38 protein-coding genes and 2 pseudogenes (1 of these 40 only partly in view) are annotated in these 57,671 nt (G+C 56.0%); 23 read left to right on the top strand and 17 right to left on the bottom strand.

What is annotated here, in order from left to right; translation table 11 throughout:
- The 7 genes from Poly51_RS08090 to Poly51_RS08060 form a co-directional block, all read left to right on the top strand.
- Window positions 1-3,094, top strand: the 3' portion of a protein-coding gene (locus tag Poly51_RS08090) for a DEAD/DEAH box helicase (protein WP_246114345.1). Its footprint begins 236 nt before the window's first position; only the last 3,094 of its 3,330 coding nucleotides appear in the window; its start codon lies beyond the left edge, outside the window; it ends in the stop codon at window positions 3,092-3,094.
- 254 nt (window positions 3,095-3,348) lie between these two features.
- The gene (locus tag Poly51_RS08085; protein ID WP_146456121.1) at window positions 3,349-5,502 is read left to right on the top strand and encodes a protein-disulfide isomerase; all 2,154 of its coding nucleotides are present in this window, start codon (window positions 3,349-3,351) and stop codon (window positions 5,500-5,502) included.
- Window positions 5,503-5,559: 57 nt separating this feature from the next.
- The gene (ribD, locus tag Poly51_RS08080; protein WP_246114344.1) at window positions 5,560-6,669 is read left to right on the top strand and encodes a bifunctional diaminohydroxyphosphoribosylaminopyrimidine deaminase/5-amino-6-(5-phosphoribosylamino)uracil reductase RibD; all 1,110 of its coding nucleotides are present in this window, start codon (window positions 5,560-5,562) and stop codon (window positions 6,667-6,669) included.
- 227 nt (window positions 6,670-6,896) lie between these two features.
- Window positions 6,897-7,862 (top strand): hypothetical protein, encoded by a 966-nt coding sequence (locus Poly51_RS08075; protein WP_146456118.1) that lies wholly within the window; start codon window positions 6,897-6,899, stop codon window positions 7,860-7,862.
- Between the two features lie 96 nt (window positions 7,863-7,958).
- Entirely contained in the window at window positions 7,959-8,738 is a 780-nt protein-coding gene (locus Poly51_RS08070; RefSeq protein ID WP_146456116.1) for a TetR/AcrR family transcriptional regulator, read from the top strand.
- Window positions 8,735-10,129, top strand: a complete 1,395-nt coding sequence (locus Poly51_RS08065; RefSeq protein WP_146456113.1) for an efflux RND transporter periplasmic adaptor subunit — start codon at window positions 8,735-8,737, stop codon at window positions 10,127-10,129. Before Poly51_RS08070 ends, Poly51_RS08065 begins: the two co-directional genes overlap by 4 nt.
- Window positions 10,126-13,317 (top strand): efflux RND transporter permease subunit, encoded by a 3,192-nt coding sequence (locus Poly51_RS08060; protein ID WP_246114343.1) that lies wholly within the window; start codon window positions 10,126-10,128, stop codon window positions 13,315-13,317. The genes Poly51_RS08065 and Poly51_RS08060 overlap by 4 nt, the downstream gene beginning before the upstream one ends.
- Window positions 13,318-13,660: 343 nt before the next feature.
- On the opposite strand, the gene Poly51_RS08055 is transcribed toward Poly51_RS08060, so the two are convergent.
- Both Poly51_RS08055 and Poly51_RS08050 read right to left on the bottom strand, forming a co-directional pair.
- Window positions 13,661-14,035 (bottom strand): DUF971 domain-containing protein, encoded by a 375-nt coding sequence (locus tag Poly51_RS08055; RefSeq protein ID WP_146456111.1) that lies wholly within the window; start codon window positions 14,033-14,035, stop codon window positions 13,661-13,663.
- 60 nt (window positions 14,036-14,095) lie between these two features.
- Window positions 14,096-15,253: a phenylacetate--CoA ligase family protein gene (locus tag Poly51_RS08050; RefSeq protein WP_246114342.1), complete on the bottom strand. Its 1,158-nt coding sequence runs from the start codon at window positions 15,251-15,253 to the stop codon at window positions 14,096-14,098.
- Window positions 15,254-15,769: 516 nt separating this feature from the next.
- On the opposite strand from Poly51_RS08050, the gene Poly51_RS08045 reads away from it, so the two are divergent.
- The 5 genes from Poly51_RS08045 to Poly51_RS08025 all read left to right on the top strand — a co-directional run bounded on the left by Poly51_RS08045 (window position 15,770) and on the right by Poly51_RS08025 (window position 24,502).
- Window positions 15,770-16,954 carry a DUF1559 family PulG-like putative transporter gene (locus Poly51_RS08045; protein WP_246114341.1) on the top strand — a complete coding sequence of 395 codons (1,185 nt, stop codon included), beginning with the start codon at window positions 15,770-15,772 and terminating at the stop codon, window positions 16,952-16,954.
- Between the two features lie 423 nt (window positions 16,955-17,377).
- Window positions 17,378-18,760 carry a DUF1559 family PulG-like putative transporter gene (locus tag Poly51_RS08040; protein WP_146457252.1) on the top strand — a complete coding sequence of 461 codons (1,383 nt, stop codon included), beginning with the start codon at window positions 17,378-17,380 and terminating at the stop codon, window positions 18,758-18,760.
- Between the two features lie 110 nt (window positions 18,761-18,870).
- Window positions 18,871-20,064 carry an Ig-like domain-containing protein gene (locus tag Poly51_RS08035; protein WP_146456107.1) on the top strand — a complete coding sequence of 398 codons (1,194 nt, stop codon included), beginning with the start codon at window positions 18,871-18,873 and terminating at the stop codon, window positions 20,062-20,064.
- 60 nt (window positions 20,065-20,124) lie between these two features.
- A complete protein-coding gene (pilM, locus tag Poly51_RS08030) occupies window positions 20,125-22,257 on the top strand; it encodes a pilus assembly protein PilM (protein WP_186775418.1) in 2,133 nt (710 codons plus the stop codon).
- A 52-nt stretch (window positions 22,258-22,309) separates the two neighbouring features.
- Entirely contained in the window at window positions 22,310-24,502 is a 2,193-nt protein-coding gene (locus Poly51_RS08025) for a DUF1559 family PulG-like putative transporter (RefSeq protein WP_146456103.1), read from the top strand.
- Window positions 24,503-24,547: 45 nt separating this feature from the next.
- Here Poly51_RS08025 and Poly51_RS08020 read toward each other — a convergent pair whose 3' ends face one another.
- Window positions 24,548-25,957 carry a PQQ-binding-like beta-propeller repeat protein gene (locus Poly51_RS08020; RefSeq protein WP_146456101.1) on the bottom strand — a complete coding sequence of 470 codons (1,410 nt, stop codon included), beginning with the start codon at window positions 25,955-25,957 and terminating at the stop codon, window positions 24,548-24,550.
- A 117-nt stretch (window positions 25,958-26,074) separates the two neighbouring features.
- On the opposite strand from Poly51_RS08020, the gene ruvX reads away from it, so the two are divergent.
- A complete protein-coding gene (gene ruvX, locus Poly51_RS08015; protein WP_146456099.1) occupies window positions 26,075-26,614 on the top strand; it encodes a Holliday junction resolvase RuvX in 540 nt (179 codons plus the stop codon).
- Window positions 26,615-26,638: 24 nt separating this feature from the next.
- On the opposite strand, the gene Poly51_RS08010 is transcribed toward ruvX, so the two are convergent.
- The 6 genes from Poly51_RS08010 to Poly51_RS07985 form a co-directional block, all read right to left on the bottom strand.
- A complete protein-coding gene (locus Poly51_RS08010; protein WP_146456097.1) occupies window positions 26,639-26,845 on the bottom strand; it encodes a hypothetical protein in 207 nt (68 codons plus the stop codon).
- 201 nt (window positions 26,846-27,046) lie between these two features.
- Window positions 27,047-27,421 carry a hypothetical protein gene (locus tag Poly51_RS08005; RefSeq protein ID WP_146456095.1) on the bottom strand — a complete coding sequence of 125 codons (375 nt, stop codon included), beginning with the start codon at window positions 27,419-27,421 and terminating at the stop codon, window positions 27,047-27,049.
- Between the two features lie 41 nt (window positions 27,422-27,462).
- A complete protein-coding gene (locus Poly51_RS08000) occupies window positions 27,463-29,067 on the bottom strand; it encodes a sulfatase-like hydrolase/transferase (RefSeq protein ID WP_246114339.1) in 1,605 nt (534 codons plus the stop codon).
- 85 nt (window positions 29,068-29,152) lie between these two features.
- Window positions 29,153-29,722 (bottom strand): DUF1579 domain-containing protein, encoded by a 570-nt coding sequence (locus tag Poly51_RS07995; protein WP_186775417.1) that lies wholly within the window; start codon window positions 29,720-29,722, stop codon window positions 29,153-29,155.
- Between the two features lie 155 nt (window positions 29,723-29,877).
- Complete coding sequence (locus Poly51_RS07990; RefSeq protein ID WP_146456092.1) at window positions 29,878-30,282, bottom strand: DoxX family protein; 405 nt, start codon at window positions 30,280-30,282, stop codon at window positions 29,878-29,880.
- Between the two features lie 47 nt (window positions 30,283-30,329).
- Window positions 30,330-31,175, bottom strand: coding sequence for a YciI family protein (locus Poly51_RS07985; protein ID WP_146456090.1), 846 nt, complete (start codon window positions 31,173-31,175; stop codon window positions 30,330-30,332).
- 124 nt (window positions 31,176-31,299) lie between these two features.
- Between Poly51_RS07985 and Poly51_RS07980 the strand changes: the two genes are divergently transcribed.
- The 3 genes from Poly51_RS07980 (at window position 31,300) to Poly51_RS07970 (ending at window position 36,559) form a co-directional block, all read left to right on the top strand.
- Window positions 31,300-33,309, top strand: coding sequence for a sulfatase-like hydrolase/transferase (locus Poly51_RS07980; protein ID WP_146456088.1), 2,010 nt, complete (start codon window positions 31,300-31,302; stop codon window positions 33,307-33,309).
- A 73-nt stretch (window positions 33,310-33,382) separates the two neighbouring features.
- Window positions 33,383-34,942, top strand: coding sequence for a sulfatase-like hydrolase/transferase (locus Poly51_RS07975; RefSeq protein WP_246114338.1), 1,560 nt, complete (start codon window positions 33,383-33,385; stop codon window positions 34,940-34,942).
- Between the two features lie 87 nt (window positions 34,943-35,029).
- Window positions 35,030-36,559, top strand: coding sequence for a sulfatase family protein (locus Poly51_RS07970; RefSeq protein ID WP_246114337.1), 1,530 nt, complete (start codon window positions 35,030-35,032; stop codon window positions 36,557-36,559).
- A gap of 466 nt (window positions 36,560-37,025) precedes the next feature.
- On the opposite strand, the pseudogene Poly51_RS07965 reads toward Poly51_RS07970, so the two are convergent.
- Both Poly51_RS07965 and Poly51_RS07960 read right to left on the bottom strand, forming a co-directional pair.
- Window positions 37,026-37,817: pseudogene (locus Poly51_RS07965) on the bottom strand (IS91 family transposase); the annotation flags it as partial.
- Between the two features lie 15 nt (window positions 37,818-37,832).
- Entirely contained in the window at window positions 37,833-38,789 is a 957-nt protein-coding gene (locus Poly51_RS07960; protein WP_146456084.1) for a site-specific integrase, read from the bottom strand.
- A 221-nt stretch (window positions 38,790-39,010) separates the two neighbouring features.
- Between Poly51_RS07960 and Poly51_RS07955 the strand changes: the two genes are divergently transcribed.
- On the top strand, window positions 39,011-39,421 hold the full coding sequence (locus Poly51_RS07955) for a hypothetical protein (RefSeq protein WP_146456082.1): 411 nt from the start codon (window positions 39,011-39,013) through the stop codon (window positions 39,419-39,421).
- Between the two features lie 688 nt (window positions 39,422-40,109).
- Here Poly51_RS07955 and Poly51_RS07950 read toward each other — a convergent pair.
- A complete protein-coding gene (locus Poly51_RS07950; protein ID WP_146456079.1) occupies window positions 40,110-40,334 on the bottom strand; it encodes a DUF4314 domain-containing protein in 225 nt (74 codons plus the stop codon).
- Between the two features lie 212 nt (window positions 40,335-40,546).
- Window positions 40,547-40,798 carry a hypothetical protein gene (locus Poly51_RS07945; RefSeq protein WP_009099019.1) on the bottom strand — a complete coding sequence of 84 codons (252 nt, stop codon included), beginning with the start codon at window positions 40,796-40,798 and terminating at the stop codon, window positions 40,547-40,549.
- Between the two features lie 137 nt (window positions 40,799-40,935).
- On the opposite strand from Poly51_RS07945, the gene Poly51_RS07940 reads away from it, so the two are divergent.
- Window positions 40,936-42,054: an efflux RND transporter permease subunit gene (locus tag Poly51_RS07940; protein ID WP_186775416.1), complete on the top strand. Its 1,119-nt coding sequence runs from the start codon at window positions 40,936-40,938 to the stop codon at window positions 42,052-42,054.
- A 1,051-nt stretch (window positions 42,055-43,105) separates the two neighbouring features.
- Here Poly51_RS07940 and Poly51_RS07935 read toward each other — a convergent pair.
- From Poly51_RS07935 to Poly51_RS07920, 4 genes are all read right to left on the bottom strand, one after another.
- Window positions 43,106-44,500, bottom strand: coding sequence for a sulfatase family protein (locus tag Poly51_RS07935; RefSeq protein WP_146456076.1), 1,395 nt, complete (start codon window positions 44,498-44,500; stop codon window positions 43,106-43,108).
- On the bottom strand, window positions 44,497-46,755 hold the full coding sequence (locus Poly51_RS07930) for a sulfatase-like hydrolase/transferase (RefSeq protein ID WP_222435810.1): 2,259 nt from the start codon (window positions 46,753-46,755) through the stop codon (window positions 44,497-44,499). The genes Poly51_RS07935 and Poly51_RS07930 overlap by 4 nt, the downstream gene beginning before the upstream one ends.
- A 129-nt stretch (window positions 46,756-46,884) precedes the next feature.
- Window positions 46,885-47,838, bottom strand: a complete 954-nt coding sequence (locus Poly51_RS07925; protein WP_146456074.1) for an alpha/beta hydrolase — start codon at window positions 47,836-47,838, stop codon at window positions 46,885-46,887.
- 435 nt (window positions 47,839-48,273) lie between these two features.
- Window positions 48,274-48,822 carry a hypothetical protein gene (locus tag Poly51_RS07920; RefSeq protein ID WP_146456073.1) on the bottom strand — a complete coding sequence of 183 codons (549 nt, stop codon included), beginning with the start codon at window positions 48,820-48,822 and terminating at the stop codon, window positions 48,274-48,276.
- 710 nt (window positions 48,823-49,532) lie between these two features.
- On the opposite strand from Poly51_RS07920, the pseudogene Poly51_RS31195 reads away from it, so the two are divergent.
- The 5 genes and pseudogenes from Poly51_RS31195 to Poly51_RS07890 all read left to right on the top strand — a co-directional run bounded on the left by Poly51_RS31195 (window position 49,533) and on the right by Poly51_RS07890 (window position 56,830).
- Window positions 49,533-50,330, top strand: a pseudogene (locus Poly51_RS31195) (transposase).
- Window positions 50,331-50,747: 417 nt separating this feature from the next.
- On the top strand, window positions 50,748-51,287 hold the full coding sequence (locus Poly51_RS07905; RefSeq protein WP_186775414.1) for a sigma-70 family RNA polymerase sigma factor: 540 nt from the start codon (window positions 50,748-50,750) through the stop codon (window positions 51,285-51,287).
- Entirely contained in the window at window positions 51,284-52,867 is a 1,584-nt protein-coding gene (locus Poly51_RS07900; RefSeq protein WP_146456069.1) for a FecR domain-containing protein, read from the top strand. Before Poly51_RS07905 ends, Poly51_RS07900 begins: the two co-directional genes overlap by 4 nt.
- Before the next feature lie 107 nt (window positions 52,868-52,974).
- Window positions 52,975-55,428 carry a PSD1 and planctomycete cytochrome C domain-containing protein gene (locus Poly51_RS07895; protein ID WP_146456068.1) on the top strand — a complete coding sequence of 818 codons (2,454 nt, stop codon included), beginning with the start codon at window positions 52,975-52,977 and terminating at the stop codon, window positions 55,426-55,428.
- A complete protein-coding gene (locus Poly51_RS07890) occupies window positions 55,418-56,830 on the top strand; it encodes a DUF1501 domain-containing protein (RefSeq protein ID WP_146456067.1) in 1,413 nt (470 codons plus the stop codon). Before Poly51_RS07895 ends, Poly51_RS07890 begins: the two co-directional genes overlap by 11 nt.
- Window positions 56,831-57,671: the final 841 nt, after the last annotated feature.

The raw sequence follows: 57,671 nt of genomic DNA, 5'->3' as shown, positions 1-57,671 counted from the left end.
CGACTACGATTTCTCGCCACTCGGCACGGCGTTGGATGCGGTGCCGGCGTGCCAGTGCGATGGTTTTGAATCGGATCGGCGATGCGCACATACCCTGGCCACGGCGTGGTGGCTGCAAGAACAGATGGCGAGGCGCAGCGTTGCGGATGTGTTCGAATTCCTAGGCGAATTGGAAGTCGACAACGAAGCGGCCGGTCGCGAACTGGTCACCGAATTGATGCGGATCGCGAAAGAATCATCCGTCGTCGACTCGGCGGGCGAAGCGACCCGCATTCAGTGGCGGATCGGGCTTCCCCAGTCCCGTTATTACTGTCCCATCTCGATCACGCCCTACGAACAACGGCCTCGTAAAAACGGCAAAGGTTGGACGAAGGGCAAAGAAACTCGCAGCTACGATCTGCTGCGGCGTGACTTTAGCGCCGATCCCATCGACGGACGCGTCGCCGCGCTGGTCGCCAAACCCAGCTATTCGTTCGAAGAGGATCACTTCGGCGAATTCCGCGCGCTGCAGACGCTGATTGGACACAACAGCGTTGCCTGGGACGATGGCGATGCCACCGAAGTCGCTGTGTTGACCGCCGAATTAACGCTAACGCTCGAGCCGGTCGAAATCGAAGAAGACGGCGACGACGACGCACCGACGGAAAAGAAAACCAAGTTTCGACCGAAGCTTGCCATCTCAGGAATCAAAATCAATCCCGACGATTGCCAAGTCGTGCTCGGTCACGCCAGCCCCGTGGATCCCATCGTTGTTCTGGCCGACCAGAAATACAACCGCTTGGTGATCTGCACGCTGCGAGATCCGCGTGCGACACGTTTGATTCAGTTCCTGTTGCGCGCCGACTTTTCCGAAACGCTACTCGATGAAGCCGATGCGGCGAAGTTCTCGGTCGGCAGCACCGTCGTTGATTCGTTGGTGCGTGTCGAGTTACCGCCGCAATTAGCCGGACCGATTGTGCCCGTCACGGCCGAATTGGTGATGGAACTTCGGCCGCGACCGGGCGCCGGCTTGACGCTGGCACTAGCGATGCATGAACCGCGTTTCCGCGAATTGGTTTCGCCGGGCAATCCGCCTGGCATTGTTTCCTGCTTGACGCCCGAAGGCCCCGTCCGGTTGGAACGTGACCTTCCTGCTGAACGACTTTCGGCCGAAGCGGTTGTCGAGCACTTTGAACTGAACCTGCTATCGGGTGACGGTAATTTCCGCTGGGTCGCCACGTCGGACGAAGCGGCGCTGGATCTGTTGGCGTCGCTGTACCAAGGCGGCGAGTTGACGCCCCGATTGATTTGGCCCGAAGGCGAAACGATTCGCGTGCGAGGCGAGATCACTCCGTCGGCATTGCGAGTTCAAATCGACGACCGACGTGACTGGTTCGGGTTGACCGGTTCGGTTTCGCTGGACGGGCGCGACGTACCGCTTGCCGAATTGCTGGCCGCGGTTCGTGACAACCGCTCGCTGGTGCAAGTCGGCGACCGCGAATTCGCCAAGATCAGTGACGCGTTTCGCAAACGTCTGCAACAGTTGGGCGATACTGTTGTTGCCGAACGCGGATCGTTGAAAGTCGCTGACGCGGCGGTTCCCGCGATCCAAGAATTGATTGGTCACGACGTTCCGATCGAAGCCACCGCGCGGTGGCACGATTCGATCCGCCGTTTGGAAGCGCTTGCCGATTGGACGCCCGAAAAACCGACCGGATTGGACGCGACGCTTCGCGATTACCAACTGGAAGGCTATCAGTGGTTGGCGCGACTGGCATCGTGGGGCGTCGGCGGTGTGCTGGCCGATGATATGGGTTTGGGAAAAACAGTTCAAACATTGGGCGTGCTACTCGATCGTGGACCAGGTGGCCCAGCTTTGGTCGTGGCGCCCACCAGCGTCGGCGACAACTGGGTTCGCGAAACCGAGCGGTTCTCGCCCGGCCTGAACGCGCACCTGTATCGCGACAGCGACCGAGACAAGTTGATCGCCGCAGCGGGTGAGAACGATTTGATCATCGTCAGTTACCAACTGTTGCAGCGCGACGCGAAACGGTTCGCATCACGCCAGTGGCACACGCTGGTTCTTGACGAGGCCCAATTCATCAAGAACTCACAAACCAAAACGTCCCAGGCCGTTCGTATGGTCGAAGCCGATTGGCGAATCGGATTGTCGGGAACGCCGCTTGAAAATCACTTGGGTGAATTGTGGAGTCTGTTCCGCACGCTCAGCCCAGGACTGCTCGGATCGTGGGATCGATTCCGAAATCGCTTCGCCGATCCGATCGAACGACACAAAGACGACGAACGACGATTGTCGCTGTCGCGTTTGGTGCGACCGTTCATTCTTAGGCGAACAAAGAACACGGTGCTGACGGAACTGCCGCCGCGAACGGAAATCACGTTGCAAGCGGAACTGAGCAAGGCCGAGCGAAGGATGTACGAAGAAGCTCGCGTGGCCGCGCTGGCAGAATTGAGCGGCACCGGCGAAGACGGCCAAGCCGGTCAGCAACGCATTCGAACGCTGGCATGGCTAACACGTCTGCGTCAATTGTCGTGTCACCCGCGACTTGTCGATAAGTCGTGGAAGAAGAGTTCAGCGAAACTGGATTTGTTCACGACCTTGGTCGACGAACTGCGTGACGGCGATCACCGTGCGTTGGTGTTTAGCCAGTTCGTGAAGCACCTCGGCTTGATCCGCGAAGCACTGGACGAACGAGGAATCACGTACCAGTATCTCGACGGTGCAACGCCGGCCAAGGAACGTCAGCGGCGCGTCGATTCGTTCCAAAATGGCGAAGGCGATCTGTTCCTGATATCGCTCAAGGCGGGGGGCACAGGCTTGAACTTGACCGCGGCCGATTACGTCATCCACTTGGATCCTTGGTGGAATCCGGCCGTGGAAGACCAAGCCACCGACCGGGCCCACCGCATCGGCCAAGAACGTCCCGTCACGGTGTACCGACTGGTCGCCGAAGGAACGATCGAGGAACAGATCCTTGAACTGCATGCCGACAAACGCGAACTGGTCGCCGGTGTGCTCGATGGCACCGACCATGCCGCCCGCATGGAAACCAAGGAATTGATCGAACTGATCCGCGAAGGCGTGTCGGGCTAGGCGTCGATCGCCAACGCGAATCAGGGCCGAGGGCACCTGATTGGCGACCTCATGGGTGGCGCTGACGTGGGCGACTCGCACAAACCGCGAATCTGTCGCGCTGTCCGTTTCGGAGAACCGGACCTACGTGGGCGTTGGACGCGGGTAAATGGGATTCTTCGTCAAGAGAATGGTGGTCGGCGGCGGACCGGAAAAGTGGTAAAGTCGATTCAGACCAAACCCTCTCCTTTGTTCCTTTTTGGCCAACTTCCCTGATGACCGTCGATACCTACGCGATTTGCCCCTGTGGAAGCGGCAAAAAGATCAAATTCTGCAAGTGCAAAGACTCGGTCCACGAACTCGACGAAGTCATGAACATGATCGAGGGGGGACAGGTCGTTCCTTCGCTCGATCGCTTGTCGAACATTCTTTCTGAGAATCCCGACGCCGCTTGGGCGTTGGCGATTCGCGGTCGGCTGCTATTGGATCTCCGCGAGTACGATTCGCTTGCCGACAACGCGGACCGCTTCATCCGGTTGCAACCCAGCAACCCGTTGGCATTGACCCAGTTGGCGGCGGCGCTGTTGTTCCGCGGAAAACAGGAAGAAGCGACATCCAAGATGCTGGAAGCGCTGACCGAAAGCGGTCGCGACGTCGATGCATTCGTCTTGGACGTGTCTTCCGTTCTGGCATATTCGTTAGCCCAAAGCGGCGTGTTCCTTACCGCGCGGGTATATGCGACGTTGGCCATGATGGCATCCGGTTATCAAGGCGGACAAACCGCGATGACGGTGCTGCGTCAACTCAATTCGGCGCCCACGATCAGCCAGTTGATGAAGGCAATCCCCGAACCGATCGAACGACCCGAAGGCGCGGAGTGGGGCGAACGCTTCGACGAAGCCGCGACGCTTCTGCGCAGCAACAAAGTCATGCTGGCCGAAACCAAGTTCGAATCGCTTCGACGCACCGTGCCGAAAGAACCGTCGATTTTGTTGGGGTTGCTGACCTGCGCGATCTGGCGTGGCGATACCGATGCCCAATCCGACCTGTTCAAGAAATTGTCCGCGTGCGAATCGCTGGACTTCGAAGAACGAGCACGATACCTGGCGATGTCGGCTTTGGCCAAACCAGGTTCACCCGACGTTTCGGTGTCGACGACGACGTTGACGGCCGAGATTGAAAAAGCCGATGAAGCCGAACTCGCGTTGTTGGCCGACGCACGAATGGTGGCGTTGCCCCCGGACTTGCTGCAAGGCATGCGGGCCAGCGAAGACGAGGTTCCACCCAAGGCGGGCTTCCAAATTTTGGATCGCGAGAAACCGGAATCACTCGAAGTGCTGCCGCCGGTCGCTGATGTTCCCGAAGCCATCGCGATGGTGTTCGTGTACGGACGCCAAACCGATCGCGCCGCCCGAATCGAAGCGCTCGAAATTCGCAAGGAAAGCTTGGACGATGTTCGTGGCCGCATCGACAGCGTGATCAGCGGATTGAAGTGGACGGAAAGCGAAGGCGAAGCGTTGCCGTTGTTGGTTGCTTGCCAACCTGCGATCGCGATGATTCGATTCAAAGCGAATCCCGGCGAAGCAGAGAAGCTGCAAAACGAATTGTCGGACACGCGAATGGCGCCCTCGATCGCGTCACTGTCGCTGCCGTTGCTGGGCGGCGAATCGTTGAAGTCATCGGCCGGTGATGATTCCAAACGACTAGAACGGACGGCGGTCATTCGCATCATCCAACAATACGATGCCATCGCGTCGAAGGGGGATGACATCATGAATCGCGTTCTCGAATTGGCTGGCGTCGAACCACAAGCGGCGATCAAACCGACCGACGACGATATCGAATCGGTCGCCAACGAAGACTTGAACCTGGTCGACCCGGCAGGACTGAATGCTGAATCGTTGATCTATCTGTTGCAACGTTCTCAACAGGTCTCGGCGACTCCGGCGACACGGCGATTGGCCAACCGTTTGATCGATGCGGATCTAAGCGAAGAACAACAACCGGCTCGATTGTTGGCGTATATGTCGCTGATCAATGCAGCCGAAAATAGCACCGAAGCTCTTGAGTTGATGGAAAAAGCGAAAGCGTTCGCCGAGAGCAAAGACATCCCGATCTCGAATTTGTTGCTCAGCGAAATCGGCTTGCGACTGCAAGCCGGTGACGGACCGGGATTCCAAAACACGTTGCAAACACTGACGACGCGCTATGGCAATGAACCGGAAGTCATGGCCCGACTGCAACAAATGCTGATTCAATTCGGGTTGATCAATCCCGACGGATCGCCTCGTGGTGGACGGCCCGCCCAACAACCGGCGGCTGCAGCCGGCGGCGGACTGTGGACGCCTGATGGTGGCGGTGGCCCTGCACCCGCTGGCCCGCCCGAGTCCGGCGGCGGCAGCAAGTTGTGGGTCCCAGGAATGGATTGATTGTGTGCGATGGCTTTGAATTTTGGATTTGCATTTTAACATTTGAGATTTGAAGTCGTGTTACGTCACTCAACCACCGACGACCAACGTTTCATGTCGGCCGCGATCGAAAGAGCGCGGCTAGGCGAAGGTCACGTCGAACCCAACCCGATGGTTGGATGCGTGATCGTTCGCGATGGCAAGATCATCGGAAAAGGCTACCACGCGAAGTTTGGCGGTGATCACGCCGAAGTCGCGGCGCTGGGGTCACTTGAATCCACCGACAACGCTCGTGGCGCGACCGCCTACGTGACGCTTGAACCGTGCTGCCACTTCGGCAAAACACCTCCCTGCGCCGACGCGTTGATCGACGCCGAAATAGGCCGGGTCGTGGTTGCGATCGAAGACCCCTTTGAAAAGGTTTCCGGTGGAGGCATCGCGAAACTTCGCGACTCGGGCATCGATGTCACGGTGGGCGTGTTGGCAAATGAAGCGGCGGCCGTGGTGGCTCCGTTTGTCAAACGTGTACGCACCGGCCTTCCTTGGGTGATCGCCAAATGGGCGATGACCTTGGACGGGCGGATTGCCACAGCAACCGGCGAGAGCCAATGGATCACCGGTGAATCATCTCGCCGCGCGGTGCATGAACTCCGTGGCCGAGTTGACGCGATTGTGGCCGGCATGGGCACGGTGGTCGCGGACGATCCGATGCTCAACGCCCGGCCCCCGGGAACTCGCGTCGCCACTCGCGCAATCCTTTGCCGGCGGCGATTACCCAGCCTGGATAGTAAACTGGTTCGCACTGCGTCACAGATTCCGGTGTGGCTGTTCGCGGGCCCCCAAACGAATGCCGCCCAACGGCGCGATCTGGAATCGGCCGGCGCGCACGTGATTCTGTTGGACGACCGCGAATCTGACGACATGGTTACCACAACACTGAAACGACTCGCCGAAAATGGGGCGACCAACGTGATGGTTGAGGGTGGCGGGGAGGTTTTTTCCAGCTTTCTTAGTGTCGGTCAAATTGACGAAGCGCACGTTTTCGTGGGTGCGAAAGCCTTTGGCGGAACGGCGGCGCCGGGCCCCATCGGCGGTCAGGGCGTCGAACGACTTTCCCAAGCGTGGGCGTTCAAGCTGCATCAGATCGATCGATTTGACGACGACGTGCGGCTAATCTATCGCCGCTAGCCTTTGCGGAAACGTGGAAACTGAGAAAATCGATCTTCATTCTCGCGGCGATTTCTGACGATACTGGTTCCTGGACTCGTCGGCCTGCCCGATGAGGGTCGGCCCATGCGTCCACCGTACCGTTTGTTCCCACGTCGCTTGACACCAAGCGACCTTCCCGCTGGATCGGGGAAAGTGAGGGTTCAGGGATGAGGTGGTGTTTGCTGTTCGCCTTAATCGGCTTGTCCATGATGGACGCGTCTTTCGCTGAAAGACCGCCCGAGGCTGAGGGTCTTGATGCGGGGCGAGCGAGCCCAGCTAACGTTGGCCCCACCGACTCTGGCTTCTTCGGCGGCCCCGAACTGGGCTCCGGAGTCGTTCGATTTCAACTGATCCAAGGCCGTCTTTGCCTGGATTCGCCGCGACACCGCAAAGGTTCGCAAAGCTGCCAAGAAGGCGACTGCTTCGAAAGCATCTGCGTCACGGCCCAACGCGGAATCCCATCGCTGCACTACGTGCTCGAATCGCCCCAACAGAACGTGACGTTGAACGTCCAAGACGCATCCGAGATTCGGATCGAATCTTGGATCCCCACGTCGAACACACGGTCCTTGCTACATCACGACGACAGCGGCGCAATCGTCTGGGAGCGTGAATCCGATGGCAATACGATTCGATCATCTGGCGCCACCCTCTTGCATCTACGTCAACTGGATCCGAACTCATTCGATGCCCATTTTGGCACCCTGATCATGCGAATGCTCAATGGAACGTCGCTGGAAACGCTTGGCCGTCAAACCCACCGAGCGATGTTGGACGAAGCATCCAACAGCGAAGGCACGACGGTGGCAACCACGGAAGTCGCGTCCGCGATCGCGGCACTGCGATCACCACGGCGACATGTTCGCGCCACCGCCGAGCGACAACTGCTGATGTGGGGGACACCCGCTCTGGCCTTGATCGATTCGCTCGACACGGGCCAATGGGATTCAGAACAAGCCGATCGTATTGCCGCCGTCCGCCGCCGACTGCGACGAAACGACTCGGATACGCCCGCCAAACTTGCCAAACTTCTGGTCAACGACGATGAATACTGGGCTTCGATGTCCGACCGATTGACCGGCGCCCAGCGAACAGTGGCCGAGAATCACCTGCGACGGGTAGGCCTGGAAGTCTCGCTGTCGTCGCCGGCGATTCGGGTCGCCAAAAAATAGTTCCCCGGCGAGACCGCGGTGCGCCAATTTGTTTTTTTGACTTGCTGTCAAATTTGACGACTTGTCATTTTTTGCGCCCCGGGCTATTTTGACGGGATGTCAAAAATTACGCCCAAGCAAAGCGAGATTCGCGATCGCGAATCTCGCATCCTTCACCTGGCTCGCCCCATGGTTGCCGGCGGCGGCCTCGCCGCGCTCAGCATGGAAGCGATTGCGAAGGAAATGAAGTACACCAAGGGGACGATCTACAACCATTTTTCGTGTAAGGAAGAGATCCTGCTGGCGTTGGCGATCCAGAGCAGCGAAACGCGGCTGGCGTTGTTTCATGTTGCCGGGCAGTCACAGGCGGGGTCACGCGATGCAATGGCGGCCATCGGAATCGGCTGCGAGGACTTCCGCACACGATTCGCCGACCTGTTCATCATCGAAACGTTGGTACGTCACGCAACGATCTGGGAAAAGGCCAGCGATCAACGGCGGGAAACGCTTCTGGGGTGTGAAAGCCGAACGATGGGGTTGGTTGCCACCCTTGGGCATCGTGCGGTCAAAGAGGGCGATCTGAAGCTGCCGCGTGGACTGCACGTCGAAGAACTGATCTTCGGACTCTGGTCGCTCACATACGGCGGAATGATGATTGACGCGTCGTCGCCCGGCTTAAGCGAAATTGGCATTCGAGATACTTCCGCATCCATTCGACGAAACTGCAACGCGATGATGGACGGATACGGATGGCTACCGCTTTATGAACCAGCTCCCTACCGAAAGCTGGTGGCGAGGGTTCGCGCGGTCCTTTTCAAAACGATTCCTACGGACGCGATCGCGGTGGTCGACCAAGATTCGCCCACCGGCGTATCCACCCAAGGAGCCGGATCATGAATCGACACTCTGCCAATCAATACTCTGCCAATCGACGCTTACTCAATCGACGCTCACTCAATCGACGAGGATCGGTATCACCCAAGCAACTGTCCGCGTTGACTCTGTCCCTTGCCACGGTCGTGATCGCAGCCGTTTGGATCGGTCGCAGCCATTCGGCCGAGACTCTGGTCGAAGGTTCCGAATCACCACCGGCCACTTCCGCACCCTTGCCCGTCGGCGTTGTTGTCGTCGGGGTTGTCACGCCTGATGAAGTCCGCCAATCGTATTCAGGAATGCTTGTGGCGAGACGAGAGAGTCAGCTCGGATTCGATCGACCGGGCCGAGTCGTCGAGGTGATGAAGGAAGAAGGCGATCGGGTTACCCAGGGCGAGTGTTTAGCATGCATCGCCACGGATGACTTGGATGCGTCGGAGCAACGCACGCGAGCGGACCTGGAATCTGCCACCGCGTTGTTGGACGAGTTGATCGCGGGACCTCGCAAGGAGTCCATCGAAGCGGCTCGTGCAAAGGTCGCAAGCTTGGCGGCGAATCGAGAACTGTCAAAAGCAAACACCCTTCGCGAAGAACAGCTCGCCGCACGCGACGCCGGCAGCGTGCGGACGCTGGACGAAGCCCGTTTCGGCCAACGGGCAGCCGACGAGCAATGGAATGCGGCCCGTGCCGAGTTGCGTCTGCTCGAAGAAGGCACTCGAAAAGAACAGGTGGCCGCACAACGCGCCGTGTGCGATTCCATCCGAGGAGAGCTGCGAGAGATCGAAGCCGATCGTCGCGATAGCCGCATTGAGGCTCCGTTTGACGGCTTGGTCCGGTCGCGATTCATCGACGAAGGTGCGGTGGTCACCGCGGGCGAACCGATCCTGCACTGGATCAGCCTGGACGTCGAAGGTCGCTTCGGGATCCCAGCCGCCGTCGCGGACTCGATCAAGCCCGCCGATCAGGTCTCTCTGCGGCTGCGCACAACGCAATGCACTGGAACCGTCGTTCGTGTTGAACCCTATGTCGATTTGGCGACACGGACCCGCGCGATCTATGTCCGCCCGATCGGAATCGAGTCGTCCCAAGGATGGATTCCCGGGGAAGTCGTGGATGTCGAGCTCACGACGGGTTCTTCCAGCACCACAGCGGCGAACACTTACTGGTTGCCGACATCATCGCTTACCCGAGGCGGACGTGGCGTTTGGACGGTATTGGCAGTGCCCGGCACGGCGGCGGAAGCGGCTTGCGAAAAGCGGGCGGTAGAACTGCTACGCACCGACGGTGATCTCACCTTGGTTCAAGGCATGCTGAGTCCTGGTGACCGCGTGATTGTCGACGGCATGCACCGATTGACGGCGGGAATGCGAGTCGCCGTGATCGATAAACACAACAACCAAGGGGCGCAACCGTGAGCGACAAAACCGCTTCCCAAACGAACGATTGGTCGACGTTCTTCTTTCGTGATAATCGAGCGATGTTGCTGCTGTTGGGTGTCGTGGCGGTCGCCGGCTTGACGTCGATCGCAGTGTTGCCGCGAATGGAGGACCCGGTACTTTCCGCTCGCGTCGGTTTGGTCGCGACGCGAATGCCAGGCGCCGACGCCAAACGAGTCGAGAACCTGATCACCGAACCGCTCGAGGATCGACTGCAAGATGTCGAAGAAGTCAAGGAGATCGTCAGCGAAAGCCGGCCGGGGATCAGTACGATCACGGTCGTTCTGCGCGACGACATCTATGACACCGACGAAGTCTGGTCCGAGATCCGTGGCAAGATCGAAGACGCTATCACCGTATTGCCGCCGCAAGCATCCCGACCGGTATTCGAAGAACTGGATGTTCGCGCTTACGCGTTGATCGTCGCGGTGAAGTGGCAGCGAGACGATCCGCCAAGCTGGACGTTGTTGCGGCGGTACGCCAAGCGACTGGAAGACAAACTGCTGGCGATCAAGGGCACCGAAGTGATCGAGCGTTTCGCCGACCCGGGCGAAGAAGCGACGGTCGTCATCGATCCTGACCAAGCCGCAGCCCTCGGGTTGGACGCCACCAGCGTTGCGAAGCAGTTAAGCGGATCGGACGCCAAAGGTTCGGTGGGTTTCTTGCGAACAACGGATCAACAATTGATCATGGAAATGGCGAACCAATTTGAACAATCGGGACGCATCGCCGACGCATTGATTCAATCGGATGGCGGCGGTTCGATGGTCCGCATCGGCGACATCGCAACGATCACGCGAGGATGTCCCGATCCGTTGCCGCGATTCGCGATGATCGATGACCGACCGTCCGTCGCGTTGGGCGTGATGGTTCGCAAGGCCCAACGGATCGACCTTTGGCGCAGCGATGTCCAGGCCGCCTTGGATGATTTCGCCGACGACTTGCCCACGGGTTTGACGATCGACTTGGTGCTGGATCAAAACAAGTATGTATCCCAGCGGCTATCGTCGCTGGCATCGAACTTGTTCGTGGGTGTGATCGCGGTCGTGCTTGTTGTCTTGGCCCTGATGGGATGGCGCAGCGCCATCGTTGTCGCGTTGGCGTTGCCGTTGTCAGGCTTCACGGCCCTGTTCGGGCTCAGGCTGCTGCAGGTCCCGATTCACCAAATGTCGATCACGGGGATGATCATTGCGATCGGGCTGTTGATTGACAATGCCATTGTTGCCGTCGATGAAGTCGTAACCGAAATGCGATCTGGACGATCGCCGATCGAGGCGGTTCGCGCGAGTGTTCGGCATCTAGCGATTCCGCTTTTCGGATCGACGATCACCACGGCGCTGGCATTTGCGCCGATCGCGATGATGCCGGGCCCTGCGGGCGAATTCGTTGGCGCGATCGCGATCAGCGTGATCCTGGCGATCTCAGCCTCGCTGTTTTTCTCGTTGACGGTGATTCCGGTCGTCGCTTCCAAATTTGTCGGGCGGGCGCCGGACGAGAGACGCAAAGGGAACCTTTTGCAACGCTTCCTGCGAAACGGCTTTCAATCGCAAACGGTGGGCCAGCGTTATCGCCGAGTGCTTGAGTGGTTGTTAGAAAAACCATTCCGAGCGATCGCGGTCAGTGCCGTATTGCCAATCATCGGCTTTGGTTTGTTCAGCCAATTGTCGGAACAATTTTTTCCGGCCGCCGACCGCGACCAATTTCACGTCGAATTGGAATTGCCGGCCGACGCGACCGTGGCGGCGACTCAAAGGGCTTCGATGGCGATCAACCCGCTGTTGGTCGATGCGGGCGCGAAAAAGATCAGCTGGTTCTATGGCGAAAGCGCGCCGGTTTTCTATTACAACATTCTCGGCTCTCGACGCGGCGTTGCCAACTTTGGCAGCGCCATCGTGCAGATGGATTCGCCCGACGGTCTGCGTGACACACTTCGGTCGCTTCAACAAAGCGCCGACGCGGCGGTGCCCGGCGCTCGCGTCCTGATGCGACAACTCGAACAGGGGCCTCCGTTCAACGCCCCCATTGAGATCCGTTTGTTTGGTCCCGACTTGGTTCGCTTGCAAGAACTGGGCGACGAAGTTCGGATCGCTTTGGCGTCGGTACGCGACGTGACACACACCAAGTCGTTGTTATCGGAGACACTGCCGACCGTTTCGCTGGACGTTGACGAAGCCGCGGCTCGCTTGGTCGGAATCCAACCCGCCGATATTTCGACGCAGCTGTACGGCCAACTCGAAGGAGCACTTGCCGGACAGATTCTCGAAGACACAGAACAAATTCCGGTACGCGTTCGCGTGGGCAATGAACGTCGCGGCGAGCTTTCCCAGATTGCGACCATGCAACTGACAACGCCAAGCGGATTGGTTCCGCTGGCCAGCGTCGCCGACATTACGATTGAACCCGAGATTGCGGTCATTCCCAGGCGGGATCGGCGACGCATGAACCAAGTCGCCGGATTCATCTCCGCCGGAACCCTCCCCGCCGATTCGTTGCTGGAATTCCAAGATCGCCTAGCTCGCAGCGGCTTTCAATTACCGCCGGGTTACGAACTGGAATATGGCGGCGAAGCGTCTCAGCGCAATGATGCCGTCGGCAATTTGATGGCCAATGTCGGCGTGTTGATGGTGATGATGATCGCGACCTTGGTGTTGTCGTTCCGATCGTTTCGATTGGCGGCCGTGATCATGGTGGTCGCCGTCGGCAGCATCGGATTGGGCATGATTGGCCTTTGGATCGGCGGCTATCCGTTCGGATTCATGGCGATCATTGGCACGATGGGATTGGTCGGCGTCGCCATCAACGACTCGATCGTTGTACTCGCGTCACTTCGCGAACACGAGGCCGGCGGCCGGCTGAGTTTGGACGAAACCGTTGACGTGGTTTACCGATGCACCCGTCACGTCGTTGCGACGACGTTGACGACTATCGCCGGTTTTGCGCCGCTGATCATCAGCGGCGGAAAGTTCTGGCCACCGCTTGCGATCGCGATCGCAGGCGGCGTCAGCGGCGCAACGCTGATGGCGCTGTGCTTCGTCCCCGCCACCTACCGGATGCTGCGAAAATCCGAACGCGTGGCCACTTGCGTTTTCGTCGTTCGTCGCCCCGAACATCAAGATTCGCCCGATCCAGATATCGCGGCAAGCCTTCTATCGCACCGCGCCCAATAGGTTAGCGGCGGCCAACTGTTTCACGTTTTGGCTTACGATCTTTCCGCTGGTTCTGATCAAGGCGTTTCGCCATCGCCTCCGTTTTTTTGCGTTCGGTTCGCATCAGTTCGGCACGCGGGTCGGATTGTTTCGTCCACCAGCTGCGCAATTGGTCTAAGAGTCCCATCTTTCAAACATCCTCCGTCAGAAAAAGCGAGATGCCCAGAGTCACGAGAACTCGTGACAAGAAGGACATCGTCGAATCATATGCGATGACGGGGGTCGAAAAATACAAATTCGGCTATTATTGCGTCTTAAGGCGCCCTAGGAGGAACATTCGAGCACCTCTGCAGGTGGGTCCGCATCACGTGGGCTGGTCGCCTCGGTGCAACATCACGAAGGGGAAGATCCCCGAATCGTGGCCGTCACTGAATCCAATGCTGTACGCATAGCTGCCCACCGGACGCATCGATTCGATGCGTAGCGGGCGAGCTTCGGCAGCACTCAACACCGGCAAACCCCTCAATTTGCCAGCCGCTTCACGTTTTTCGGCTTCCCCACGCTTCTTTTCACGACAAGTCGCACAGGGGCATGTATTGCGAAGCACCGATGCGGTCCAACGGGTCATCGTCCCATCGCTCCACGAGATCGAAATCGCCGAGTCACCGTCGCGAGTGATGGTCAACGGAACGACATCCGTCTGAGTCTCTTTGGGTCGTATGGGATCAGGTTGGGACATGAAAGTGTTGGTGACGCCAGTGGGGTAAAGGTGAGGGCAAGACGCAATTCGATGCTCAGTCTAATGAAGTTCACGATGATCGAGCCATCGCTTGGCCTTGGCTTCGAACCGCGGCAGCGATCCGTCGGGCAACGGATCGACGTCAATTCGCATCGCCAATCGGTCACGAAGTCGCCGGGCAAGTTGCCCGGCCGACGACTCCGATGCTTCCAACTGGATCGCCAACTGGTCCATGTGATCTCTGCGAGTAACGATCATTCGGAATTCGGCGGTCGGTTCAATCTCTCGCACGATCGCTTCGACGCTGGACGGGAAAACGTTGACGCCGCGGATAACGACCATGTCATCGCATCGGCCCAACACGCCCCCGTCGAGCCAAAGAAAACGGCACGGCCGATCGTGCTGGCGATACCCGCGAACGATATCGCCGGTGCGATAGCGGATTGCCGGACCTCCCAAGCGTCCCAAGTTAGTCAGCACCAATTCGGCTTGCTCGCCTTCGGCGGCGACGCGCCCGCGCGGCGACGCATCGTCGAACACCAAACACTCGGCAATGAATTCGGATTCGATCACGTGGATACCTCGACGGTCATCACTGGCAAATCCCCACGCACCGACTTCGCTGGCACCGGTGTGATCGAACACTTCGGCGCCCCAAGCTTGTTCGATGTTGCAACGAATCGAATCGATCGAACCGCCCGGTTCACCCGCGACGATGATGCGCGTGACAGAGTTCGCACTTAGATCAACGCCAACTCGCTTAGCGACCTCGACCAGATGAAGCGCATACGTAGGCGTGCAACACATCACCGTGCAATGGTGATCCGTGATCATTCGCAAACGGTTCTCACTAGACATGCCACCGCTGGGGACCACCGTTGACTGGCGACGAACCAGCGCATCGTGGGCGGTCCAGAATCCGATGAAAGGCCCGAACGAAAACGCCATCAAGGCAACATCATCGTCGGTGACTCGAGCCGCATCCAGAACGAAGTCCCAACAACGAAGCCACCACTGCCAATCATCGGGCGTATCCAAAACCACCATCGGATAGCCTCGCGTACCGCTGGTCTGGTGCAGTCGTGAATATTGGTTCCGTGGCAGATCAAAAATGCGACCGGGCACTCCGGGCGCATTTCCGACTAAGTCTTCTTTTGTCAAAAACGGCAACTCACCCAGTTGATCAAGCGAATCCAGCGGCAAACAAATGCTTCGCAAACGAGCTTTGTAAAAAGGCCTGTCACGGGCCACGACGAGCAACGCGTTCAGACGGGAAAGCTGCTCCGCGCGAAGCAACGATACGTCTAGGGTCTTTGTTTCGGATGGGGGAAGTGAAGCGTCCAAGAACTGTCTCGATCGAAGGCCAAAACGTTTGTGAATATCCGATGAATTGCCGAGCCACCCCATCCTAACACGACTGGCCGCGAGAGCGACTCTAGGTGGCAGAAACACGCCTTCGAACACCTTCAAGCCCCACCACGAAGCGTTTCCAACCACAGGCCACGAACGGACAAATGCGCAGAAACGATGAAGACTCGATGAGATCATCGATTGGCTGTTGCAAGTCAGCTCAAAGCCGACAAACATTCTCGCGTATGGCTGACTCAGACGGTGAGCACTAAGCGACCGAGCGGGCCAGTGCTACTGAGCAATCGACGACGTTTCGCTCTGATTTCAAACTCCCTCGATCCATTTGCCGTGCTGACCCAAGCGATGCAAACCCGAAAGACCAAGATGCGACGAACCGGATTCACGTTGATCGAGATGCTGGTGGTGATTTCCATCATTGGAATCCTTGCGGCGTTGTTGTTGCCCGCCGTTTCAAAGGCTCGCGAAGCCGCCCGGGGTGTCGAGTGCCAGAGCAACCTTCGGAATTTCGGCATCACATTGACCTCTCGCACGACGTCCGCACCCGACGGTGCGTTTTGCTCGGGCGGTTTTGACGTCGAACGCGACGGAGTTCCTACGGAACAGGGTTGGGTCGCTGATCTCGTTCGACGCGGCGTCTTGGTCAGTGAAATGCGGTGTCCCAGTAGCGGTGCGACGACTAGCAAAGCGATCGAACAACTGTTGACGATCCCGATCGCCGATTTGCAGGCCACTGATTGCGTGGATCGTTTGGGCAGCGAAGAACATACCAACGAAATGGGACAGCAGATCAAAAACATTTGTCGCAAGATTGCGGATGATAACTTGGCTCCACTGTCCGACGAGCGGGCCGAATTGATCCAACAGCAGATGCTCGACCAAGGCTACAACACGAACTTCGCGGCTTCCTGGTTCTTACTGCGATCGGAACTGCGATTGGACGCCGACGGCAACGCCGACCCGACGGATGCGACGTGTACCGACACCGATCCGCGAGGACGAAACGTCACCAAAGGCGTCCTGACCACGCGAATCTTGGACAGTGCCAGTGCGTCGTCCAGCACGGTTCCGCTGCTGTGCGATGCGGCAGCGGCGGGATCGCTTTCCACGACGATTGGCGAACTCCTCGGCGGTTCGTTTTATGCCACGGGCATCGTCGGCAGTCCGGTCGGCAACCGTGTGATGGTCGACAACGATGCCGATGGAACCGCAGAAACCAGCAGCACGTTCTTCATGAGTCTGCCTAGTTTCCCCGCCAGCACGCCACGCGAGGGCGCAAGCGGTTGGTTGAAGTCTTGGAACCACGACACACGCCAAGACTATCGCGGCATGTCACCGCTTCATCTTGGCACGGCCAATGTGTTGATGGCCGACGGCTCCGTGCGAGCACTCACCGATGTCAACAATGACGGATTCATCAACAACGGCTTTGACGGTGCGGACGTGAACGTCCCTTCGGGCGGCCCTTATTGGATCGATTCGGTGATCGAAGCGGAAGCGTTACAGCTGGCCAGCTTCCATGCACTCGGATCCAAGGGCAGCCAGAACTAGATGGTCAATTTGTGTTTTTTGTTTTTATCGCTTGACCGCAAGAAGGGTCAAGCTGGTCACGCCTACACAGGAGGATTGCGACCTAACCAATTTCGAACCCGATAAAGCTTAGGCCGCTTTCAGGCGGTATCGCGGGGCGACCACCAAGCCCCGCCCATGACAAACCTCGCACAGCAATCGTATTGCCAGCGAAACGACACGGCCCAGTACGGCCGTGTTTGAATCGGACGATCGACCCGAAAATGACAGTATGTCGATCACAACTAACGAAAAAGCAGAGCAGGTGACGGATCGTGAAATCGCTTCCGTGCAGGGAAGTCGCTTTCGAACAATCGAACCCGCCACCCACTCTACCCATCCCCACATTCTGGATCACGCCTCGCGTGGATGTCCAGAGAACCTTTTGGAACTTTAAAAATGCGTATGCGAAAAGCGGGTTTTACCCTAATCGAACTGTTGGTGGTGATTGCCATCATCGCGTTGTTGGCGGCCCTGTTGCTGCCAGCAATCACCAAGGCACGTGAAGCCGCTCGTTCGGCACAATGCCAAGCCAACCTGAAGAACATCGGTGTTGGTCTGTTCAAATTCAGCACGCGTAGCCCCGGCGGACAATTTTGCTCCGGTGCCTACGACCTCCGTCGTGACGGATGCCCCGATACGTTTGGGTGGGTTGCTGACTTGGTAAACACGGGCGAAGCGAACTTGAACGAATCGCTCGACCCGTCGAACCCGCTTCTGGGTTCCGAAAAGTTGAATGACTTGCTCGGTAGCGACACCACCCGTGGACGCGCCGGTGCCGGACCGGACCGTTTGTCGGCCGGCGTGTGTGGCCAAGATCAGTGGAAGGGCTTCTCGACCGCATCGCCCACCGCCTTTTTCGGCGGTAGCGCCAACAGCAGCGCGGAACGCGCCGAGTTGGTTTCACGTTACTTCGTGCAAGGCGGATTCAGCACCAACTATGCAACCGGTTGGCACCTGTCCCGCGGCATGGTCCGCACGCAAAGCGTGGGTACCGGTTCGAGCACCTACTTGACCACGACAACGGCAACGACGATCAACGCCATCAACGGCAATGTCGAACAACCGGACTTCAAGGCGCTCAACGGCACCGTCGGTCCGATCGCCGCCCGCGAGTTGGATCGTTCTCGCATCCCATCAAGCAACTTCGGCTTCGTTGGTTGCGCGGGCCCCGGCGATATCGACGAAGCCGTTTTGGCATTGGATATCCGTCACGGCCAAGCAGACCGTCGCGTCTACAACCCGAACAGCGACGAAGCCGCTGCCTACATCACGGCTGGATCGATCCTTGCAGAATCGTTCAACGACGGTCCTGCGATCTATGATGCTGCTACACGTTCGGTTCGTTTGATCCAAAGTGGCGCACCGTTGGTCGGGAACCAACTTTGTGAGAAAGGCGAAGCGACCACCAACGGTTGCAGGCCTGCCTACGCTGCGGACTTGGCTACTGCGACCGCTTACGTCCCAAGCTTCACCGCAGCGGACATCACCACTGCCCCGACGTACTTGCAAGACACCCGCGACTGGTTCGCCGTTCACGCCGGTGCAGTCAACGTGTTGATGGGCGACGGAAGCGTCAAGGTCTTCTATGACCTGAACAACGACGGCTACTTGAACCCGGGTTTCCCCGTCGGCAAAGACGCCAACGGTGCTGACGCTACTCCGCTGACCGAAGACGAAATCGTTGACGTCGGCTATGCCGATTCGACGACGGAAATGCCACGCGACCAGTTCTATGGCGGCGTGTTCTGGAGCGAAACGTTCTTCAAGGGCGCTTTCGAAGACTGAGCCTGATGCTTGCTTGATCCAATTCGATGCCTCTGCGATTCATCTTGAGTCGCAGAGGCTTCTTGTGTGACACCCTTTTTGCCCCTATCTAAACCAAACACCTATCGCTGATGAACACGCTCGGAAAACGAATGATGGCCGGTGTCGCGGTTGTGGCCAGTCTTGCCACGGTCGCGGGAATCTTGATTGCCACGGTCAGCTACGAACCTCACGGTGTTCCGAAAGCTCTTCGCCCGGCGTTCAAAGCGAAGATCGCAGAGGTCAAGCAGCGGGCAAGCGAAGTCGCGACCATTTCCTCGTCCGTTCGTCCGATCGCCTCGCTTGATACAACCGAGTTTCATTTCGGTTTGCTCGACCCACATGCCACCGTCAGCCATTCGTTCACCGTTCGTAACGACGGCGAAGCACCCTTGACCATTAACGTTCAGCGAACGAGTTGCAAATGTACGGTCGGAAAACTGGGCAGCAACGTCCTTCTTCCCGGCGGGCAAACCGACGTCACAATGACTTGGAACACGGGATACCAACTGGACAACTACGAGCAATCGGCGACGCTCGAAACGAACGACCCGCTGCAACCCGAAATAACTTTGACGGTCCAAGGCGAAATACGCGCTGAATTGGTCGTGCCCAGCCAAGTTGTGATGAAGTCGGTCAATCCCGGTGACCTACCCGAAGCAACGTTCACCGTCTACAGCCAACTGCTTGAAGACTTCTACTTGGACTCAGCCGCAAGCGACTTGCCAAGTTTCGATTGGAACGTCGAACCGCTGTCCGTGGACGATACCAGTCTGTTCGACAAGCACGCAAAATGGGCTTGGCGAGTGAGCGTATCAACCAGCGGAAAGTCTCGCGGCAAGTTTTCCGGTGACGTGAAGTTGACGTTCAAGAATCCGAACTCCGACGAAGTGATGACACGCACGGTCAACGTGGCTGGTCACGTTCGTGCGCCCATCAATTTTTACAGCCCCGATATCCACAGCAGCGAAGGGTTGGATATCGGAACCCTCGACGCGGGCAAGGAGCACCAGTTCAAGCTGGTGGTCCGAAACCGAGGCGAAGCGAATCGCAAGATCGAAGTCACCGGCGTGGAGCCCAAGGAATTGAAAGCTCATCTAACGCCGATGTCCAAGCCGGGCGAGTATCGATTGGTTCTAACCGTCCCGGCAGATTGTCCGACGGTGATGTTCAATCGCGATCGCCAGCACGGCTACGTCGAAGTGGGTGACCCGGACGACAAAACCTTCAGTAATTGGTTTCCGGTACTCGGTGCCATCGTCGACCTTCAATCAGATCCACGATGAAGCAGGAGAGCGAAACTTTCGCGTTGGTATGGAATCATGGGCAGGAATGAGATGACAACGATGAATTCAGTGTCCGGCGCGGTCGGAAACACGTGTGGCAACTGCAAACACAACAACGGCAACGGCGAATTGTTCTGCGCCGGATGTGGCCAAACGTTGGTCGAGCCCTGTGCGATGTGCAGCAAGCAGGTCTCGCTTACGCAAAAGTTCTGTGGTTCGTGCGGTACCGATCTGGCGGCGTTGTTGAATCAGCGCATCGCCAAGCATGGCGAAACGATGACCCAAGCGGTTCAAGCAGCCAAGGCGTTCGACTTTGATCAATCCATCTCGCTGTTGGGACGCATCGCTGACTTAAATGATTATCGGTTCGCCAAGGATGCAAACGATGCTCGCAAAGCCATTGAGAAGATCGAGCAGTTGAAGGCGAAAACCAACAACCAATTCGACCAACACGCTCAACAAGCCGCCGCAGCTTTCGATCGAGGCGACCACGCGATGGTCGTGAAATTGCTTAGCGAGGTTCCATCGCAACTGCTAAGCCCCGACAGCCAACGGTTTCTATCCCGCAGCAAAAACCATCTCGGGCAACTCGTGGACGTCGACGCGGAACTCCGGAAAGCGGTGTCTGCGAAACAATGGATCATGGCGGGAGGTTATCTCGATCAACTTAATGAGTTAGCCCCCGGCCATCCCGCATATTCGAAGCTTGCTGCGGACTTGTCACAAAAACTGATTGCCAATGCAAATGCAAAACTCGCCAAATCCAAATACGCGGACGCGCTGCAATGCGTCAGCGCCATCCCGGCGATATGTCAGAACGAAGAATCCGCTCGACTTCGTGAAAAAATTGACAACGTGCATTGGTTAGCAGACCAGTTCCCCAACGAACCCTACGCACTTCCCTTGCTGGGTCGAATGTGCGTCCGATTCAACAAAGAATCACCCGATGACGAAACGGCGAAGGTGACATTGAAACGGTTGTCCGGCGCCGTTCGGTCGCGCCCCTCGGAACTACGACTAGCCTATGCCGATTGGGATGGCAGTCGCCAAAGCTGGGTGGGCGGGAAGGTCGGTATTTTGGCGTATCCTCAATCGCTTTCGTTCGGCGATACATCCCTGGATCGAAACGCGTTGGCAAGACATAGCATCGCGTTCGGCCTGGCGCTGCAGGGACTTGGGATCGCCCGTGTCGAAGGTGACTTTTTGCCGCCCAAAAAAGGTTTGATGTCGGCGATTCGCAGCCGGAAGAAAACCAAGTCTTGCTGGGGTATCGACGTCGGGGCCAGCGGAATCCGCGGCGCACATTTGGAACTGAATCCCGAAGGCACGGTGCAAGTCATTGCGTTGTACACCGCTGAGTTTCCAGAGCCGACATGCCGCGTCGGCAGCCAGACGAAGTCGTCCGTCATTCGCGATGCGATTGTAAAGATGGCTGGCGAAATCGCACCCGGTGAAACGCCGGTATGGATCAGTATGCCGACGACCGAGACAGTCAATCGCTTTGTGCGACTGCCACCCGTCGACAAGAAACAAGCGAATAAATTGCTTGACGTCGAAGTTAGAGAGCGAATCCCATTGCCGTTGGACGAATTGGGGATCGTTCGGTGGATGGCAGACGATGTCATCGAACAAATCAAGGGACGACCGGCCTTCGTTTCGGCTGCTCGCCGAACTGCGATCGAAAGTCGCATCGATCTGTTCCAAAGTGCTGGTTTGACAGTCTCCGGATTGCAATCGGCAGCGATAGCATTGGTAAATTTTTCGGCGCACGAGTTTGCGACGCACTGGAAAGTGGATCCCGAATCCGAAGCAGCTGAATCGGAGCACAGTGAAGCATTCGCCATCGTCGACAGTGGTGCCGAGACACTAACCGTTGCGGTGATCGCCCGAGACGAGTTTTGGTTCTCGTCGATCGAAAATGCCGGCGAGAACTTTACCTCGTTGCTGGCTCGATCGATCAAACGAACCAACAGCGATGCCGAACAACTCAAACGCGATCCGGCAAAAATCGAATCACCATCATCGGCTTGGACTCCGCTTGAGAACCGCATGGGCGAAATCCGCGCGCGGCTCGAGCAAACGATGACCGAAGCCAACAAGTTCATGAACGAACTCGACGTGATTGGGGTCTGGTGCGTCGGAGGTTCTGCGTTCACCTTCGGTTGGATCCGTCGCGTTCTGTTGAAAGAGTGATGCGAACGTTCGAGACACTTACGACCAGCCCACTGTTCTTGCGAAGAATCCATTGAAAACGTCTTTCACCGCCGCCCGACCCGAATCCGCTGCATCGATCGCATTGGCTCGATTCCGCATCCATACGATTTTGAAAATGATCGCATGTTGCGCCACGATTTTTGTCGTCGGATGTGGCCCCAGCAAAGAGGATTTGATCGCCAAAGCGATGAGGCGCAAACGGGCAAGTTCCGATGACGTTGACCCGACTCCGGTGCAAGTAGCTGCTCCGGTCGCAGCTAGCGCCCCTGCACCGCAACCCGCCCCCATCAGCGAGTCAAAGACCGCAGCGGTCGAAACGGCCGTTCCGAAACAAACGTCCAAGGCGATCGCCGGCGTCGAACAGAAACCATTGACGCCCATTGACCAGCGAAAGCCAACTGAGTCATTGTCGGCTGTCGATCGTCGCAGGATGGCTGTCGACAACCTCAAGAAAATCCACGAAGCCATGGCGGCCTACGTGGCCGATCACGGTGAGTTCCCGTACTACACGATGGAGTCTTCGGGTGGGATTTCGACATTTTCGTGGCGAGTTGCCCTCCTTCCCTACCTGGGCTATCAAGAACTGTACGACAAATTCAATCACGAACGACCTTGGGACTACCCCGAGAACAAAGAACTGTTGACGTTCATTCCGCCAGAATACGTTTCACCAGAACGTTTCGACACGAATACGAATTTCCTAGTCCCGCTGGCCAACTTCCTGATTTTTCACGATTTCACCGAGCGTGATGAAGAAAGCAACGAACAGAAAGTTACCAAGGTGGACAGGATCACCGATGGCTTAGACAACACGATCCTGTTGTTGGAAGTCGACGACGATTTCTCGGTGCCATGGACCAAACCCGAAGACTATCGTCTGTTCGGTGGCGAGGGCGGTCAACGGGCAATCACTCGCGGATTCGGTCATCTACGCGGTGACGGCGCGCTGGCGATCTGGGGCAACGGTTGGCCGTTCTCTTTGAGTAACGACCTTCTATTCCAACAGCTCTATCCCGCATTCACCTATGCCGGGAACGAACGACAACCGGCGGCGGTCATTCACCGCGAAGTTTCGTTCGACAACGTGATCGACCGCAGCGAAACGGTGACCTCGTCGATCATTGCGGACACGTCCGAGTCACCGACCCAAACGATGAGCCTTGATTCGATTCCCATCGTTCGTCGAGAAGTTCCCAACTCGATCGAATTGGCCAACGCCGAAGAACGATTTCAATCGATCTTTGGTGACCGTATCCGCGCGGCGAGAGATCGAATGGCAAAAGACAAATTGGCGGTGGACATTTCGAAAGCGTCGGCAACGATGCAGGCTGATCTGGCCGGCACCTATGTGATGCAAACGGCGGCGATGGAGCTTGCCCAATTGGCGGGATCGGTCGACACGTTGTTGTCGGCGGTCGATGCACGTGTCGCCACGTTTGAAGTCGACGCCTACAAGACCAACACGGACGCCCTTTTGAGTCTCGCCAAGTCATCGTCACAAATGGATTCGGCATCCATCGATGGAACCACGTTTTTACAACGGGCGGTCTATGTTGTTTGGCACGCGGTTGAGAATGACGACTACGACACCGCCAGAATCTTGGTACGTAGTGCGGATCGGATGATCGATGTTTCGCGAAGCAACCGGTTGCCGAAAATGCTGGGGCGATTGGGTGTTGTGCTGGGCGAAGCCGAACGCCAGTATGCCAACGCCAAAGATCAATTGGCCGCCTATCGCGACAATCCCGATGATGGCGAGGCGGCGGCGACGTTTGGGCGATACCTGTGCTTCATCAAGGGCGACTGGGATCGTGGATTGCCGTTACTGGTGGGTGGCGGCCCCGAACCACTTCGCCGTGCTTCAAGGATCGACTTGAAGGGATTTAAAACGAATGAAGACGAAGTTGCCATCGCTGACTCGTGGTGGGAATTGGCATCGCAAGCCAGGCCGGGAGTCTATCGACAGGGTGCCCTCGATCGTGCCGCCCATTGGTACCGAAATGTGTTCGAAAAGATGCCCGACTCGTTGGACAAGATTCACGTGAAGGCGCGACTGGCAGACCTCAAGCAAGTGGAGCTTTCCAGCCCGCTTGCGATAACGGCCCAACTGGCCAAGCAAAGCGGCGTTGATCTAAGTATCAAGTTGGCCGATGTTGCATTCTCCGGTCGCAAGGGGGGCCTATTGACGGCCAGCAATACCGAAATAGAGGACGTCAACAACTAAACGAGCGTCCACACGAGATACCAAACGCTTCACACTCAACAGCGATCAGTTTCTCAAATCAAAACAAGCCAGCCGTTCACCATCGCGCACAAATAGGTGTTTTCCAGCCAGCGAGGGTGGAGCAAAACAAGGTTCTGTCATGATCGGCGCGGCAGTGAAAGCGAGCACATTGGCCTCGGTTGCTGTTGGGATGACAGACGCGAGATGACCTCGCTCGCCAACCAAAACCAATGATCCGTTGACGACCAGACCCTGGCCTCGACGAAGTAGCGAGTGATATTTCCAGTTTAGCTTTCCTGTCGCAAGGTCCACGCTGCGAAGTTCCGCGCCACCCTGCCCCGCAGATGTGAATGCGATTACATCCGAACCGACCGGCATCAACGTGTTGTACTGGCAATCGATGACACGCCGATCTCGCCACAGTTCTTGTTGCGTTCGATCCGGGTTGATTTGCAAACAAACCGCCCCTGGCCCTGGGCCTGTTACGATCAACACTTTATTATCCGACACCAACGGTGTCACAGCGTTGAACGACATCGGGGCGCGCGAATGATGAGAAACCGACCAATCGGCCAAGCCCGTTTCCGGGTCAAGTGACGTTAGACCCAAATGGGTCATCACGAACACGAACGATTGATCGTGGATGGTCGCAGCGACGGGTGCGCAATAGCCTGCGGGCGCGTCGCCGGATTGCCAAATGTCGGCTCCATCATTGCGGTCCATCGCCAGAATGCCCACGCCGTGATCTTCCGCTCCAACATCGAAAATGACGCGGTCGCCGATCACCATTGGCGATGCACCGACGGGAAAGATTCCGTCTTTCACTTCGTATTCCTCGTGCAGATCGCGCGACCAAATGATCTCACCAGAGTCAAGCGACAAGCAAAAAAATTGACCCTGTCCGCCAACCGCGAAGACTCGGTCGCCATCAATCACCGGTGTGCTGTAAGGGCCGTCACTGTATTCGACGTCGCAAACGAACGTGGTCGGATACCGGTATCGCCATATCGTTTCACCACTTTCTGTGTCGACGCACTGGACGATCTCCTCGTCGTCGATACGGTGATTGAACACCAACCGATTTCCGGCAACGACGGGCGATCCATAGCCCGTACCGATACTTAGGCTCCAGCGTTGTTTGGGACCGTCCGGTCCCCAAGCCAGATTCACCGCCTGGGTAGCCGCGACGGAGTTTCGGTTGGGCCCGTACAACTGAGGCCAATCGTTGGTAGCAACGTTCGACGACTGGGAACGGAGTGACGATTCGACTTGAATTGCCGTCTGGTATTGGCGAATCGTTCTCTGATCCGCCACATCCGCCGACGTCGGTTCGGACAGGGGAAGCTCAAGCGGATCGGGCTGGGGTGGTCGGGAACACCCAACATGAACCAGTAACATGATCAAAAACACAGCACCGCAAGCGTGCCGGCGGTACCGTTGACGATGATGCAACATAAGATGGGACAGTCAGAACAGCAAACCAGAGATGAATTTCGCGAAACATAATGTTTAATGACTGCCTGTGACATCTCTGATGCACTCGCGCCGCCAAAACTTCATAGAAACGACACCATGGATTCTTATCCCGATCCGACACCCGATGCAGATTCCGATTCGGACTTCCCCCGTACCGGCCGTGTTGCGTCCGTCGATTATGGGACGGTGCGCATTGGGATCGCGATCTGTGATCCGGATCGGATTTTGGCCAGCCCGCTCGAAGTCCACCCGGCGGCGAACTGGGAGGACGACGGTGACTATTTCCGCGAACTGGCGAAGGGTGAACGGATCGCGGCGTTTGTGGTCGGCTTGCCGATCCACTGCGACGGTGGCGAAAGCCAAAAGAGTTTGGAGGCAAGGAAGTTTGCCAAATGGTTGTCCGACGAGACGGACTTGCCGGTGCGATTATTCGACGAGCGGTTCACGACGTCGGCCGCGAAGTCGCGGATGGCTGATGGCGGTTACACACGTGCAAAAAAGAAGAAACGCATTGACGCTATCGCCGCGCTCGTTCTGTTGGAATCGTTCTTGGAAGCTTGTCGCTACCACGATACCGTCGCCGGAGAATCAGTGAACTCGCTAGCGACGGGTGGCGAACAGCTTGACGATCAATGACGCGGCACGTGGCCGCGACAAGGCTCAGGCCGCTTCGCAGCCCGACAACTTTTGCAACAACAATTCGAAACGATTTTCGGCGTCCCGACGACGCGAAACCCGTTCTTGGATCGTCCAACCCGATCGGATTTGCAGCACGCGGCGGGAAATTTCGGCATCCGAGGGCAGTGTCTCAACTTGAGCGTCTGCGTTGTTTTCCGAGATGCTGTTTTCGCAAGTGATGGTCAACATGATCAAGATCCTCCTGAAAAGTGATTCGTCCGAAGAGTGGGCTTCTTTGCATGACACTCGTTCGCATTCTGAAAGACCTGTAATGCAACAGGCGTGCCAATCGCTTGAACTGACACGACCGAATCAACTCGCGTTCGCGGAAAACCGCGTTTTTCCATCAATTCAGGCCGATCCAATTTATCTTTTCATCGCCTGACTCACTCAAACCCTGTCAACTTTGCCCCAGACGAATTGTTCAAACGATTGCAAATCCTGCAACTTTTGCTCGGGCAGCCGCATCAGTTCAAGATCGTCGCTGGCCGGATCGCCGGTGATCGCGTGACGGAGTTCAACCCACGTCGAAAGCGTGCATTTTCCCTGCAATTCACAGTACTGAATCAAACCCGCGGCATCGTAGATCATCCCGTAAATCTGCTGCCCGCCACCGTCGCGAACCCAGACGAAGGATCCATCCGGTTCGAAATGCAAAAGTGGCAGTCCCTCCAATCGGGACGATGACGCCTCAAAGCTTGTCGGGATCGGCTCGCGGCCACGCCCGTATAGATAGACGTGAAACGGATTCGACGATGAACTCATAAGGCTTTCTGTCCCATTGATAGCAACATCAAACTCAATCGCTACTCCACCGATTCTGTCAAAACCGGCTTCGGCGACACTGGCTGGCCAGAGGTGCCAACGACGTACTGCGCTTCATGCTCCCGCAAGCTCTCGATCAACTCGTTCATCATACGTTTGAGTTCAACCGGTTTGGATGTCGCCAAATTGACTTGCTCGAACGGATCGTCAACAAGGTTGAACAGTTCATACTCGGCGCCGTTGGAGTCTTTACCGGGAAAGTCGTGGTGAATGACCTTCCAGTCGCCATTGCGGTAGCTGGTGAAGTAGCTGGTCCGGTGCTCGTGCGGAAAATGCATCAGAAACTTTTTCGAATGGCTTGGGTCCGGTTCACCCGAAAGCAGTTTACGAAGCGATGTGCCGTCGATGGGATCATTGATCGGATCGTCGGTCGATGGCGCCATACCAACCAACTCGACGATCGTGGGCAGCAGGTCGCAAACATTCCCCATCGCCGACTGGATCGCTCCGGCCCGGATCGGCAATCGCTTTTGCATCGGATGGTTTTCGTCGGGCAGTCCCCAAGCCGCGATGAATGGGACACGCATACCACCTTCGTAGTGCGAGCCCTTCTTTCCGCGAAGTGGCGCGGCGCATGCAACGGCGTGCTCATGCCCGATCGGAGCATCCGAGCCGTTGTCGCCCAAAAACAGCACTAGCGTGTTCTCAGCAATACCAAGCTCGCGGATGTGAGCCATCAGTTCGCCGAGCGACTTATCCATGCCTTCGACCAGAGTCGCAAAATTCTGGTGGCGTTCGGGATGCTGAGCGCTTACGTAGTGATCGGCATAACGCGGGTCAGATTGATGGGGCGAATGCACTGCGTAGTGGGCCATGTACAAAAAGAACGGCGTCTTCGCTTCCACGGCATCCGTCATCGTGGCCTTCGCTTCCAACGTCAATGCATCCGTCAAGAATGTCTCGGTCCCAAAGTACTTGGTCAGGTGGGGCACCGCGCGATTTCTACCTTGATTCGGCTTCTTGCCATTACCTTTCGTTGCTTTCTTGTTCCCATAGTGATCGTTGCCAAAGTAAGACCCCGGCGCCCCGATTGCACAACCGGCAACGTTGATATCGAAGCCAAGATTCAAAGGCTCTTCACCTTCGGAATCAAACGGACCGAAGTGCCCCTTTCCAATGTGGATCGTTCGATAGCCAGCCGACTGTAACATTCGCGGCAATGTGGAATCGCTGGTACGCAGCCCACTCCAATTCCATTGTGGCGGCCCAAACTTGCCTCCATTGTTGGCCTCGGGCGCAATCCAAGTCGTCGTGTGGTGCCTCGCCGCATTCTTCCCTGTCATGATCGAAATACGCGTGGGCGAACAGACACTCATGGCGTAAAAGTTGCTAAATCGAATGCCGTGGTCAGCCAACTGTTCCATGTTGGGAGTCCGGTAGTAGTCATTCAATGGGTAACGCTTGGGTTGCCCATCGGCATCGGTCAAGAAAGGCAGCGACGTGTCCATCACTCCCATGTCGTCGACCAAAAAGACGATCACATTGGGCGGTGCGGACGATCCAGGGTCGGCATCACATCGCGTCGCCATCGACCCAAGACATGCGGCCCACAGAGCCCAAACCAAAATGCGAACATAGAACATCATCGAGTCTCACTTGCGTGCGGGAGTTTGGATGTCGAGCGTGGGTGATTGAGAAACATTGCGTCTGTTCGTCGGAGTTCGGCAATCGTCAGTCTGCCGACTTCGTCGCGGCATTGCGAGTCGCCTCGGCCGTCATGAAAGTAAGCCACTTGCCGTCGTCGCCCATCATTTCAGACGTGGTGATGAACGTGTCAGCGTTCACAAATTCGTAGCTGTCGCGAAAGGTGGTCAACTTGCCCTCGGCCATGAAGTTCGGACCCTCTGCGAGAAGCACCAACTTCTTACCCGTTGCGTCCACGCGGCCTTCGTAGTGCCACAAGTGATTCATCATCGAATCAACCCAAGTGCCAACGTACTTTTCTTTACTCGCATCAAAACCGATCGTCTGGATCGCTTTGAACTCCGCTCCACCCATGTCGCCCGACATTTCGTTGATCACCCAAAACTCACCCAGCATTTTAGATCTCATCGAGCCGGAACACTCCATCGAAGGTTGTTCGTCAGACGCGACTATTTTCGACGTGGAAGTCCACTCGCCAACAAACCGCCCGAGTAGCTCGTGCTCTTTCTGCGCACCCGGCAATTCGGGTTCCTGGGCCTGGATTGGCGAGAAACAGAAAGCCACCCATGCGGCGATGGCACAAACCAAATTCTTCACGACGGGGTCCTTTTTTGTGCGTAGAAGCAGTGCTGTTCAAAGGGCCGGCAGAGCACGTCGAAACGCGACAACAGCTGGGTCAACAACACACGACGGTGAATCTGCCCTCGGCAGACTCTCCACTATAACGAAACGGAGTGGCCCAGGATGCAATCTTAAGACTGCACCGCATCGGCCGCACCGCGCCCCAGCGCGAGCCGAAATACGTCGGGCTGGCGAAGCCCCAGGGCTACCCACGCCAAAACGCCAATGATGATCGGGAAAAAGTACGGCTCACCGACGCGAACGTGAGTCGCTACCGCTCCACCTAGGTAGGCGGCAAGCAGTATCGAGCCAACGAACGCCGTTCTTGGAATCAGAATCAAGATTGCGATCGCAACTTCGACGATGCCGATCATGAACATCACATCCTCTGACCATCCCAGCTTGGCGAACATTTCGTCTTTACCCTCCCATTGAGTGAACTTGCCCGATGCACTGGCTCCGACAAGAAACAGAGAGACAAGGACGCTCAAAACCCAACCTGCCGTTCGCGACTTCTTTGTTCCGCTCGTTTTCATTTTGTTTCTTTCGACGACGTTACTGTTTCAATTCAAGGATCCGAGAATCACTGTGCCTTCCCGGGAACCATCACCATCCATCCCACGCCAAACTTGTCGGTAACCAGACCGTATCGCGGCGACCAAAATGTTTGCACCAGCGGCATGTCGACCGCACCACCCTCCGCAAGCGATTCGAACGCTTTGTCGGCGGCTTGTTCCGTCGATACCGATAGTGCGATCCGAAATCCGTTGAACTTCGCTTTTTGGTCACATCCATCGGAAACCATGATGTTCGTTCTTCCCATGGTAACCGTCGCGTGCATGATCTTTGATTCAAAGCCCGGCGGAACCATACCATCGGGAAGTGGATCGGGGCTTTCATCGAAACGCATCTTCATGACTACCTTGGCGCCGATCGCTTGCTCGTAAAAATCGAGAGCTTCTTCGCAGCGCCCCCCAAAGAACAGATACGGCGTCACGATGGCGTCACGCAGCGAGACTTGACTCCCAAGACTGTCTTCCTGCTTTCGCAACTCGCCGGTCGGATCGCTCTCAGCAAAGTCTTCTGCCTCATAGACCGGTCGAATATCAATGTCGGAGTCCTCCAGCATCGGATTCGGGCACCGCTTCACCCATTCGACCGCTTCTTCCATGTTGGCAACTTCCCAAAGCCAGAAACCAGCGATCAACTCTTTTGTCTCTGCGAATGGCCCATCCGTCACGGCTCGATCGCTTCCGTGAAAACGAATTCGCTTCGCTTCGGAACTCGGTTTAAGTCCCTCGCCGGCCTTCATGACTCCGGCATTCACCAGCTGCTCATTGAACAGCCCCATCTCGGCAAGCAGGCGTTCGCTAGGAAGCACCCCCGCTTCCGAGCCCTTCGTCGCTTTGACGATGACCATGACTCTCATCTACTTGCCTTGCCTTTTCTTAAAGTGAATCGTTTCCGCAAACGGCGGGATCGACAGCGGTAAGCGCAGTATGATGGCCTGAGCATGCCCGTGGAATGACGCCGCTGCCAAAGTGAATCAATCCATGCAACGTTCCAAAGCAAAGCCGATTTACGAGACCCGAATGCCGTACCCGAACTTCAAACTATCGTTCATCGCGTCGATCATCGCAGCTTTTTCTGTGGTGTCATCCGCAGTAGCCGCCGACGATCAAACCAAACCCAACGTCGTCTACATCATGTCCGACGATGTGGGATGGGGCGACTTGAGCGTTCACGGCGGCGGCGTACCTACGCCAAACATTGATCGACTATTTTCACGCGGTGTGGAAATGACCCAGTTCATGGGTTGGTGCGTTTGCTCGCCGACACGGGCGATGTTGCTGACCGGACGTCATCCAATTCGTGTTGGAACGGGACCTGAAGTGGGCGGCGAGTTAGCGCTCGAAGAAACGACGATCGCCGAGGGTTTCAAGGCGAACGGCTATCGCACCGGTGTGTTTGGCAAATGGCACAACGGCAACGATCCTGATACGCCCAAGTTTCGTGCTGCCTTCGCCGAAGCATTCAAGCACATGCCCAATAAAAAGCTTGAGGGTGGTCACGGCGTGAACTCGCACGGCTTCGATGAAGCGTGGATCTATTACGGCGGCGGATCGGATTTCTTTAATCGTCGCACAGTCAAAGGCAACGGTCCGGTTTCCTGGTGGCACAATCTTGAGTTCCGCGAACAGGACAAGGGCTATACCGATGACCTTGTTACCGAGCGGGCCATCGAGTTTATTCGCGATAGCAAGGACAAACCGTTCTTCTGCTACGTTCCGTTTCATATTGCTCACGCACCGCTGCAGGCAAAGGATGGTGATCTGGCTGCCATCGACCCGAAGCTTGCCGCCAAGCTGCACGCCGCCAGTGAGAAGACAACCGAAGAAGACAAACACGTCCACGCGGCAATGCTGCATTCGATGGACTTGAACGTGGCTGCAATTGAAGCCGAGCTAGAGAAATTGGGCTTGAGCGAAAACACGATCTTGGTTTTCACCAGCGACAACGGGGCGATGGAGGCGGGCAGCAGCCTTCCCTTGCGTGGCCACAAGCACTCGATCTATGACGGTGGCGTCCGGTTGCCGACTGTCTTTCGTTGGCCCAAGGGCGGATTGGTCGGTGGCAGGCAATGGGACGGACTTTGCGGCGCGCTGGACATGTTCCCCACGCTGATGGGAATGACCGGTTCGACGATGCCTTCAACGCAACCGCTGGATGGAAAGGACGTCTGGCCGGCGCTACGCGACAACCAGCCGAGTCCCGTTGAAAGCTATTACTTTGTCTGGCGAGACGAAGACGCGATTCGCACCGACAAATGGAAGCTGCATCGATTTTTCAATCGCTTTGAACTTTATGACATCGTCACAGACGACATCGAAGCCAACAACGTCGCCGATGCGAATCCCGAAGTTGTCAAGTCGCTCACTGCGAAAATGGATGCCTGGTCGGAATCGCTCGGACTCGCGCTCGGCCACCAGCCTGCACCGGCGAAATATCATGCTCCCGCCGCGCCCGAAGGCGAAGTGCTGGCAGTAACCGTCACCATTTCGGAAAACGCCAAACCAAGAGACCGACTTTCGATCTCGCTGGCGAATTGGAACGGCACACAGTACGCCACGGACTGGGTCGAATACGACATCGCGTTTTCACCCAACACGCCCAAGCGGCATCCTTACTACTCCACGCTCGAAGGCAATAACTCGAAACCGTTCGGTCCACTTTTCAAGCTAGGCACCGGCGTGGATCAGTTCGGCCGCGATCAGGTCATTGGTCCCGGCATCGCTGATGGGAAGAGCGTGTGGGAACATCGAATCGTGGGTTTGAGCAGCACTGCACCGGGACCGCTTGGCAAACACGGCGTCGTCTTTAGCGGCGGCAAAGCTGGCACGTTCACGATTTATCTGGACAACCTCCGCATCCGCCATGTCGACGGAAGTACGACGCCGCTATGGACCAACCGCAAGGACACACGCGCAGGAAACTTTAAGGAAAACGAATTTTTCAAAGACATCAAGGTTCAAACGGTCAACGTCGCGGATGTCCGGCAGTAACGAATCGCAGACGCTTCGTGCGTCTACGCGTTGCAAACCCACAAACCAGATTCATTCTTCAGGACGAACTCTCGTGCTCAACAAACTCTCGCTCTGCCTTTTCGCCGTGGTTGTCTTTTGCGGTCGGTGTCATGCCGCCGAAAAACCAAATATCGTGCTGTTGTTCATAGACGACTGGGCATGGAACGGGTCACCAGTTGCAATGGATGATTCGCTGGCCAACTCGCGAATGCCAATCCTGCAAATGCCCAACGTCGATCGACTGGCACGCGAAGGCATGAAGTTCCGCAATGCTTACGCGTCGCCACAGTGTTCACCGTCGCGAGTGTGTGTGCAAACCGGTTTGTCGTCACCTCGCAGCGGCTACACGGTTTACTTGAACGACCGGGGGCAGGAATACTATGACACCAAAGGTTATCCCAGCTATCCGGTAGTCCCGTGTGTCTCCGACATGATGATCGATGAAGACGCCGTCACGATTCCGGAATCGCTCGAGCCGCTGGGGTATGTCAGTGCTCATGTCGGTAAATGGCACATGCGCGGTGACCCCGGTGATGAAGGCTATGTGCTTCACGACGGCGACACCGATAACAATCCCGGCAATACGTTGAAAGCGAATTTGAAACAAGGTGAAGCGAAACCGCGACGACTGCCCGCCGATCTAACCGATCCCAAGCTGATGTTCAGCGTCACGGAGAAGGCGATTGGTTTTATGGAGGAACAGGTCCAAGCCGGCAAACCGTTCTATTTGCAGATCTCACATTACGCCATGCACGCGGGGCAGGAGTGTCTACCGGCAACTCGAGAAAAGTACGCTAATCTTCCACTCGTACAAGCTTGGTACAAAGAAAACAACAAGGACAGAAACACCGTCAAACTTGGCGATGACCCGGCGGTTTGGTTGGGAATGGCAGAAGACCTCGATGGCCGAATCGGTGCCGTGCTTGATCGCATTGCAGCGTTGGGTATCGAAGACAACACCTTTGTCGTGATGGTTTCGGACAACGGTTATCGCCATCATGAACTACACGTCAGTCCTGGACTGACCCAGCCGCATCACGGTGCGAAGTGGTGGGTTTGGCAGGGCGGCATTCGTGTGCCGATGATCGTCAAAGGCCCTGGCATCAGAGCCGGCACTAGCTTCACAGGCAACGTTGTCAACTACGACTTCCTGCCGACGTTCGTGGATTGGGCGGGAGGAGACTCGCGGCAGCTCAAGGACATCGACGGTATCAGCCTCGCAACCTACATGACGGGCGAACAGCCGGACGCTGCGTTCCTGAATCGCAATCTGTACTTTCACTACCCACACTATCGCTCGGGCATGCCCCATTCCGCTATCGTGTCAGGGGAACACAAAGTGCTGCATTTCTATGATCGGCCAGACATCCCGATGTTGTTCGATCTGTCAGCCGACATGGGCGAGGTCCATAACATCGCCGACAAGCATCCCGCTAAACACAAGCAGCTATACGACCAGATGATGAGCTATTTCAATGAAGTTGGCGCGAGAATCCCGAAGCCGAATCCTGACTACGATCACGCCGTTTATAAAGACGACAAAGAATATGCGGAGCGCGTTATGTGGGGACCGTTTGAAGGCGAGCGACCGCTCGAGGACGACGAGAAATAGGGCATGCTACAGCGATTGATCGCGATAAAGCCGTGCTTGCATGAAATACGATGCGCGAATGAAACACCCCGACTCATGGATTTACCGATGCCCTGCTCAGGACGACTTCGTACGCTAACGTTTGCGTTATACGCGACGATACTTCTTGGCCATGGTTCCACCGCGGCGGCCGCAGACACTCCGCCCAATGTCATCTTCATCTTTGTTGACGACCAAGGCTACTACGACCTGGGTTGCTACGGCGCGACCGAAATTGAAACGCCGCGAATCGATGCGATGGCTGCGGAAGGGACTCGATTCACTGACTACTACGCGGCGGCTCCGATTTGCAGTCCTTCACGCGCTGGCCTGCTGACCGGATGTTACCCGCGCCGAGTCGGCAATCATGTTTGGGTGCATCGTGCCGATTCAAATTCCGGCATCCATCCGGACGAACTGACGATTGCGGAGCTCTTCAAGGACAATGGCTACGCAACCGCGTGTGTCGGAAAATGGCATCTTGGATTTCACGAGCCGTTTCTGCCACGCAATCAAGGCTTCGATCATTACTTTGGGTTGCTGCACAATCTTGATCCAGTTGAGATTGTTTACTTCGCGGATAAAGGTGGCGTACCGCTGATGCGGAATGACGACGTCGTCAAGCGTCCTGCTGATCCCGCAGAATTGACAAAGCTGTACACCGACGAAGCGATCGGGTTCATCGAACAAAACAAGCAGCACCCATTCTTTCTGTATCTGCCGCACACGATGCTGCACAATCCGCTGGGCGTCAGCGACGAATTCAAAGGCACGTCAAAGTGGGGCGAGTATGGCGACGCGATTCAGGAACTTGATCATAACGTCGGCCGCATTTTTGACATGCTGAAGCGACTGAACATCGACGACAACACGATCGTCGTTTTCGCGTCAGACAACGGTCGCGGCCCGGGACGTACGCCGGACCAGAAAATCAAGGGTCGCAAGCTGTCAACTTACGAAGGCGGAATTCGCGTGCCAGCAATTGCATGGGGGCCGGGTTTCGGATTGCAGGCGGGCGAAGAATCGTCGGCGGTCGTGCGTGCGATGGATTGGTATCCGACACTGGCAACTTTCGCAGGCATCAAAGTTCCCGAAGGACGCGTGATCGACGGTCGCGACATCAGCCCGTTGCTGAAGGGCGAAACCAAGTTTGTGCCTGCCGCTGGAATGAAGAAGTCGCTCAACGCGGCGGTACCGCTGCGACGCCGATGGGCTCCCGCTGGTGAATGGGCTGACATCATCACACGAGCAGAATACAACGACGCGTTCTTTTACCACGGCAGCCAAGGCGCACTGGCGGCCGTCCGCTGGAAAAACTGGAAGCTGGTTTTGAATCCCAGCCTTCAACTTTACGATCTTGCCGAAGATCCGGGTGAATCTAAACTGGTTCGCGATCAGGAGATCACACGCAAGATGCGCGGCATGGCGATCATGTTTCAAGAAGAAATGCAACTGGACGCTCGTCCCGCCGGCCAAGTCTCCGTACCGCGATCCGATGGCAAAACCGAAATCCCGCAAGAAACGCCCGGCCGACTGAGCGGATCACCGGCGACAAGGACGACCCCAGAACGCACGGAGATGAGCTTCGAAAAAGAATGAACGAGCTCGGAATTTCAACCAAGCTAACATTGATCAAGGACGCCCCATATTCGTTCACGGTTCAACAAATTTAGTTCGACGAAATGGCCAACGTGGCCGATGAATTTTTCAAACGCGACTTAAAATTGATTGGTCTCGTGGGAAGAATGCACCTAGTTAGCCTATCGAGTCAGTTCAAATCGCTCTGAGAACCTGCGTAGTTTTCTTCTGTAGTGGAATCGCGGTAGGGACTGCCGTCGCCGGCAGCCCCCCGCACAGATCCGTACGTGAAGTTTTCCCTCATACGGCTCCTGCTCTGAGTCGGGCGTGATGCCGAACATTGGGGTAAAGATGGAGGATTTTTGTTTTGCAACATCAGTGTGACGCGGGACGCCCTTGTTCTGAAACACCAATCCGAGGTTACGCAATGCCGCGAAACCGACGCACCTCAATCAACCGTCAAACTGCGCCCTGAAGAGACCACACCCGTCACTTCCGCTTCATCGACCGACACGATGCGACTGTTGTTGATCGCCACGCGATGCACGTACGGTGCCAAGTATTTCAACGTCGGCACGCCATGCCCGACCGGTTGGATGTCGACGACGAAGTGTTTACCCCAGACTTGCTTGGGGACACCGTCGTAGAGGCCCGCCGCTCGCAGTTCGTCGGCGAGCTTGGCTTTGTAGACTCGTATCAGCGTCGCATGATGGAACAGGAAGTTCTTCGGCGTGCTCTGCCACGAGACCGCGTCGCCGCGATCATCCAACTTCACTCCGCCGCCGGGAACGACATAGTGAATGTGCGGATGATAGACGGCAGGGTCACGCCCCCACGTATGCAGCACACCGAAGAACCCCAGCGCGCAACCGCGCAGTGACTTGGTCGCCGCACCGACGTCACGGATGCTTGCACTGCTGGCATCGAACAGACAGCGGTAACCGTCCGCTTGATGGGCGCGCAGCACCGAGCCCAGTTCACGAGGAACCGTGAACGTGACCAGGAAGTGATGCACCGGCATCAACTTGACGGACTGAGCCTCAATCCACAGCTGCGTTTTCTCGTGGCCACAGTTCGGACAGTGCCGATTGCCACACGAACGACCGACCCAATGTTCGCGTCCGCATCCGTCGCACTGGTAATGAACGCCCCCGAGCGCGCCGGTGCGGCAACGCACGATCGCGGCCAAGACTTTCTGCCCAATGGTTGAGACGGAGCCTGGATTCTGTTTCAAGTACGCCGGTGCGAACTGCCGCAAGGCATCCGCGACCGAAGGCATGGTGCAGGTGCAGGATTACTTCAACTTGTGGTCGACTTCTCTGGGCAGTTTGCCGAACATCGTGTTGATGACTTCCCGAGAGTTGGCCTCGGCGGTCTCGGTTAAGTGCAAGTAAATCATGGTGGACTGCAGCGATGAGTGCCCCATCAATTTCTGAAGTGCCTTGAGTCCGACGCCCGCTTCGAGTAGATGCGTCGCGTAACAATGCCGGAGCGTATGCAGCGTGACCCTCTTGCCCAGCTTCATCGCTCCGGTGATCTGGGAGATGCCTTCTTGGACGGTCTTTTCACTCATCGGATTCTCCGCGGCACTGATCCCATGCTTGGCCAGCGTGTGATTGCGTCCATCGCCGGGGAACAACAGCGACGGATGCTGGTGCGTGGACCAATAGCTTCGCAACAACTTCAGCGTCGAGAGTGGCAGCGGCAAGTAGCGATCCTTGGCACCTTTGCCGCGATGGATGTGGACGAACCCGCGCGCGGCATCGATGTCACCGACTTGCAGACTCAGCGCCTCATTGAGCCGCAGTCCCATGGTGTAAACGGTCCAGAAGAAGACAAACAAGCGGTCGGTCTTGGTGGCGTCCATGATGCGGTGGACCTGCTCGATGGTCAGCACGACCGGCAGCGTTTTGGCGGTCTGCAATTTGAGCATCGAAAAGATCTCCCAATCGCGTTTGCAGGTGAAGGTAAAGAAGAACTTCACGCCGGAGAGTGCGACCCGCAGCGAGCCGTACGCGAACTCGCGATCATTCTTGAGGTGCAGAAAGAACTGGCGGACTTGCGTTTGGGTGACCTTGTCGGGACTGCACTGGGCGAAGTCGGACAATTGCCGGACCGCACGGATGTAACCGTCATGAGTCCGTTTGGCCTTGCCGGTCAGATGCAGGTCATCGGAAAGCCGCTGACGAAGTTCGGCTGGAAAGTAATGGCCGCGTGGATTTGCAGGAGGCTGGGGGTTAGACTTGGACATGAATGTGTTCCTGGAGCAGGAGGAGTTGCTGAGCTGTTCACAGCGAACAGCTCCTCCTGCCAGGATGCTTCAGCGAAATCCCAACGTCCCAACCCGCCGCGCTAGCGGCTTACTTGAACCATGCGATGAACCGAAGTCGGGCTTGCGGCCGTTTTCAAATGGAACATCAACACTCCCGGCCCGGTGATCGGTAACGTTACGAATGAAAGAATTCAGACTCAATGCCATCGGGTGACGCTCAACGAGCTTGGTTTCCGGAAATGCTGGAGGAGTTAACGCAGTTTTGGACCGGCGAACCGGACTGGTTACAGGTCGTCACGTTTTGCCAAACGATGACTTCACGCCGATCATCAATTCGCAATCAACGAGGAATCCGCGACCCGATGATGACCTGCCGCAACTGTGGTGGGAAACATGCGATGATCTTGCCGCCGATTTCACCACGCTCGCTTCTGTTCGCACTCCAGAAAATCGACATCATCACCAACGATGAGCTAAAACAGTTGGACAAACAGTGGAAGAGTTTCCGGAAGGAAGAGAATCTCGATGCTCAAGGCCAAGTCGTGGAGGATCGCGACGACATTGCCGACCGATCCTTCACCTGTAGTCATACCCAAGACAAGACGTCGTAGCCATCGCGTGCACGGGAGGACGGCTTACGCGGTTCGCTATCACATAGCAATTGAGTCTGGGTCGAATAGCAACCACCGTCAGTCGTTCCGCGATATCAGGGTTGCAGAAGTTCCCTGAAGATCACTGCCAGGAGGGTGGACACTTGAGTATCGTCTACAGCGTCAAACGTTTCGGATCTGCTCGTCTTTTTTGATGATTCTGTGAACCTCCACGTTCGCAATTCCACGGGCGATGGCAAGCAGGTCGCCGCGCGCTTGGATACTGATCGACGACCACATTCTTAGCAGCTCCGATGTGTCGGGATGTCTCAGGATTTCTGCTGATATCCCTACGGATTTCCCTACGGTGTCCAATGAATCAGCGTTCGATAACGCTGGCGTTTGTGGCGTCGAATCCTGCCGGGTGTACTCTTTTCAATCTGCGAACTGATGCTGCCACGCCAGTTCGCAATGAGTGCCCAAGCTCGCCGCGTCACTTTCGCCGCGAAAAACGCCCGGTTTTTACGGTGTTCGCGGCTCCCCGAGACTCTCGGCGGTCTCTTGTTGGCCGGCACGCTTGAACGGTCGTCGCCCAATTCTGGCGACTCCCGGCCAAAACTATCGCGCTCTCGCCTTTTGGGCTCGCTCTAAGTTCATTCGCCGTTTGCTTCGGCTCCTGCGAGCCGGACGGCGAAAAATCATGCTCGGGTTAACAGGCTGGAGCATCTTTCGGCGACTCGATGCGTTCGACCACATCGGGTGGAATCGAAAGCATCAACGATCGGCCGTTGTCCCATTCGACATTAATTTGGGTCCACCCGCTTTGCGGGTACAGCTCCGTCACAGTTCCGGTCGCTCCAATTGGGATTGGGGCGGGATCGTCGGTCATCGAGATCAGCCGAATTCGATCGCCTGACTTGAGTGGTGGCGTCATGGCTGAGTTCCTGGTTGGTGGCTTGCTGGGTCTGAATAAAGACCTGGCCCGCTGTCGGCCAGTGTGGTGCGTTTGGTCTTGCTTGGTAGCAGTTTCCGCACTCACGACAAAACGCCCGCACGTTACCAATGTCGGGCGTTTTCGGCGGCGTTTGGGTTAGAACCCGAGCGGTACCAAAACGTCGGCGTCCATGCCGGCGTTTCGGCTTTCGTTCAAACCACCGCACCGAGTTCGCTCTTTCGCAGGAGGTCGTACATTTGGATGAAGATGTAGTGTTCTTCCAAAAGCGGTCCTTCCGGTCCGACGTCCGCGTCGGCGATCTCAAGGGCGTCGGCGAGTGGTTTGAGGTTGTCCGCGATTCGGTAGAAGTCTTCGCGAATGGTTTGGTAGGTGTCCGCGTCGAGCTTCTTCATCGCGGTACGAAGCGCGTCTTGGCGGGCGGCGATTTCTTGTGTCTTGGCCATGGTTGGTATCCTGTGCAAAGGTTTGAGTTATTTTCGGTCCGTTGCGTTCGGACACATGAAGCCATGATCCCGCGGAGAACTCAAGAGAAACTGGCAGCACTCTGCGTCATTTTTGAATCTTTCTGGATGTCCCCTGTGTGCTCGCGCGCAGTGAAGACATCCCGAAACTCGAAGCCGCCGTCGAAGCCTGCGTTGAACAACTGGAAAAGTACCCCGGCGTTCACGACGTCACCGCTGGCGGACGACCCGGAAAATGGGAATACCGACTACAGATCAAAGAGGACGCGAAAGCCATGGGAGTGTCGCTGGCCGAACTTTCCAGCACCGTCCGAGCGTCGTACTACGGCGAAGAAGCCATGCGGCTCCAACGAGGCCGCCATGAAGTGCAATTGCGAGTTCGCTATCCCCGCGAACAACGAGAGTCGCTGGCCGACTTTGACGAAATCCGCATCCGTGACAACGAAGGAACGGAGCGACCGCTGACGGAACTTGCTGACATCGAGATCGCTCGCAGCTATTCGGCCATTCACCGACTCGATCAAATGCGGAGCGTCACGGTCGCCGCCGACGTGGACGAAGAAGTCGCCAACGCCTTCGTGATCACAGCGGACCTGAAGAAAACACTGATGCCAAAGCTGGCCGAAGAATACCCGAGCCTCCGAGTTCTGTGGGAAGGGCAGGAAGAACAAACGAACGAATCGATGAACAGCATGCTCTACGGTTTCATCGCGGTAATGATCGCCATGTACCTGCTGTTCACAATCGAGTTCAAGTCTTATCTGCAACCGTTGCTCGTTCTCTCGATCATCCCCTTTGGTGCGTGCGGAGCGATCTTCGGTCACGTCGTCATGGGATTGCCGTTCACCCTGTTCAGCATCTACGGCCTCGTCGCTCTGTCCGGAATCGTCGTCAACGATTCGATCGTGCTGATCGACTTCATCAACCGCCGAGTCAACGACGGATTATCACTCAACGACGCCATCATCGACGCTGGCCGCCGACGCTGCCGTCCGGTACTGCTAACGTCACTGACCACGATCGGCGGAATGATGCCGATCCTGCTCGAAACCTCACGCCAGGCGCAGGTGTTGATTCCGATGGCGACCAGTCTGAGCTTCGGTTTAATCTTCGGTACGGTGTTGGTGCTAATCCTCGCGCCGGTCGGATTCTTCATTGTTGCGAAAACGCAAAACGTCTTCGCTCTCGAAAAAACAAGCCATGAATCGTCACAAGTGGTTCCGGGTCTGCATGAGTAGAGATTCGCGAGTTTCGTGGCTGCATTCAAATTCACAATTTTCAGGAGCTATCGCTGAACCTGTTCAGCGGCGAGGACTTGGACGTGAAGCCCGCATTCAGACACGAAGAATCCGGCGTGGGGCGGCTAATCAAGACTGACTCATTATCCGCTCTAACCTGCTTCGCTTTGATCGACGGAGTGCAGTTCGGATGGCAAACTCAGCCGACCCCTGTCATCAGATTGAATGCACTCAGTCACAGAATGCGCTGACGGCCACGGACATTCGTAACTGACTCATGACGAACCGTCCTTCGTCGCGAATAGCTCTGGTCACAAGTCGTGCGGGTGTTGGAACCGAGAAAACGAATTGCAATCCATGAACTATGTTTGGTCCAGCATTTCTAGCTAATGACCGCTACTCACACTGCCCACGTATTCTCGCAGCTGGGCGATTGAAAAGGGTCCTGCCCGGCAGAAAGGACCTACTGATGAGCCGCAGGGTTGTAGGTCCTGCTTGCCGAGTCTGTCCGTCTCAACCTGGAATCAATCGGGAGACACTTGTAACTGGCGGATGGGTCGGGACTTACGTTAAAACTGAATTCAACCTTCGGACGCCACACAGAACACATTGTCTAATGTTTACTAACGCTTTGCAACAATTTGTGTACCAGATTCTGTACCACGCGACGTCAGACACGTTGCAACTATTGGCGGGATAAGTCCGACGATTGCTTTCGCTATGACGGACAATGATGGCCCCAAACCGAGTGTCAGCAAATTCTGTGTTGGACAATGGATCGAATGCGTTTGTGGTCGTCAACTCAATTAAATCTGCCGGGGCTTTCTTTCTCAACCACGACTGTGTTGGTCTCACCGACGCAGGTTGACGCAGTTGTCCGGCTGACAGGTGCGTCGGAAAAATCTGAATTCGAATGGACAAAATGCGGTGTTCTTCCAGTCACACAGATGTCTGGTGTTCGGAGTCCCAGCGATTCTCGGTGGCACGTTCTCATGAACTAAAAGGTAATGGACCTGCGTGGCTGCTCACAGATGATAAGTCGACTGCGTTTCTATCTCGACCTTGTCGGGCTTTCTTCCCGCTTCGGTTTCCAAGTTCCGTCTGGGGCCTTTTCGAGGCCGTGGTCATTCGCGGACCCGATCCATTGAAAGAGCTTTCCCTTTAACTCTTCTTTCGTGTTATGATGCTCGGAGGATGTTGCGAGGTTGTTAAGCTCCCACGGATCCACTTCGAGGTCGTATAACTGCTCGATCTCTTTTTGAGGCCTGAAGAAGTAAGCCTGTTCCGGAGTCAGCTTTCCCTCTTTGTGCATTTCTCGAAGCAGTGGCAGGATGGGTCTGACATTGTCGGTGTCGAGATACTTTTGGCCAGCGTCGAATGGGACTTCCGGCATGAAGTTGTAAATGTATTTGTACTGCTCGCCCACGATCACGCGACTGCAATCGACGATCTCGTCCCAGCGATCGCGCGCACAAAAAATATAATCGTTTGTTTGATATTCAGGATTGGAAAGAAATGCCTGGCCCTGCATGTGGGCTGGATGATCGATTCCAGCGAGTGCCAAAATGGTGGCGGTCAGGTCAATGCCGGAGACCAGGTCATCGACGACTTTACCCTGTTCAATCCCTTTCCCCCAAATGATCAGCGGACATCGGATACCATCTTCGTAGAGATAACCTTTGCCGCGAATCTGACAACGACCGTTATCACCGATCCAGATGATGATTGAATTCTCGAGATCTGCTTTCTCTTTGAGGTCCGTAATGATTTGACTTGTTTCCAGATCCGCCTGTTCAATCTGGTCGAGATAAGTCGCCCAATCCAGCCGGACTTCCGGCGTGTCAGGAAGGTATGGCGGTATCTCAATCTCAGCGGTCTTAACCGGATCTTCTTTGCTGGCACGCAAATCCTGCCAGCGTGAATCATTGGCCTGGCGGTGCGTTACCTGGAGCTGGATTTGCTGAAAGAAGGGCTGTCCCGGCTTTGGATTCGACTTGTCAAACAGGGGCTCATCGAGCCGTACATTGATATCCGTCTTGCCGCTTTTGCGCTTGATCACTTTCGAGCCGAGACGATTCACATATCCGGCTTGCCGCAGATAGTGGGTCAGATAGTGCAGTCCCGGAGCACCCTTCACGCTGCTGCGATGGTTGTGCCCGTTGCTGGACGTCTGATACATGCCGAGCATCAGCGCGGTGCGACTCGGCGAACAGATGGGTGAGTTGGTGTAGAAACGCGTGTAACGAATGCCACGGTCGGCCAACTTGTCGAGGATCGGCGTTTTCACTCCATCGGTACCGTAGCACGCCAGGTCATTCCCGATATCTTCCGCCATGATCAAGACGATGTTGGGGCGGGCGGAATCTTGCGCAGCAATCATCGATGCAACGCTGACCATCATTGCCGCACTCATCAGTGCTGTTAAAACGGTTCGTGTACGATTCATTGCTTTGCTCCAGCATGAGAAACTTTACCGCGGAACAGGCACGCATCAGGGATGATCTGCTTGGGGATTCCCTGACTGGACCATTGCAGTGTTAATGCCGGTTTGCCGTCAGCGGTCCGATAGTACAGAGTGAAAGGATGCAGGCCCGCGTTGAGTCGGATTTCTCCGCTCGCTTCGGATCCATCGTGATTGAAGTCGTCATCAATCACCTGAGATTGATGGATCCGCAAGTGTGTTCCCGCATCCGATGTCGCGTAGAAGGTCCAGGTGCCGTCGGCGGGAACCTTCAGGTAGCCGCGGTAGCAAAGCCCTGCGTCGCTGGATCGCGAGAGGTGGGTTTCCACCGCGAAAGTCGCAGCGGTGTCGGTGCTCAGCGGTTTGAGCTCATCGAACTCCGGCACCCAGGGCCACAGCCCCTCGTAAGTGGCCAACTCCACACCTGAAGTGACATTCAGATTCACAGAGGGAACGAGTTCGGCGTCATAAGGTCGAGACTCCACTTTGTCGGAACCTGGATCGAAAGGATCATCCTTTTCGATCTGCCGTACCTGGAGCACACGATCCTTCATCCTCTGTTGCAGATCATTAAAGTAAGCCGACTGACCATCAGGGGAATGCGTGAAGAGATTGGTCGCTTCCTTGAGATCATGACTGACGTCATAGATCTGGAAGTCGTCGGCATGCGAGCGAATGCCGTTGCGAATTCCCTTGTATCCGTCGACAAAGATGACCTGCTGATTGCCGCGGGGGGCCTTACCGTGATTCGTAAACTCGGGGTAGCGAGGTGCGTGACCGGGTTGATTGAATTCCACGTAGACAATGCCTTCGCGCTGGCTGCCATTTCCGGTCAGGGTCGGCACAAGTGAGACACCGTCGCTGCGGGCCGGTGTGGGCGATCCGGCCAAATCACAGAAGGTTGGCATCCAATCCTGGAATTGTGACGGAGTGTTGTTGGTCCGCCCCGCCGTAATCTTGTCCGGCCACCAGGCGAGCGTCGGCTGACGCACACCACCCTCGTAACAGTCTCGCTTGATGCCCTCGAACGGGCCAAACGAGTCGAAGGCAGTCGCGCTGTAGTTACCTCCCGCAAGATAGTGCACATCGTGTGGACCATTGTCCGCGCTGAATACCACGAGTGTATTGTCGTCAATTTTCAGATCGCGCAGCGTCTGGAGCAGGTCGCCAACGCAGTCGTCCATGCGGCGAACGAGCGTGGCAAAACGCTCTTCCTCATCTGTCCAGCCTTTCCCCACGTAATCCGGATGCCGCCATGCATCGACTTTCCCTTCCGCCGTGTTGATCATGTGGCCCGGTGTGCCGATCCATTGCATACCACCGTCCGTTCCAGGGCCGTCTGGGTAACGGGTTGTGGGGAGTTGCAGGGCCGCGTGCGGCGTGTCAAACGCCAGATAGAGAAAGAATGGCTGTTTGGCTTTTGCAGCACAATGATCCATCATCCATTTCTTGGCTCGGGCGGTGAACAGATCGGGCGTGAAGCACTTGTCGAGATCGGCGGAGATCTCGCGGTCATTCTCGTAAAGTTCTTTGGGACTGCGATGTGACTCCGAACCACCCAACGGCCAGCTGTTGCCCGGATAGTGCTGATGCCCGTCCACATGTCGCACGTAACCATGAAAGAAATCGAAGCCACGTTTGGTAGGGTAGGCCGACCAGGTTGCGGGCGAGATGCCTTCACCCTGCGTGCCATACTTTCCAACGAGCGCCGTTGCATATCCCGCCTGCTGAAGCGTGCTTCCCAAAGTGTGGTTATGTTCCAGCGCGTTGTCAAAGTCCCGGTTGCGAATGGTGCAGTGACCTTGATGGACCCCGGTCAGCAACGTTCCACGCGCCGGAGCACATACAGGAGCACCGGTGTAGTGCTGGTTGAGAATGAGCCCCTCGGCCGCCATCCGGTCAAAATTGGGCGTGATCAACTTCTTGGTTCCGGCGATGGAATTCTGCCAGAGCACACCGATGTCGCCATAACCAAGGTCATCGGCCAGGATGAAAATGATGTTCGGGCGACCGAGTTCTTTGGCCGGATCATTGGGGGCCAGACCACTGGCCAATTCCAATCCGTCCGGCGTGCCGTCACCATCGGAATCCGCCTCATTTGGATTGGTCCGGTAGGTCTGGATTTCATCGGCGTCTGATAACAGATCGCCGTCCGTATCGTCAGCCAGGCCGAAGGTCGCAACGCTAAGCGTGACGGTAAGTGTCACCAGTAAGCGGCCGGCTAATTTTATAAGCGACATTTGTAATCCATCTCGGTGAATGATCAGCATCGCCTCGGTAGGCGGGGATTTGCACTCCCATGTCCTCCATGTGGATGAACAGAATGTTGAGTGACCGTGCGCTCCCTGTTGAGGAGTTTCTTTTTCGACTTAGTGAGAAGCGTCGGCATTCTTTGCTTCGATCAGTTTCTTGTCATCGGATGTCATTTCCTGAGTCGCTTGCCCCGAAAGAAGTCCTTGTGAGACCAGAAAGCGATCCGCTTCGATGAGCACATGGTTCAACCAAGGCTTCTTACCAAAGAACGAGTGACCTGCACCTTCGGCTAGCCAAAGGTTGACTCGGTCACCTGCCCCAAGATCCCTCAGTCGAGCGTGAGCCGCATCCCAGCCTGCCAACCACTTCTTGTCTTCGGTACCAAAGAAGACAGCTGCGGGAGCAAAGTCGTTCGTGAGATGCTTCATGGCATCCACTTCGGGGAATTTCGCATCGAACGCGGTCAATGCGGGATTGAACAACAGGTAGGCGACGATGCTGGTGTCAATCTCTTTCGGATCCTCTGGGTCATTCAGGCCAGCGTTGGTCGTCGCAAGAATGCTGACGTGTCCGCCTGCCGAACCGCCTCCCGTGATCACTTTTAGCGGGTCGATTCCGAGTTCTTCGGAGTGTTGTTTCACCCACCGGATTGCGCTCTTGGCGTCGGTGATGCAGAATTGCTTTCGCGACACACCCGTTGGTAGCTTCTCGCTGGCAGGGACCAATCGGTAGTTCGCGGTAACCGCAACCAATCCTCGGCTGGCGAAATAGCGGCAGAACTTTTGGAACTGTTTCAGATCGCCGCCCCCCCAAGCGCCACCGTGGAACAGCACGACGCAGGGTACCTTCGCCTTCGATGGATCATGCCCTGTCGGAAAGTACACCTCCAAGTCGCGCGGCTCGCCCGCTGAGTGTTTGTAAACGTACCGCTTCACCTCGGCGCCGATTTCCGCTGTCGAGACTTCTACTGAGGCATTTTTCCGGCTGTTTGCCTTTTGCCCGAAGCACATGGCGCAGGGCATCAGAATCCCTAACGCAAGAATCTGAATGGAGATGATCAGTCGTTTCATTTTTTTGATCCGTCGACTCGGTTTAGTTTGGGTGATTCTCGCTAGTTCTTTTCGCTTTGTGTGACGGATTGCCAAGACGATCCCATTCGGATGTCTGCGAATCGATAAGTTGACCCACTGAACTGATAGGAATTTTACTGATAAACTGATAGGAATTTTGATTTCTGTCGGTGATTGATCAGCATCGCCTCTGTGTGATGATTCTTGTTCAAGGCTTGTCGATCCTTGTTTGTGATTTTGAAGTGAGCCTCGCCGACACGCTGATCCCCATTCGACATCTCAGTCAGATTCTAGAACGGTGAAGGCGACGTCGCTTGGTTGTCTTCGGTTCGCTCCTGCGACTGTAATACTCGTTCAGACACCGCCTTCGGCTGAGACGCACAACGATTCGCATAGCGTGTGAACACCGGACCGTGTATTCAGGAAACACGACCGTCACTCTACCGGCGGAAACATGGCCAATAGCTCCACCGCATGAGTATATTGTTTCTCAGCTTTCTTCCAGAGAGGCTTTGCCGCTTTGACCGCATCGGCTTGTGGATCGCGAGACGACAGATCATACCCGGATTGGTAGATCGCTCGGCGCGCATCGAAGTCCAGCATGCAAATCGTGCGAAAATGCCGATGCATCTCGCTAACTGCCGAATGATAGAGCGGCCGATCGATCAAATCGAATGCCAGTTCAGCCCGACGAACGACTTCCGCCGCGCGAGAGTAACCCACATAGCCCTCCGCGTATTTCTTCCGCCGCGTTTCCGCCACGCGCGTCGACGCATCAACGCCACTCGGATCGCCGAACGCCTTGCGAACCTGCTTGTCAGATGAAAACGCTCTCTGATGCCCCATGTTTTTCTTCACGAATGAATCGTAATCCCCGGCGATCAACTCCACCTGCTGTTGTTTAGTCAAAATGTTCCATACGGCACGGAAAAAACGTTCCTGCAACCGACTTTCCTGAGCCATGTATTCCAGACGAATATCCATCCATTGCCCCAGTCGTGATCGCAATTCCACGACACGACTTTCGTCCGCGGTCGCATACTGCCATGCCAATCGTTCCACATAACAACGCACTGTGTTGCGTTCATCATGAAACCGAGACTTCAACGCCCCTGAAGTTTCGATCAGATCATCTAGTTGATCGACCTGCCGCTCCGTAAGCACTCCATGTATCGCATTCTTCAGAGCAAAGACAAATGTCCCGAATTTCGTTTGCGGGTCATGTCGCTGCAGCATGATTTTCAGTTGAGGGTCATTGAAGTCGATCGAATTCTCTGAAGAGGAATCGGTGGTGGAGTTCGATTGCAGGTGACTGCGAACCTGCTTCTGGAGCTTCGCGTCTCCGCTCGCTTCCTGCTGAGCATTCGCCAGCCCGCAGTAAGTAGGGCCCAAAAGTAAAACGACAACAGCTATGAATACACGCATCAAGGACGTTCCTCTCGAATAACACTTCCGTGGATTTGCCGAGACAGATGTCGTCGAGTCGCCAAATCGCCCGACACTGCTTCGCGACCAGTATCTTAAGATAGGCAGGAAGCGTCCCGATTGTAATTGGGGTCGACTGCAGCCCAGATTGACCACAAGGAGCTACTGTAGAAAGTTGTGTTTGATTTGATGTTGAAAGCGGCGGCGTATTTCGCGATGAATTGGTTTCGAAACAACAGACCAAATGCATTTTGAAAGGGACGCCACCAGTGATTGAGACTACCAAAACCGCAACGGAAGAGACAGCCACAGCGACCGATGCATTAACAGAAATTCTTCGAGCGGGCGCTCAGAAGATGCTGGCCGCAGCGATTGACCAGGAAGTGGCCGACTTCATCAACGCCCGAACAGACATCGAGGACGAAGATGGGCGAAAACTCGTCGTCCGCAACGGCTCGTTGCCGGAACGCGAGATCCAAAACGGGATCGGCCGGGGCACAGTCCGTCAGCCTCGCGTGCGTGACAAGCGATTATCAGCCGACCGCGAAGTCTTTACTCCCGCTATTCTGCCCAGATACCTGCGGAAGATAAAATCCCTGGAAGAATTGATTCCCTGGCTGTACCTCAAAGGGATCAGCACAAACGACTTTCCTGAGGCCCTGCAATCGTTGCTGGGGACGGACGCGAAGGGGCTGTCGACTTCCACGGTCACACGATTGAAGGCAGTCTGGGAAGGCGAATACGTCGAATGGTCGAAGTGATCGCTGGCGGGGAAAAGGTACGTCTACCTGTGGGCTGACGGCATTCATAGTAACGTTCGATTCAACGACCACGCAGGCCGTACGGATGATGAGAAACGCCAGTGCCCGCTGGTGTTAATGGGAGCCACAGCCGAAGGAAAGAAGAAGCTCGTCGCAGTTGTCGACGGTCAACGCGAGAGTGAATTGTCGTGGAGGGAGGTCCTGCTGAGCCTCAAAGCACAAGGCCTGTTGCACGCCCCGGAACTGGCGATCGGCGACAGTGCACTCGACCTCTGGAAGGCTCTGCAAAAACTGCCTAATCGCTGATCTGAGCCAGTCGCAGGCAAGGCACTGAATCTTCTTTTCGCGAAAAGTAATTTATGCGCAACGACGCTTCTGGCTCGTGTAAGTTAACTGTATACATCGAAGATATGATCCTGAGGCCAAAGGTCAGCCAAATTTGCTGTAGCGCGGGACAGCAAATCGCAACCATTACCGTGTCACAATCGATTCTTTGAATCCTTGGCACGGCCTTCCGGTTCTTGTAGATCGCGCGAGCGAGTTTCCACAAAGGGTTTTGCCGGAGAAAACTCCAACAATTGATAATGTGGAGCGGGCGATGACTTTCCGCACGAATGTTTTCGAAACATGCGGAGATTCCTGAGTAGATCGCCAATCTACCGGACGTTAATTAATATCAAATGTTACTTGCACACTGTTGTACGGCGAAAGGAGATACTCGGCGTGCCAGATGATTCCCTGAAACCAGACCGCGAGCAGTTTATTACCAACTTGACGCGGCATCACGATCAATTGCTTGGGTTTATCGTCTCGTTGGTGGCGAATTGGCAGGATGCGCAGGATGTACTGCAACAGACGAGCATCGTCTTGTGGCGGAAGTATGACCAATTCGATCCGGCGACGAATTTCATGGACTGGGCTTCCCGTGTGGCATTCTACGAGTCGAAAAATTTTGTTCGGCTGAAAGCCAGAGACCGGCACTATTTTAACGACGACCTGCTGCGAACGATCGCCAATGAGCGAGTGGAGGATGTCGCAAACTATGAACGGCGGGCGATTGCACTGCGGTCGTGTTTGCAAAATCTTCGCTCCGGCGATCGCGAATTGATCACAGACGTTTACGAGCACGGCAAAGTCATCGGTGAAGTTGCGGGCGCCATAGGGATTGAAGTGCAGTCGGTCTACAACCGCTTGTACCGGCTACGAAAGCGTGTGGCTGAGTGCATTCAGCAAACTCTTGTTGCGGAGGCTCGTACGTCATGATTGATTTCGATTCTGTGGAACTTGATCACCTGCTGAACGATTTGCTTAGTGATCGTCTCAGTGAAAACGATGCCAAACGGCTGGAATTGATACTGAGCGAAAGTCAAGCCGCAAGGATGCAATACTATCTGTATCTTGATGTTGATACCGCGTTGAAACGCGAGCACTCCGCCGATCATGATTTCGCGCAGATGGTGGAAATTCTTCCGAATCTCCAAGAGTTCGGTGTCTCGAAACCTTCGGGTCGCTGGAAAGCGATTGGCGTGGTCGGACTTCTGACGGGACTTGCTGCTGTTATCATGTTCATGTTGTTTAACTGGCCCCCGCCGTCCGGTTCTCCACCGCTGATGGCAGAGACAGGTCCTGATACTCAGTTCGCGGCTACTGTAGTGCGGCTGGAAAATGCAAGCGGCACTTCCGATGTTGGCCCGTTGAAAGTCCGGCAGCGAGTGCCAACCGGAGAGGTGCGACTGGAGTCTGGCAAGGCGATGCTACAGCTCGACAACGGCGCGCGACTAAACTTGGAAGGCCCCGCTTCTCTAGAAATATTGTCATCAAGCAAGGCTAAGCTGCGCGAAGGTACGGTCAGCGTTCAATGTCCGGCATCTGCATTAGGATTCGAGTTGGAAGGTCCGGGCGCTTCGGTGATCGATCTTGGAACCGAGTTTGGAATGAGCGCAACTTCCGATGGAACCGACATCCATGTCTTTGATGGCGAGGTCGCTTGGCAATCGTTGTCGAACAAGGAACATCCACGACTTCTTGAATCCGGACGTGCGGTCCGGGTGACCCAGGTCGGTGATGAAGCCATTCCGTTTCAGGTCACTTCCTTTGAGCGGGACTTCTCCATGCCCATTCCCATCGACGGTGACTCCGAGGACGCGACATTGTGTTACGAAGGGTTTGCGTATGACGCGGGAAGTCTTGGCATGTCGGATGGCGGCGAAGGATGGGGGCGAGGTTGGCGGCGGGCGAGTACAGACAAACCGATCGGATTAAAGGTGCTTGACGACGACAGCTTACATCATTCCAAGAGCGGTGTCGCAGATGGTGGACGGCTGCAGTTAAAGGGTTTCAAACGTGCTTGGAGGCAACTGGCCCAGCCTATTCGGATGGATCGCAATGGAACGACTTACTTCAGCTTTCTGCTTCACAAGACCGGGCCGGACAACCCCAATGATCCTGTCACCGCCATGGTGGTCCTTGGTAGCGACGAGAATGCAAAAGCAATGGTCGGAGTTGGTGTTAACGAATTGGATCAGGTCTTTTTGCTGCATTGCGGGAACAACGTAGAGGTCTCGGAAACGATCGTCGAAAGAGCCACGTGTTTCTTCGTCGTCAAGATTGACGCGCGGGACACGTTGTCCGATGAATTGTCGGTGGCGCTGTTCTGGGAAGATGATAGCGTTCCGGAATTCGAGCCAGTGACTTGGGCTCTTCGTGGTACCTCACGATCAGGTGATGAATCGCTAAACCATCTCATCTTGCAAAACAAACGCGGTGCCATTTTTGAACTCGATGAGATCAGGATTGGAACATCGTGGAAATCCGTGACGGCTTCGGAAAGCCGTAAAAAGTAATCAGTGAGGGACTCAGAATTAGAGACAGTCGAATCGCCGATTTCATTCGCTTGTCTCCGTTTGTTTGTCATTCGAAACGTACAGGTTTTTTCACCAATCAGTTGAATATGAGATACATCTACAGACTGTCGATCATCGCACTCGCCACATTGGTTGCGCTGACACCAAAAGCACGCGGTGATGATGCGGGAATTCGCTTCTTCGAGCGAAAAGTGCGTCCCATCCTCGTCAAGCACTGTTACGAATGTCACTCGCATGAAACGGGTGAATCGAATGGCGACCTGTTGGTTGACTCTCGCGATGGTTTGCTTAATGGAGGTGAGTTGGGTCCCGCCATCAAGCCCGGCGATGCGGAAGGTAGCTTACTCTTCGATGCAGTGACTTACCAAAACGAAGATTTGTTGATGCCGCCGGATAAGCGGTTATCGGATACTGAGATCGCAGCGATGCGGAAATGGATCGAGATGGGGGCTCCCGATCCGCGACGCGGCAAGGTGAAAGAAGACGATGCACCGATTGATTTCGAAAAGGCACGAGAGCACTGGGCGTTCAGACCGATAGCGAACCAAGAGCCACCGCAGGTTTTCGACGCACAATGGCCACAGAGCCCGATTGACAACTTCATCCTTGCACGCCTAGAGAAGGAGAAAATGAAGCCTGTCGAATTGGCCGACTCAGCGACGATCATGCGCCGTGTTTACTACGACCTGACGGGCTTACCGCCCACGCCGGAACAGCAGGATCAGTTTCTGCTCGCTGCAAAGCGTGACTCTCCCAAGGCGTATGAACAACTCGTTGAGGATCTGCTCAAGAGTCCTAGGTTCGGTGAGCGCTGGGGTCGGCACTGGCTCGATGTTGTGCACTATGCCGAAACGTTTTCAAAGCCCCGGAATTTCGTCAATCCGTTGATCTGGAAGTACCGCGACTACGTGATCGACGCATACAACAATGACAAGCCTTTCGATCAGTTCCTTACAGAACAGATCGCGGGCGACCTGTTGCCTGCCGAAAAGCTCTCACAGCGTCGCGAGCAGATGGTGGCGACCGGAATGCTGCTCACCGGCCAGCGGGCTTACACAGGCAACGGCAATAGCGCCGAGTCGCAGGAGTATCACGCAGACGACATCGACGATCAGTTGAACGTGATTGGCCATGCGTTTCTTGGTTTGTCGATCGCCTGCGCCCGCTGCCACGACCACAAATTCGATCCAATTCCCACCCGCGACTACTATGCGCTAGCCGGCACGCTTCGCAGCACGTCTTCGTACAACTCCCATGTTGTGCCGCCATTCCACGAAGAAAACCAGGGAGGCCCCTCTGCAGGGGTTTCGGCTCGTTATGTTGCCATGCCGAACGAAGCAAAAAAACTCGAACAGATCAGTACGAGTTTTACCAAAGCGGAAGGCATGCGGTCGACGATTCGCCGGCTGACGGTGCGGCTGGAAAAACTCAAAGCCAACAATTCTTCGCCCGATGAGATAAAGGCGACAGACAAGAAGTTAGCCGGTCTGAAAGTCACCTTGGAAAAACTGGAATCCAAACTCGCCGAACCGATTACTGCCGAGATGGTCGCTGCGGTTGCGGATCATCCCAAACCGGTTGAGCAACCGGTGTTCATCAAGGGCGATTCAGCGAATCCCGGCCCGGTTGTCCCGCGCGGGTTCTTACAGATCATCCCGGTCTCGACCGATACGATCCCCATTCCTGAGGACCAAAGCGGACGCCTGCAACTCGCACGATGGCTGACGTCATCGGATAATCCACTGGTGGCACGCGTTTATGTCAATCGTATTTGGCAGCACCTGTTCGGTATCGGACTCGTCGAATCGGCCGACAACTTTGGCCTGATGAGCCAGCCGCCGAGTCACCCGGCGCTGCTTAACTATCTGGCGCGACAATTCCGCGACGGCGGTATGTCAACAAAATCACTGATTCGGACGCTGGTGCTGAGCCGCACGTATCGGCTGAGCTCGTCGCCGGTGGAATCCGCGATGAAGCGTGATCCCGATGCGAAGCTTCGCTGGCGAATGACACCGAGACGACTGGAAGCGGAAGCGATCCGTGACACCGTGATGCTGGCTTCACAGCAACTCGTCTCCGGCTCACCCGGTCCGAGCGAAGCAGCGCGATTGGGCTTTCATCAGGTTGGTCGTGCCACCGTGTCCTACGACATTCCGCATCGCAGTGTTTATCTGTCGATCTTGCGCGAAGCGGTGCCGCAGCAGCTGGAGTTGTTCGACTTCCCCGATCCGTCTTTTGTCCGTGGTAGACGCTCGACGGCCAACATGCCGACGCAGGCCCTTTACATGATGAATAGCGAATTCATCGCGAAGGCCAGTCGGTTGGCCGCGAAGCACATGATTAAAGTCGATCATCCTGAATCGGCCCGCATTGACCTCGCGGTTCGCACCATCCTTAGCCGTCCCGCTCGCGAGGACGAGAATCGTCAATTGGCTCGCTACCTCGACGACGCGATCAGAGCGGGCGTTGGCACTGAGGAAGCGTGGTCGCAACTGTGCCAAATACTTTTTGCATCAACGGAGTTTCGATATGTTTGGTAATCACTCAGAAAACAATTTCGGTGAGGTCACGCGTCGGCAACTGATGCGAACTTCAACGGCCGGGATTGCCGGACTGGCCCTGAATGTTCTGGCGCAGGAAGACCTTGCCGCTGCTGATGAGAACATCACCGCAGATCAACTGAAATCGGGCAAGCCGCACTTTCGACCTCGCGCCAAATCCGTGATCTATCTGTCGATGAATGGAGGGCCATCGCAGGTTGACACGTTTGACTACAAACCGGTTTTGCAAAAGAGCGATGGCAAATCGGCTGAGGTGGTCAACGGTGGTACGGCATCGCGACTGGCTCGCAAAGGCAAACTCTGGGCATCGCCCTGGAAGTTTTCGCAGCATGGCCAAAGCGGTCTTCACGTCTCTGAACTGTTCCCGCATATTGCCAAGCATGTTGACGACTTGTGCATTATCAACAGTATGCACACCGACGTGTCCGCGCACGCGCTCGCGACGCAAATGCAGTTCACTGGCAGCTTTCAATTCACTCGGCCATCGGTCGGCTCGTGGGTTCTTTACGGTCTGGGATCGGAAGCGAACGATATTCCCGGCTTTGTCTCGCTGCGCAAACGCGAGTTTGGCCCAGGGTTTCTGCCGTCAAATTATCGTGCAACGGAACTGGACGCGAAGTCTGGCGTCAGCAATATTCATAACGACTGGCTCACTCGCGCGCAGCAACGTGCCCAGCTGGATTTATTGAGTCAGTTTGATCGCAGCAGTGCGCAGAACAATCCAGCATTGACAGAAGTGGTTGACGGCGTGCATGCCGATTATGAAATGGCGTTCCGCATGCAGTCGTCGCTACCCGCTGTCCTCGACGTCAAAGATGCACCGCAAAAACTACTCGAAGAATACGGTATCACGGAGACCACCACTCGGGGATTCGGATTGCAATGCTTGGTCGCGCGAAGACTGATTCAACAGGGCGTGCGATTTGTGCAATTGGAATCAGGCGGCTGGGATCAGCATCACACGCTCGTTGATAATCTCAAAACACAGTGTGAGTCGACCGACCAGCCGATCGCAGCGCTGTTGGCAGATCTGAAGCGACACGACCTGCTGAAAGACACGCTGGTCATCTGGGGAGGCGAATTTGGACGAACTCCGTTCTCCGAAGACTGGCCATCCGGTCGCATGAAAGGGCGCGACCACAACGCAGTGGGCTACACGATGTGGCTCGCCGGCGGTGGAGTCAAAGGCGGCATGCGATATGGAATGACCGACGAACTTGGCAGTCAGGCCGTGGAAGACCGCATGCACCTGCACGATCTCCACGCGACCGTGCTGCATCTGCTGGGACTTGATCACACGCGGCTGACATTCAGATATGGTGGCCGGGACTTTCGGCTAACCGATGTGCATGGAGACGTGGCGCACAAGATTATCGCTTGATAGATGACGGGATAGTTTTGGCAGAGAAAGGCCAACTAAGTGGTGGATTCCTGGAGTGCGAAGGGCTTCGTCCGCTGCATATTGGCATTCGCAGAGGCGGATGGAGGGGATCTTCTAGTCGGTTTCCAATCTGTTGGCGGTAGGTTGCTGCCGAGCCTGTGAAGGCGATTGAACAGCCGGGCGCAAGTCGCGTTCGGAGAACATCGTTACCTTCTCCGTAGTGAACGTTTACTTCGTTATCAACAGAAAACGTTGAGAGCAATCAGGAGCGAATGAGCAGTCCGTAACAAAATGAACTCGCTTCGGCCAAGCTCCCCGAGGCGGTCGCTATCCGAACCGGGGGTTTGTTGAGCTAGGTGCCTTTCGTACCAATAGGTTGCGTCGATTGCCATACATTGAGATGTTCAAGTGGAACTCCATTTTGCACAAAATGCGGGTGGAATCTGATGCTGCAAAACCAAAACGGGACCGAATGCGGTTGGCCCTTCATTATCAAGCTTTGCTGGATACTGGGGAGTTTGAATCGCGGGCGGCATTGGCACGTCACCTTGGAGTCAGTCGAGCCAGAGTCACGCAAGTCCTAAACCGACTGAATGGCACCGAAGATGAATCCACCAAGAGTCGATCTACTGATACCGGATAATCTTGAGCACAGAGGACCAAAGCTTCATATGTTGTGAGCCGAGTTTGTCGGGAATCCACGCATCACCAGATGGGTGTCGTCTCGCCAGGGCGCGAGTTTACGCGGCCAATTGATGGTTCGTGGTAGCTTTGGGTGCGTAAGGTCGTATCGACGCCTCATTAGCCTTCAAGACCGCGCCATAGGTTGACTCCCACGTTC

It is taken from the genome of Rubripirellula tenax (genome assembly GCF_007860125.1).
Classification (GTDB): domain Bacteria; phylum Planctomycetota; class Planctomycetia; order Pirellulales; family Pirellulaceae; genus Rubripirellula; species Rubripirellula tenax.
This window is presented reverse-complemented; position numbering and strand designations above follow the sequence as displayed.

Excerpts from the sequence above, each read along its gene's own strand:
- Poly51_RS08020 (WP_146456101.1), bottom strand. The coding sequence starts at position 25,957 with ATGTTGCATCATCGTCAACGGTACCGCCGGCACGCTTGCGGTGCTGTG.
- Poly51_RS07930 (WP_222435810.1), bottom strand. The coding sequence starts at position 46,755 with ATGTCGCTTATAAAATTAGCCGGCCGCTTACTGGTGACACTTACCGTC.
- Poly51_RS08000 (WP_246114339.1), bottom strand. The coding sequence starts at position 29,067 with ATGATGTTCTATGTTCGCATTTTGGTTTGGGCTCTGTGGGCCGCATGT.
- pilM (WP_186775418.1), top strand. The coding sequence starts at position 20,125 with ATGAATTCAGTGTCCGGCGCGGTCGGAAACACGTGTGGCAACTGCAAA.
- Poly51_RS07890 (WP_146456067.1), top strand. The coding sequence starts at position 55,418 with ATGTTTGGTAATCACTCAGAAAACAATTTCGGTGAGGTCACGCGTCGG.
- Poly51_RS08070 (WP_146456116.1), top strand. The coding sequence starts at position 7,959 with ATGTCAAAAATTACGCCCAAGCAAAGCGAGATTCGCGATCGCGAATCT.
- Poly51_RS07935 (WP_146456076.1), bottom strand. The coding sequence starts at position 44,500 with ATGAATCGTACACGAACCGTTTTAACAGCACTGATGAGTGCGGCAATG.
- Poly51_RS08045 (WP_246114341.1), top strand. The coding sequence starts at position 15,770 with ATGCGACGAACCGGATTCACGTTGATCGAGATGCTGGTGGTGATTTCC.
- Poly51_RS07980 (WP_146456088.1), top strand. The coding sequence starts at position 31,300 with ATGCAACGTTCCAAAGCAAAGCCGATTTACGAGACCCGAATGCCGTAC.
- Poly51_RS07920 (WP_146456073.1), bottom strand. The coding sequence starts at position 48,822 with ATGGATATTCGTCTGGAATACATGGCTCAGGAAAGTCGGTTGCAGGAA.
- Poly51_RS07970 (WP_246114337.1), top strand. The coding sequence starts at position 35,030 with ATGCCCTGCTCAGGACGACTTCGTACGCTAACGTTTGCGTTATACGCG.
- Poly51_RS07950 (WP_146456079.1), bottom strand. The coding sequence starts at position 40,334 with ATGACGCCACCACTCAAGTCAGGCGATCGAATTCGGCTGATCTCGATG.
- Poly51_RS07990 (WP_146456092.1), bottom strand. The coding sequence starts at position 30,282 with ATGAAAACGAGCGGAACAAAGAAGTCGCGAACGGCAGGTTGGGTTTTG.
- Poly51_RS08075 (WP_146456118.1), top strand. The coding sequence starts at position 6,897 with ATGATGGACGCGTCTTTCGCTGAAAGACCGCCCGAGGCTGAGGGTCTT.
- Poly51_RS07925 (WP_146456074.1), bottom strand. The coding sequence starts at position 47,838 with ATGAAACGACTGATCATCTCCATTCAGATTCTTGCGTTAGGGATTCTG.
- Poly51_RS07955 (WP_146456082.1), top strand. The coding sequence starts at position 39,011 with ATGCCATCGGGTGACGCTCAACGAGCTTGGTTTCCGGAAATGCTGGAG.
- Poly51_RS07900 (WP_146456069.1), top strand. The coding sequence starts at position 51,284 with ATGATTGATTTCGATTCTGTGGAACTTGATCACCTGCTGAACGATTTG.
- Poly51_RS07895 (WP_146456068.1), top strand. The coding sequence starts at position 52,975 with ATGAGATACATCTACAGACTGTCGATCATCGCACTCGCCACATTGGTT.
- Poly51_RS08055 (WP_146456111.1), bottom strand. The coding sequence starts at position 14,035 with ATGTCCCAACCTGATCCCATACGACCCAAAGAGACTCAGACGGATGTC.
- Poly51_RS07960 (WP_146456084.1), bottom strand. The coding sequence starts at position 38,789 with ATGTCCAAGTCTAACCCCCAGCCTCCTGCAAATCCACGCGGCCATTAC.
- Poly51_RS07985 (WP_146456090.1), bottom strand. The coding sequence starts at position 31,175 with ATGAGAGTCATGGTCATCGTCAAAGCGACGAAGGGCTCGGAAGCGGGG.
- Poly51_RS08065 (WP_146456113.1), top strand. The coding sequence starts at position 8,735 with ATGAATCGACACTCTGCCAATCAATACTCTGCCAATCGACGCTTACTC.
- Poly51_RS08085 (WP_146456121.1), top strand. The coding sequence starts at position 3,349 with ATGACCGTCGATACCTACGCGATTTGCCCCTGTGGAAGCGGCAAAAAG.
- Poly51_RS07945 (WP_009099019.1), bottom strand. The coding sequence starts at position 40,798 with ATGGCCAAGACACAAGAAATCGCCGCCCGCCAAGACGCGCTTCGTACC.
- Poly51_RS08010 (WP_146456097.1), bottom strand. The coding sequence starts at position 26,845 with ATGTTGACCATCACTTGCGAAAACAGCATCTCGGAAAACAACGCAGAC.
- Poly51_RS08005 (WP_146456095.1), bottom strand. The coding sequence starts at position 27,421 with ATGAGTTCATCGTCGAATCCGTTTCACGTCTATCTATACGGGCGTGGC.
- ruvX (WP_146456099.1), top strand. The coding sequence starts at position 26,075 with ATGGATTCTTATCCCGATCCGACACCCGATGCAGATTCCGATTCGGAC.
- Poly51_RS08035 (WP_146456107.1), top strand. The coding sequence starts at position 18,871 with ATGAACACGCTCGGAAAACGAATGATGGCCGGTGTCGCGGTTGTGGCC.
- Poly51_RS08040 (WP_146457252.1), top strand. The coding sequence starts at position 17,378 with ATGCGAAAAGCGGGTTTTACCCTAATCGAACTGTTGGTGGTGATTGCC.